This is a genomic window from Sunxiuqinia dokdonensis (assembly GCF_001270965.1).
Classification (GTDB): domain Bacteria; phylum Bacteroidota; class Bacteroidia; order Bacteroidales; family Prolixibacteraceae; genus Sunxiuqinia; species Sunxiuqinia dokdonensis.
Map to the genome: position 1 here is coordinate 1 of NZ_LGIA01000208.1, position 55,189 is coordinate 55,189.

Sequence of the window (55,189 nt, forward strand, 5' to 3'; positions counted from 1 at the left end):
GCTGATTCGTTTTTCGATAGCCCATTTAGGGGCATCAACCGATGGAGTAACAAAAGGACGAAGGTGGTTTTGTTCCTGTTTGAGCAATTTCTGATTTGATGATGACACGGCTCTCCATCGTATATTATTAATCAAAAAAGAAATAGAACAAATTATTTACTGATGAACAAACAACTTGCGGTGAACGGTATTTCCGTTCTCTTATTTCGCATGAGTCTTAGCGGAATTTTCATTTCAGCAGGAGCCACACATCTGCTCAATCCAAGCGGAGTGGCAGAACGCATTCAGGCAGCAGCCATGAGCTCTTTCGCTATGCTGATGGGCGACCCGTACCTGATGGGCATCTTGTCAGGCTATGCGTTGCTGATTGGCGGCATCGCCCTGCTGCTGGGTCTGTTTACCCGGTGGGCTGCACTCGGATTATTTTTTGTGCTCATCCCCATTACCATCACCATACAGATTGGCAACGGACTCATGCACGGCCCATTGTGGAAGAATGTCGCCCTTTTCGGGGGGCTCCTCTTTTTTATCATCAACAACCCAAAAGTTTACCGTATTTACAACAAAACACAGCAACAATGAAGATATACAGCATCATTCTTTTCATCGCCCTGTCCATTTCAGGAGCGAATATGGTCCATGCACAAACAGCAGAAGAGATCAAAAAAACAGAGCAGTCGATTAAGAAAAATGGCCAGTATGCCCTCCTGGTGATGAAGGCCCAGCACCTGAAAGCTGCGATCAAAACGGGCGTTGACTTTAAGAGCAAAAGTGCTAAAATTGATTTTCACATGGTAGCCTGCGGCGAACTGGTCAAACAAATTTCGACGGATCAAACACTAAAGCACCTGGTCGGGGAAGCGGTAAACAAGCACGGCTTGAAGATCCTCGTCTGCGGATTGTCGATTGAACAATTCGAAGTAGACCAAACGCTTCTTCCGGAAGAAACGCCTGTTACCGCCAATGGATTGGTTTACCTGTTCGGGCTACAGGAGCAAGGATTTAAAACAGTCATTCTTTAAAACAAACATTTCATGAAAAATATTATCATAACAACAGCACTCCTTCTCCTAAGCATCAGCGCTTACCAGAACGGGGTGGACAAAACCAATGAAGAAACGATAACGATTTTACAAACAGCCGATATTCACGCTTACCTGAATCCACACGATGAGCTTTTTGTTGAAAACGGCCAGATTGTTTTCAGAAAGGCAGGTGGCATGGCCCAGATTAAAACCCTGACGGACAGCATCAGACGGTTGAATCCGGCAGGGACGCTGCTTATTGATGGGGGAGACCTGATTCAGGGGAGCGGATCGAGCGTGCGGTCGCAGGGGAAAATCTTTCCTCCAATTGTTCAGGCCATGAACTACGACCTGCTGATCCCTGGAAACTGGGAAGTGGTTTACGGCAAGCAGGTAATGATGGACCTCCTGAACAACTATCAAACCAAGGTCATTGTGGCCAATATGTATGACGAAGAAACCGGAAAGAACCTATTTCCTCCCTACTGGATTACGGAAAAGAAAGGCGTCAGAATCGGATTCATGGCCTACAACGACCCGGAAATCCCGATTCGTCAAAATCCGGGCTACAGCGAAGGCATGCGGTTTACGCCCGTGGAGGAAAACCTGAAAGCCCTCATTAGCCATCTTAAAACCGAAGAAAAAGTGGACCTCCTGTTTTTGGTGGCTCACCTGGGCATTTCCAAACAGCTGATGCTGGCCAACAATCCGGCCGTTGAAGGTGTGGACTTTATCTTTGGAAACGATACCCACGAACGCATCCGGAAGCCCATTGAAGGAAAGTATGCCAAAGTGGTGGAGCCCGGTGCTTTCGGCTCTTTTGTTGGCCGGCTGGACCTGAAGGTCAAGAACAACAAGCTGGTGGATTACAGCTACGAACTTCTGGATGTTTCGCCCGAAAAGTACCCCGCAAACCTCGAAGTACAACAAATCATTGATCGGGCAACGGCTCCGTACCAGGAGGAAATGCAGACGGTGCTGGGTTACACCTCGGCGCCGATGTACCGCTATTTGGTTGTTGAAAATCCGATGGACAATTTTATCACCGATGCCCTGCTCTGGAAAACAGGAGCAGATTTTGCCATGTCGAACGGCTTTCGTTTTGGGGTTCCCATTATTCCCGGTGCAGACGGGAAAGCGCCTATCACCAAGGCCGACCTGTGGCGCATGTTGCCCGTGAATGAACACATGAAGATTGGGAAAGTGACCGGCCGGCAAATCAAAAGCTGGCTGGAACAGGAAATTCACAATGTGTTTGCAGCCAATTACCAGGAGCGTTTTGGTGGCTGGCTGGTTCGCTTTTCGGGAATGACCCTGCGTTTTAATAGTTCGGAAGGAAAAGGAAACCGCATCGAGTCGATCACCATCCAGGGCCAACCGCTGGAGCTGGACAAAACCTATACCATGGCTTCGTGTAACCGAACCGGAGAGCCGCTGTCGACCATGTGCCGGCTAAAGAATACGCAGGATGCAGAAATTCAGGATTATACCATGCACGAAGCCATCGAAGACTATCTGAAAGCAAAAGGCACCATTCATCCAGGACTCGATGGCAGGGCCATGGCCACTGATCTGGGAACCCAGGCCTTTTCACAAATGAAAGAAGGCAAGTACCAATTTCAATGATGCAGGCTCTCGCCCGCAGCACTGGACTACAAACAAAAAATCCCCGACTGACTGGCGGGGATTTTTTTGTGTTTGGTGATGGGCTATAAATTACATCAAATCATATTCATCGCCAAACGAGACGCCCATTTTCCGGGCTTTCAAAATCAGCGAGTTGTCTGGTTCAACCAAGCTAAGCTTGCCACCAACTTCAGCCAGCGGAACGGTTGTCAGTTGGTTGGCCCGCATGGCTACCATGCTCCCAAAATTACCCTCGGCAATACATTGTGCGGCAAAGGAGCCGTAGTGGGTGGCCAAAATACGGTCCATCGGGCTGGGGCTGCCACCACGTTGCACATAACCCAAGACGGTTTCGCGGGTTTCAATGCCGGTGTAAGTGCTGATCGCCTCGCCCACATGTGCTGCAGCCGACACTTTTTTGGGATGGTCAATGCCCTCGGCAACCACCACAATGGAATAGGGCTTGTTACTTTGGTAGCGCTGTTCAATCTTTTTGCACACTGAGCGGATGTTATAGGGAACTTCAGGAATCAGAATGATGTCGCCGCCTCCGGCCATTCCGGCGTACAGGGCAATCCAACCGGCATGATGTCCCATCACCTCAATAATCATGACCCGCTGGTGCGAGTTGGCTGTGGTATGCAGCCGGTCGATGGCTTCAGTGGCAATCTGCACCGCCGAGTCGAAGCCGAACGTGACGTCGGTTCCCCACACGTCATTGTCAATGGTTTTGGGAATCCCCACCACATTGAGCCCTTCTTCCTGCAACCGGCACGCTGTTTTCATCGTGCCATTTCCTCCGATACAAACCAACGCATCCAAGCCAAGCTCCTGGTAGTTTTGCTTAATGAGTTCCGGCTTGTCGTTCTCGCCTTCCTTAACCACTTTATAGGGTTTTTCCCTTGAAGTGCCCAGGATTGTTCCTCCAAGTGTTAAAATCCCGGAAAGGTGAGATTCCTTCAAATCAACATAGTCTTTCTCAATCAGGCCCGAAAATCCCGCAGTGAATCCAATGACCTCCATGCCATAATCGACCATGGCGGTTTTACCTACTCCCCTGATGGCTGCATTCAGTCCGGGACAATCGCCGCCGGCTGTTAAAATCCCAATTCGCTTTGGTTTCTGAGTACTCATATCATTAATTTTTGAAATTGCCACGATGTGTGACTCGTTTTAAATATCAATCTAAATTAAGAAAAGAATTCCGGTTTTTTCAGAAAAAAACCATGCTGAAGAATATTCGGCGTGTCTGATTCCATTGAACCACGTGAGCTTCAAGTTTATTGAAAAAATTCTGATTTTTTTGAAAATGCGAGGTGTGGCGGGTTTGCCGCACTGGAAATCCCCGAGTTTTTTCTTAATTTCGTACCATCATTTCGAGTTCATTTTAATTTAAATCGATAACCTAAAATTTGATTACCTATGAGACGAGTTTATTTGCTACTGTGTGCCTCGGTTTTACTTTTTGCAACTGCCTGTAACTCCGGCACAAAAAAAGCCGAAGAAACAACGGAAGAAAAGTCAGCCCAGGTTGAAGAACCTGCTGCTGACAATACCTTAACAGCTGCTGAAAAAGAAGCCGGTTGGGTGCTTTTGTTTGACGGAGAAACCCCTGAAGGCTGGCGTGGGGTAAACAAAGACCACTTCCCAACGGGATGGCAAGTTGTTGACGGAACCCTGATGTGTAAAGGTTCGGGCGAAGGTGAAGCCGGTGCTGACGATGGCGGTGACATTTTGTATGACAAGAAGTTCAGAAACTTTACCTTGAAGCTGGATTGGAAAATTTCAGAAGGCGGAAACTCAGGTATTTTCTACCTGGGCGAAGAAGTTGAAGACTGGCCAATTTACAAAACGGCTCCTGAAATGCAGGTGCTCGACAACGAGCGCCACCCCGATGCTTTGTTGGGAAAAGATGGTAACCGCATGGCCGGATCGTTGTACGACCTGATTCCTGCCAAACCACAAAACGCCAAACCAGCCGGAGAGTGGAACAGCGTAGAAATTATTTGCTACCAAGGCACTGTTGTTCACAAGCAAAATGGTGAAGTGGTTGTTGAATACCACTTGTGGACGGACGACTGGAACGCCCTGGTTGCCGACAGTAAATTTCCTGGCTTGAATGAAGATTGGGCCAATGTTCCTAAAGAAGGTTTTATCGCCCTGCAAGACCACGGGAATGATGTTTGGTTCAAAAACATCAAGATTAAAGAGATGTAATATCCGTCTTTATCAGAGATAATGAAAGGGTTGCTATTGCAGCCCTTTCTTGTTTTTCATACTTTCATCAAAAAGTTTTTGGGGCCATGAAATACCGGTCTGCGAGAGCGGCAAAGGACACTTAATCTTACAGTAATAGAAATGAAAACCATTGGACTTGTGGGAGGAACCGGCTGGGTTTCGACCATGGAATACTATCGCCTGATTAATCTCCTGATGAATGAAAAGAAGGGTGGCTTGCATGCCGCACGCATCATCATTTATTCACTGAATTTTGGTGAGATAGAAGCGATGCAGCAGAAAAACGACAAACTTTCCATCATGCTGACATTGAAGCACGCGGCCCTCAAGCTTGAAGCCGCCGGAGCTGACTGTGTGATGCTTGGCGCCAATACGATGCACCAATTTGCCGACGATGTGCAGCAGGCTTTACGGGTTCCGCTGCTCCATATTGCTGAAGCCACGGCTAGCACAATCAGTCAAGCCGGCCTGAGAAAAGTGGGGTTGCTTGGAACAAAGTATACGATGGAATTGGATTTTTACAAGGAGAAACTTGCAGAACAGTCGGTTGATACGCTTATCCCGGAAGACAATGACCGGACATTTATTCAACATTGTATCATGCATGAATTGGTGCTCAACCAGTTTTTACCTGAAAGCAAAGCCCGATTTCTGAGCATCATCCAACAACTGCAAGCGCGAGGCGCCGAAGGCATTATTTTGGGTTGCACGGAAATCCCTTTGCTTATTGAGCAAACCGATTGTGACCTTCCGCTGTTCAATACAACAGAAATCCATGCCCGCGCGGCTGTTGAATTTAGCTATTAAATCCAAAACCGATGCCCGACAAAAATACGACCCATGTACCGTTTGAAACAATGAAGCAGCGCTTTTACGACGTGCTGACCCAGTTGAAATTCCCAAATGATAAAGCGAAAACATGCGCCGCTATTTTTGCCGGCAACAGTTTGGATGGGGTGTATTCGCATGGCGTCAATCGCTTTCCGCGCTTTGTCGACTACGTCAAAAAAGGTTACATCCACCCAAGGGCCAACCCAAAACGGACCGCTCAAATTGGGGTGATCGAGCAATGGGACGGCCAATTGGCTCCCGGCCCGAGCAATGCCGTGCAGGCTACCGGGCGGGCTATGGAGCTGGCGAGCGAAAATGGGCTGGGCCTGGTCGCTCTGGCCAATACCAATCACTGGATGCGCGGTGGGGCTTATGGCTGGCAATGCGCCCAAGAAGGTTTCGCTTTTATTGGCTGGACCAACACCATTGCCAATTTACCGGCTTGGGGAGCTCAAACATGTAAACTAGGAAACAACCCCTTGGTGTTTGCCATTCCGTACCAGGATGAGGCGATTGTGCTGGACATGGCCATGTCGCAATTCTCGTATGGGAAAATGGAAGATCTGCAAAAAAAAGGCAAAGAACTGCCCGTGCCCGGTGGATTTGACAGCCGGAACCAGATGAGCACCAATCCCGGTGAGATTTTGCAGTCGGGGCGCCCACTGCCCATTGGTTTCTGGAAAGGCGCCGGCCTGTCGCTGTTGCTCGATTTGCTGGCAACCCTGCTTTCCGCAGGACTTTCAACTTCGGCGCTGAGCAGGCAGAACAAGGCTGAATATGGCGTGTCGCAGGTTTTTATTGCCATCGACTTAAAGCAGCTTGACAACTTCCCGGCCATGGAACAAAACATTCAGGCCGTACTCGATGATTTCCAGTCGGCTGAGAAAGTGAGCCCGGAAAGCTCTTTACGCTATCCCGGACAACGCGTTTTGATTACCCGCGAAATCAATAAAATTAAAGGCATACCGGTTGACAGCGACCTTTGGCAGCAAATATTGAAGCTTTAATATGGACTTCGGGCTATTCGTGTTGCTGAATAATTGTGCCTATCATGCGAAGCAATGCGGTGTGTGTATCAATAAAATTAAAAATCGCCTGCAATTCTTGTAAGGCCGCATTCTGGTAAATCAGCTGCACGTCGCGAAAGTTGAAGGAATTGATGGACCCGTTTTCAAACTTTTCCTTGGCAATCTGAAAATTCAGGCGGGCAGCTTGCAGGTTTTCGTTAGCCACGCTCAGCAACTCTTTCCGAACCAGGTAAAATTCATACAAGTTTTGCAGCTTGTTATCCAGGTCGTGCTGCATTTGCTCCAGGGCAACCAACCCGCTTTCTTCTTCCAGCCTGGCAATCTGCAGCGCCCTTTTGCGATTCCCTCCGCTAAACAGGTTGTAGCTTAAGGTGAAATTGCCATACATGTTGGTTGCATCAGCCCAGGTCATACCGCCATTTTCAAAGTCATTGCCGGTGCGCGAGCGCGTTGCTCCGCCGGCAAACGAAAGTGTTGGATAGTACGAACTTTTGGCCGCCAGGATGGCATTCTCCAGCAAATTCTGGCTGATGTATTGGTTCTTTAAACTCTTGTTGTTGGCCATCATTTGCTGCTGCAAATCAGCCAGGCGGTAATCAATTGGAATGGCTTCAAAGGAGTCATTCAGTTCGTAAGAGGGGGCACTTTTGTCGGCCATCAAAAAAGCCAAATCGCGCAAAGCGTTTTTGTACGCTACTTCCTGCGACAAGTAGCTGGTTTTATCGGTGAGGTAAGCGTTTTGCGCTTGCAGCACCTCAAAAGTGACTGCCGAGCCAAAGTCTTTCCGTTGCTCCATTCTGCTGAAACGGTCTTCGGAAAGCAACATCACTTCTTTCAACACGTTGAGCCGTTCTTTTTCCAGAAGTGCCGAGTAATAAGCCAATACAATCGACTGAATGGTTCCTTCAACCATGATGGCCGTGTTCTGCTTCGACAGTTCTTCCAGCTCGGCAAACCGTTGTTTGCTGATGTTGACGGCAAAACCATCAAACAAGGTCCAGTTCAGGTTAAGCCCGGCAGACAAACGGGATTGAACGTAGTCCTGGTTGTCGTTATTGTTGATCGCATTGTCAGCTCCCAGCGAAATACCAATATAAGGGTAGCGTCCAGCTTCACCCCAGCTGTTTCTAATTTCGGCAATTTGCTGATCTTGTTTTACCAAGGTGATGTCGTAGTTGTTTTCGAGCGCTTTGGTGATGGCGTCTTCCAGGCTCAGTACCGTTTGAGCTTGTGCCACAACCGTTACCAGCAAACAGACCACCACTATTTTTATTCGTTTCATGTGTTTAATTTTCTGCATCAATCTTTTTCAATTTAATCCACCTTTTTTTCAGCATCCTTTTGCCGATCTCCGTTCTCGAGCTTTCTCAGGCTGTGCAAGTAGGCTATTTCTACTTCTTCGGCTTCAAATTTTCGGCCATGCCACAACTGGTGAGTCACCCGGCGGAAATCGTTCAGAATCATGATCAGTGCCGGGAAAAACAGCAGGATAAACAAGGTTCCGAAGGCCACGCCATAAACCAGCGAAATAGCCATTGGAATGAGAAACTGGGCCTGGAAGCTTTTCTCCAGAACCAGCGGAAACAAGCCAAAGGAGGTGGTCAGGGTTGTCAGAATGATGGGCCGCAAACGGTTTTTGCCGGATTCTACGATGGCTTCACGCACTTTCATTCCCCCTTCGATCAACAAATTGTATTTGGCCAGAAAAACTACCGCATCGTTTACAATTACGCCCGTGAGCGCAACAATCCCCCACAAACTCAGGATGGAAACCGGCTTGCCGTGAATGCCATGGCCCCAAATTGAGCCAAGCACGGCCAGCGGAATCATGATTAAAATGAGCAGTGGCTGTTCGAACGATTTGAAGTTGATCATCAAAATAAAGACAATCACCAAAAAAGCCATGGGGAAATAGATCATCATGTCGCCCATATTTCGTTGGCTTTCTTTTTGTTGGCCCTGATATTCGATTTGAATGCCGGGATGCAAGGCCGCGAGTTCCGGAATGACTGTTGCTTCAATCTGTTCCAGAATTTCGGTAACCGAAGCATCCGGGTCAGACAATTCAGCACTCACCCGAATTTCGCGTTTTCCGTTGAATCGCTGAATATTCACCGGGCCCCGTTCCAAATTGTAATCGACCAGCTCGCCCAGCGGATATTCGCCGGCAGCAGTTTTTATTTTCATGCGTTCCATTTGTCCCAGGGTGGTGCGGTCTTCACTCGGGTAGCGTACCCAAATCCGAAGTTCATCGCGTCCTTCCTGAATACGCTGGGCCTGTCCGCCGTAAAACCCTTGTCGCACCTGGTTGGCAATGGTGGCCTCATCCAATCCAAGCATGTAAGCAATGGGTTTAAGTTTGAGGCGAACTTCCTGTTTGCCGAGCGCATTGTTATCGACCACATCTTTCAACTGGGTCATTTCTTCCAGCTTGCTCATCAGAAAGTCGCGCCCCAGTTTCAATTCGTCAATATTTCGCGAAAGCAAACTAATGGATACCGGAGCGCCAAAACGCCCCTGCGCACCAATGGTGAACTTTTCGGCTTCGACGACAGGCCCAATCTTTTCGGTCACAAGGTTGATAATTTCGTAGGTGCTGATTCCGGTTTCTTCCGAATTTCGGGGAAATACATTGATATTTCCGGCATGTGCGCCGGTTTCCTGCCCATCGAAAGCCGTTCCCATGTTCACAAACGCGTTGTCGATGATGTCGATGGAATCATTGTACTTCTCTTTCAGCTCATCGTTCACCTCCCAAACAACTTCTTCAAATCGTTGCAAATACGTCATGGTTTGCTCCTCGCCCTGGCCGGGCGTAAAGGCCAGGTTAATGTTGAAGGAGTCAAACTCCATCCGCGGGAAAAAGGTGGTTTTAATGATTTGCCCGCCCAATAAACCGGCCGTAATCAACACCATTGCCAAAGGAACCCCAATGACGATGTAGCGCCATTGAACAATCAGTTTCAAGACCCGGTCGTATGCATAATCGCGTAACCAGCTAAACATCCGTTCGGAGTACTTTCTGAAGCCTTTTTCTCGCGACTTTATGCTTTTTTCACTCAGCACACTGGCATTGCCAATGTGGGCCGGCAAAACAAGAAAAGCTTCGAAAAGTGAAAAGAATAAACTGAGTGAAACGATGAAGGCCATTTCACGCATCATTTCCATTTGGCCGGTAATAAAGAACAAAGGCGAAAAAGCAACAATGGTTGTTGAAATGGAGGTAACAACTGCCGGAATAACCTCGACTGTTCCATCGATGGCAGCCCGCATGGGGCTTTTTCCCATTTCGAAATGCTGGAAGATGTTTTCGCCAATCACAATCCCATCATCCACCAAAATACCAATGACCAGAATCATTCCGAAGAGTGAAATCATGTTGATGGTGACACCCATGAGGTTAGCCACAATAAACATGGCTAAAAATGAAGCCGGAATGCCCCAGGCCACCCACAGTGCCAGGCGGGTGCTCAGCATAAATGCCAGGGCAATGACAACCAGGATGAGTCCCTGAAAGCCGTTGGTGTATAACAGGTCGAGCCGGCTGTGCAGCAATTCTAAAAAGGAAAAAGTCACCCCCACTTCTACGCCGGGATGCTCTTCGTTAAACTCTTCGATATAAGCGTGAACGTATTTGTCAATTTCTTCCAAATCTTCAACAATCAGCTTTGAAATACTGATGGTGATCACCGGTTTGCCTTTGCGCAAACTTTTGGTGGGCACATCGGCAAATTTCTTTTTCACCTCAGCTACATCGCGAATACGGATGAGGCTGCCATCGGTGTTGGCACGCAAAACAATGTCGCCGATTTTGTTGGGATCCGCGCTCCGTGAACGCAGCCGAATGATCAGCTCTTCCTTCATCGAACGAATTTCGCCGCCCGAAACATCGCGGTTATTCTGCGAAATGGCATTCTGCAAATCGTTAAATGTCAATCCGTAGCGAAGCAGATTCTGCTCGCTTGCCTCCACCGAAATTTCTAACTGCGGAAAACCGTAAATATCGACCTGGCTAACTTTTCCAGAGGCCAGCATTTCTTCTTCAACTTGCTGGGCATATTCTTTCAGGGTCATCAGATCAACATCGCCCGACATGCGCAAAAACAAAGCCCGCGAGGTGGTTCGCTGCTTGAAAACAATGGGCCGCTCGGCTGCCGATGGGAAGGATGAAATTCCGTCAACCGCGTTTTTCACTTCAATGAGGGTTTCATCGATATTGATGTCGCCCGTAATTTCGATCTGGACACGGGCCGAGTTTTCCGAAGACGTGGAGGTGATTTCATAAATGCCCGGAATCCCGCGCACCGCTTCCTCGATCCGGGAGGTTACGCCTTCTTCCATTTCAACCGGCGAAGCTCCCGGATAAAAAACCGAAACGTAAATATTTTTTGATGGCCTTTCAGGAAAGAAAGACTTTTTCATGGTGTACATGCTTAACCCACCAACAACCAGCAGAAAGACGATGATCAGGTTAGCATAGAACGGAAATCTGACGAAAGTTTCAACTGCCTTTCTCATCGTGCTGTTTTTGGTTTTGGGTATTGTTATTTGCCTGGGGGTCCAGGATTTCAACTGGCGTACGTTCCTTCACATTAATCAGCGCTTCGGTCACCACATAAGTGCCTTCTTCCAGACCATCAAAAATTAGGGTTGACGTATTGACTTTGATGATATTGATTTGCGCTTTCTGGAGATAACCATCGACAACCGTAAAAACGGTGTTGGTATTGAACACCGCACTGCGCGGTATTTCCATCGCATTCGGGATGGGATATCCCGGAAACTCAACCGACAAATACTCACCGGCCAGCATTTCGGTTCCGGCTTTTGCATCCACCTTCACAAAAATGCTTCGCGACTGGGTGTTCTGATCCACAAACGCTGCTTTCCGAACTACGGTGCCGTACAAGTTATCCGCTCCAACTTTTTGCACCTTCACCCGGTGGCCCAGCTTAATCCATTTTGAAAACTCATTTTCCACGGGGACTTCCAGCTCCAGCAAATCGGTACGAATCATGCTGGCTATTTGCCCACCGGTATTCACAAAGGCTCCCACTTCGTAATTTACCTGGGTAAAGGTGCCGTCGAACGGGGCATACATGGAGTGACGCTCCAGCTTTTTTTCGTTCTGCCGGATGTTGTAATATTCATTTAAAATGCCTTGACTGGCCAGGAACACTTTTAACTTTTCGTTTTCGTAGTCCGGTAGCTCCGGAAGTTTTTCATTCAGATCAATCTCATTGAAAAACTTCAGAAACACCTCGTAGCTATCCGGAAAATCAATTCGCAGATCCGGGAGAATGTTGGTGAGGCTGTTTAAAAACACACTTTTCTTGCTTTTCAATTCCAGTTCCACTTCATCTTTATAAATGGTGGCCAAATGCGCACCCTTTCTAAATGATGCACCCTTTTTCAGACTGACCTGACCGGCCTCAATTTTCCCGGCTGCTTCTGCAATCAGTGCCACTTCGTTGCCCGAAATAACTCTGCCCTGGGCAGTCACCTCCGAAGTAATATCGCTGTAGGCAACCGGCTGGGCTGCAACATAACGTTTCACATCAGCCTCGGGACGGGTACCGGTTTCGGGCTTCATCGAAATAAAAAGCTTTGACAAAAGTGCCGATCCACCCAACAAAACAATGAGGGCTACAACAACGAAAGTAATTTTTCTCCAATTCATACGATATGGTTAATCATTTTTAAGTCGTTCATTTAAACAAAATTCAGGCAAAAATTCCCATTGCAGAAACCTGTTTTCGTTTTGAGGCTTGCAAACCTATCAAAATTTTAGGAATCATCGGTCTTTCAGGAAAGACATAAAAACAGCCTGCAGTATGAAGTCCGCAATATCTCACAATCATTACAATTCTTTGTCCGGCAAGTTGTGAATAATTCTAAACAGACGAACGAAAAGGCACGGAACTTGGCTCATCCGGGCAAAAATCAAAAACAAGGGGAAATTAATCGCCGCATAAAACACTTTTATATACCTTTGCCTTCCTTATTTCACGTGAAGTTTCAAAGCAAATGCAAGTTTTAGATTTCGACACCTTGGTCATTGGTAGCGGCCTGGCAGGTTTATCTGCTGCCTACCATGCTTCCAAATACGGAACTGTGGCCATCATCACCAAGTCGCAGCTCGACACAAGTAACTCCTACTATGCCCAGGGTGGAATTGCTGCCGCGATTGACCCGGAAGACTCGCCTGAATTACATCTGCATGACACGATGGTTGCCGGCCGCGGACTCTGCGAAGAGGAAGCTGTAAAAGTTCTTGTGACCGAAGGACGACAGCGGATTTTGGAGCTGATTGATATGGGAATGAAGTTCGACCAGATGGACGGCAATTACGTTTTGGGACTGGAAGGCGGCCACAGCAAGCGCCGGATTTTACATGCCGGCGGAGATGCTACCGGAAAGGAAATTACCTGTTTTATGCTGCAGAAAGTCAAGGAGCAAAATAATATTCGCTCGTTTGAATACGCAGCCGTCACCGAGCTAATCATTAAAAATGGTCAATGTGTAGGCGTTCAGGCCATCGACTTTCAATCCGGGGAAAACGTCATATTCAGAAGTAAAGCCAGTATTTTGGCAACCGGCGGCCTCTCGCGGCTCTTCAGCCGGACCACCAACCCGCACACGGCAACCGGCGATGGCATTGCTTTGGCGTACGACGCAGGTGCCCAGCTCGCCGACATGGAGTTTATCCAATTTCACCCGTCGGCACTTTTCCTGAAAAACCAGGACGCCTTTTTAATCAGCGAGGCCGTCAGGGGAGAAGGGGCCTGGCTGCTCAATACCGATGGCGAACGTTTCATGAAGGACATTCACCCCTTGGCAGAACTGGCTCCGCGCGACATTGTGGCTTTTTCGATTTACAAGCAAATGCAAAAGCAGAACAGCCCGCACATCTACTTGTCCATGAAACACCTGGATGCCGCCAAAACGAAAACACGATTTTCAACCATCTACAATAAGTTGAAAGAATTTGGATACGATATGACCAGCGACCTGTTGCCCATTGCCCCGGCAGCCCACTACATGGTTGGCGGTATTAAAACCGACTTGAATGGGGAAACCAACATTCCAGGGCTTTTTGCCTGCGGCGAAGTGGCTTCGACCGGCGTGATGGGAGCCAACCGCCTGGCCAGCAATTCGCTGCTCGAATGCCTTGTTTTTGGCAAACGGGCCAGCGAACAAGCCGCCAAACGAAAGCCCAACGACTTGACCCAAACCGTGAAGCAGCCGTTGACAAACGACATCACCAATGAGCAGGCTTTTCTGGAAACAAAAAATGACATTGCCGACTTGATGTCGCAAAAGGTGGGGATTGTTCGCACCGGGCAAATGCTTCGCGAGACTATTGAGCAGCTCGAAGCGATTGGCCGAAAAATTCCGAAAACAATCACGGACTACAACGAGTTGAAAGCCCGGCACATACAGCAAATTTGCCTGTTGATCGCGCAATCCGCCCTTCTGCGCGAAGAAAGCCGGGGCGGACATATCCGTGAGGATTTTCAGCACGAGTCGCCCGATTTCAGGCTTCATATTATTCAACAAAAAAATCAAGAACCTTTTTTTATCCCGATTAAGAAATGATAACTGCCAACGAACTTGAAGCTGCAAAAAAACTAATCGCCCTGGCTTTGGAAGAAGATGTTGCCGGCGGTGATATCACGACAGACAATTTGATTCCCTCCGAAACCAGGCGCAAAGCCTACATGGTTGCCAAAGCCGACGGTGTTGTTGCGGGACTGCCCGTTGCCGAAATGGTTTTTCGCCAGCTCGACCAAAGCCTCGTGTGGAAACCTGAAGTAGCAGAAGGTGACCGGGTAAGTAACGGAACCGTTCTGGTTCGTTTCGAAGCTTCGTACCGTGCGCTGCTTACAGCCGAACGTACAGCGCTGAATTTTTTGCAGCGCCTGTCGGGCATTGCCACCATATCGGCCAGATATGCCGACGAAGTGAAAGGCACCAACACCGTTATTCTCGACACGCGCAAAACGCTGCCCGGATTCCGTATGCTTGACAAATATGCCGTCAGAACCGGAGGGGCAACTAACCATCGCATCGGTTTATTCGATATGGTGATGATTAAGGACAACCACATTGAAGTGGCCGGGGGAATAACCGCTGCGGTGGAACAAATAAAGGCCAAAGTTCCTTCACTCATTAAAATAGAAGTGGAAACCACCAATCTGGAACAGGTAGCGGAGGCACTTGCGGCCGGCGCCGACATCATCATGCTCGACAATATGGACAATGAGACCATGACCCAAGCCGTTCAACTGATTCAGGGAAAGGCAAAAGTTGAAGCATCAGGCAATATGACCTTAGATCGAATCAGGGGAGTTGCTTCTACAGGTGTGGACTACATTTCTATTGGAGCGCTGACACATTCGGTTCAGGCCATGGATATTAGCCAACGATTGGAAGAATAAAATGAATTTAGTCATCGACATTGGAAACAGCCGGATTAAGCTGGCTTTGTTTAGCGAACGTGACCTCATGTTTAACGTCCCGCTGGACGAAGTGAAACCGGAGCAGGTCAAGGTTTTGCTGGATGAACACGACGATCTGAAGCATGCCATCGTTTCCTCCGTGCGCGATTATCCGGAAGAACTGAAAAGCTTCCTCGAAAATAATTTTGAGAACTTTATTGAATTGAACGCCGATACGCCGGTGCCATTAATCAATTGCTATGAAACACCGGAAACCCTGGGCAAAGACCGGCTGGCCGCTGCGGTAGGCGCTACTGAAATTTTCCCGGGGAGAAACGTACTGGTCATTGATGCCGGCACAGCCATCACCTACGAAATGGTGACGGCTGAAAATAAATACCTTGGGGGCAACATTTCTCCGGGCCTGACAACACGTTTCAAGGCCCTTCATCATTTCACCGGAAAACTACCGCTTGTAATGCCAACAGATGATTTTCCGATATTGGGAACAAATACCCAATCGGCCATACAGGCAGGCGTGCAAATTGGACTGCTGTTCGAGGTTCAACAGTACATCGATTACTTTAACACTAATTACGAAAATTTAGAAATCATTATTACCGGGGGCGATGCTAAATTCTTTGATAACAAATTAAAAAATTCCATCTTTGTACACTTTAATTTAACGCTCATCGGTTTAAACAGAATTCTGGAATATAATGTTAAGAAAACTTAGAGGAATCTTCATCAGTGGATTATTCATTCTTATTGGAATGACTGCGTCCGCACAAAATAACAACACTTCATCGCCATTTTCACGTTTCGGACTAGGAGATCTTCATTCATACTCCTTTGGGCGTTTTGCCGGCATGGGTGGTGCTTCGCTAGGCAGTCGTCACCAAGTGCAAATCAACTCGGCCAACCCGGCATCATATGGTGCAATTGATAGTTTGTCTTTTATCTTTGAGTTTGGGGCCGATGGCCGGATTTCAGAATACAAATCTGAAAATAACAAGTTTACAACCAACGACTTTAATTTTCGGTACTTCTCCTTCAGCTTTCCGGTAACCCGATGGGCAGCAGCAACCATGGGGATTTCGCCTTACGCCGACAAAGGCTACGAAATTTATGTCGAAGAGGAACAAGCTGGTGTCGGACGCGTGGGTTACAGTTATTTTGGAACAGGAACCATCTCAAAGGCATACTTTGGTGCAGGCTTTAATCTGACCGATGCCTTATCGGTTGGAGCAAACGTTTATTATTTGTTTGGCACGCTTAACCAAAACAACTCCATTTATTTTATTGACGACCCAGAACAATACGGATTTAACGAGACGGAACAAACCCGCATGCGCGATTTTGCCTATCTGCTTGGCGCACAATACGACATCAAATTAAAAAATAATGAATTTTTAACCCTGGGGGCAACTTTTGAGAAAAAAGCCAATTTCACGGCATTTCACACCTTGAACCAGGAGAAAATTCTGAATTACGGCGGAAGTGTTTTAACCGACTCGGTAAAAACGATTATCGATGAACCCGGCAAGATCCAGCTGCCAGCAAGCGTTGGTGTCGGGATTTCGTACACCAAGCTTAACAAACTCGAAGTCAACGCAGACTATTACTACTCGAAATGGAGCGATGCCCGCTTTTATGGCAGCCCGGTTACTGAATTGACAAACCAAAGCCGGATTAGCCTGGGAGCTGAGTTCATACCGGAAGAAACTTCCATCCGCAGCTACTTTAAGCGTGTGCGGTATCGTGCAGGATTCCATATCGACAAATCGTACTTAAAAATTAACAATCAGCAACTTAACGAAACTGGCATGAGTTTTGGTATAGGATTGCCGGTCACACGTTCTAAGTCAACGATCAATTTGGCAGTAGAATTTGGTAAAAGGGGAACGATCAAGGACAATCTGATTCGGGAAAATTATACCAAAATTAGCTTATATTTAAATCTGTTTGACCGCTGGTTTGTACAACGTAAATTTGACTAATTATAAAAAAGTGTAACTAAAATATTTTGATCATGAAACCATTATTTTCCAAAAGAATCTTGCTCTCCATCGCACTCATTGCCTTGACAAGTTTTTCTGTCCTGGCACAGCGAGTGGTTAAGGGCACCGTTTACCGGGGAGGTGAACCTGCTGCGGGGGTGACCGTTGAGGCACACAAATCTTCGGGTACATTTATGACCAGCTTTGATGGTAAATATGAAATCGAAGTCAGCGATAAGTCGAAATACATCGAATTTACCTTTATTGATGACCGAAGAAAATTAGATATAGAAGGGAACAATAGTAATGTGATTGACTTTAGTTTCGATGGAGAAATTCCAGCCAAAGGGCAAGCAGCCGTCATTGAGGGGGGTGTTGATTTGCGGACGAGCCAGGAATTGGTGAAAGCCAAAGAACGTGATTTCATGACTAACCTATCCATGTACGACCAGTTTTACAAACAAGACGATTATGAGTCAGCTTTGGAGCCATGGAGAAAAGTTTACTATAAATATCCCAAGTCAACCCTCAATCTTTATATTCATGGTGCAAAAATGTACGAGACATTTATTGAAAACGCCAGTGATTGGAAAGAGAAGAACGTTCTGATAGACTCGTTAATGTCTGTTTATGAACGCCGAATCACTTATTTCAACCAGGAGGGATACATTAAGGGCCGCCAGGGAACGGACTTGCTTAAATTTAAACTGGCCAATGAGAATTTAGATGACGATCAGCTGAAATCAATTTTGAAGGAGGGCTACAGTTTGTTGGAGCAATCCATTGAAATGGAGAAAAAGCAAACAGAAGCTGCCGTATTGGTTGTGTTTATGCAGGCTACAAAACGCCTTTTCCTGATGGGAGAGCTGCCGAAAGATAAAGTGGCATCAAACTACCAAAAAGTGTCAGATATTATCAACAATTATTTGAAAGAAGAACCGGATAGCGAAAAATATACGACTTCAAAAGAACTGGTTGATGGTTTGTTCCAAACCAGTGGGGCGGCTGATTGCGAAGCATTGATCGCACTTTACGAACCCCAGTTTGAAGAAATTTCAAAAGATGTAGATGAACTGAAAAAGATGCTACGTATTCTGGAGCGACGCGATTGTACCGACAGCCAGCTGTTCGCAACAGCGTCAGACAAACTTTATAGTCTGGATCCGTCGGCTGAAGCCGCCTTTAACATGGCCCGCCTGTTTGTAAAACGCGACCAGTTTGAGCGCGCCAAGGAGTATTACAACAATGCCATCGAGGCTGAAACGGACAAGGAATTGTTGGCCAAGTATTACTACGAATTGGGCTTGTTCATTTTTGCCAAGGAACACGACTTCCAGAAATCGCGCAATCTGGCCCGCAAAGCGATTGAGAATAACCCGAGCTTAGGACGTGCCTACATTTTGCTTGGCGACATTTATGCACAATACAGCAAGCACTATGGCGAAACCGATACCGAGCACCTGTCACTTTACTGGTTGGCCATTGATTATTACCAAAAGGCCAAACGTGTAGATCCTGAGGTGTTTACGCAGGCTAATGAAAAGATCAACATCTACAAACAATACTTCCCGAATAAGGAAACCTTGTTCTTCGAAGGGCTCACTGAAGGAGAGAGCTATAAAATTGGTAGCTGGATTAATGAAACAACCACTGTGCGTGTTAAATAAAAGAACACAAGGACGATATGATAAAGGAAGCATTGCAATTCTCATCGCGGGGATTGCGATGCTTTTCTTTTCGTGCGCCAACAAGATTGAGAAAATAAAGGAATTCTCTTCGGGAGAAAATATGGCCGGCGTTGAAGCGGAGAATTATGAGATGATCCACTCCGATTCCACCATTGTCCGGTTTAAATTGATCACCCCAAAACTCATTCGCTTCGACAAAGCGGAAGATCCTTTCATCGAGTTTCCCGAGGGTGTCGAGATTGAACGCTACAACGAGCAGATGGAGCAAATTGCGAGCATCACGTCGAACTACGCCCGGTATTTTGAAGCGGAGCGTAAGTGGGAAGCGAAGAACAACGTGGTGGCCGTCAATCCGCAGGGCGACACTTTGAAAACAGAACACCTGATCTGGGAAGAACAAAAGGCAAAAATCTATTCTGAACAATTTGTCAAAATCATACGTAAAGATCAGGTAATAACGGGGATCGGTTTTGAATCCGATCAAAACTTATCCAACTGGAAAATCAAAAATCCCAAAGGACCACTCTATATTGAGGTTGAAGAATAACTGCGTATGGAAATCCTGATTATTACGATCGTTGCGACAATCATTTTCTCAGCCTTTTTTTCGGGGATGGAAATCGCCTTTGTGTCGGCCAATAAGCTACGGCTCGAACTGGACAAACAGCAAAATTTTGTCAGTGCCCGAATTCTTTCACTGTTCACCAAACATCCGGGGCAATACATTGCCACCATGCTTGTTGGAAACAACATTGCCCTGGTTATTTATGGTATCGCCTTTGCCAAATTGCTCGGCCCGCTGTTCTATTCGTTTGTGCCTACCGATAGTGTGGTGCTGCTGCTGCAAACCATCACTTCAACGCTCATCATTTTATTTACGGCGGAGTTTTTGCCGAAAACGCTTTTCCGAATCAATCCGAATAACTTTTTACGCTTTTTTTCCGTTCCGCTGGCGTTTTTCTATTTCCTGTTTTTTCCGGTCACGAAACTTTCCATGTGGATTTCCAGGCTGCTGCTGAACACCCTGTTTAAATCGAAGTTTGACAAGAATATCAAAAAAACTGTTTTCAACCGGATTGATCTGGACCACTTCGTGAACGAGTCGGACGAAGAGCAGCAGCGCCGCGAGCATGAGTTGGAGAATGAGGTGAAGCTGTTCCGAAATGCGCTCGACTTTTCAAAAATCAAACTGCGCGAAGTGATGGTTCCCCGGACCGAAATGGAAATCATGGACATCAATTCGAATATGGAAGACCTGATTCAGAAATTTATTGAAACCGGCTATTCGCGTATTCTCTTCTACCAAGACAACATCGACAACATTATTGGGTACATTCACCACTCCACCATTTTTGCCAATCCGGGCTCCATCCGGTCAAACCTGAAGAAGGTGCTGATTGTGCCCGAAACGATGCCCGCCAGCAAGCTGCTGAGCAAGTTTATTTCGCAACACCGCAGCATCGCCATTGTGGTCGACGAGTTTGGCGGCACCTCGGGCATGGTAACCAGCGAGGACATTTTGGAAGAGATTTTTGGCGAAATTGAAGATGAACATGATACCACAGATTTCGAGGAACGCAAAATCAGCGACAATGAGTTTGTTTTATCCGCCCGTATCGAACTCGACGATTTGAATGAGAAGTACCACTTGGGTTTTCCGGTAAAGGAAAACTTTGAAACCTTGGCCGGATTTATCCTTTTTCATCACGAAAGCATCCCAAAAATCAACACCATCATTGATATTGATCATTACCGCTTTAAGATACTGAAAGCAAGCAATACCAAGATCGAGCTGGTGAACCTTAAGATATTGGACAACACCCAAAATAAAAAATGAAACTTAAGGTTTAGTTCCTAAAATTGCTATCTTCGTAGCTCGAAAAAAACAAGTAAATCATAATTCAATAATTATTAGTCAATGGCTACATTACAAAACATAAGAAATCGGGGAGGATTGTTGGTAGCGATCATTATTGGTCTCGCGTTGGTTGCCTTCATATTGGGCGATATTCTTAATTCGGGGAGTTCTTTATTGCGGCCGAACCAGATGAAGGTTGCCGAAATTGATGGCCAATCGATTCAGTATCCTGACTTCCAACGTCAGGTTGAAGAAATGGCGGAGATCTACAAAATGAACACCGGAAGTACGCAGCTTGATGAAAGCACCTGGGTACAAATCCGTGAGCAAGCCTGGCAAAGTTTGGTTCGCGAAATCGTGATGAGTGATATTTATGAAGACCTGGGTCTGACTGTCACTTCCGACGAATTGTTTGACATGGTTCAGGGAAACAACCTGCACCCCATCATTCAGCAGCTTTTCCGCAATCCGCAAACCGGACAGGTTGACAAATCGGCAGTTCTTCAGTTCTTGAAGTCGCTTGAGTTGAATGCAACTCCGCAGCAAAAAGCTTACTGGCTTTATATCGAGCAGCAAATTAAAGAAGAACGCATTCAAACCAAATACAACAACCTGGTACGCCAGGGGCTGTATACCACAACAGCCGAAGCACAAAATAGCCTGGAGGCCAAAAATCAGCAGATGAACATTCAGTACATCCGCCTGCCATACATTTCCATGCCCGACAGTGCTGTTTCGGTGAGCGAAAGCGAATTGAAAGACTACTACAACAAACATCAGGACAACTACAAGCAAGAAGAAAGCCGCACCATTGAGTACGTCACGTTCGATGTAAAAGCCACCGAGGCCGATGATGCTGCCACCTTGCAATGGATTGAAGATGTAAAGGATGAGTTCGCATCGATTTCGGAAAGCGAGCAGTATGTTAATGTCAATTCAGACGTGCCGTTCGAAGATGTTTATCAGAAAAAAGAAGCACTTTCTGATGAGATCGCCGAGTTTGCCTTCAACAACGAAGTGGGATCAGTTTATGGTCCGTTCAAAGAAGGAAACACCTACAAATTGGTGAAGATTGATGATATGAAAGATTTGCCCGATTCGGTTCAGGCGCGTCACATCCTGATTAATCCCGATGTGGTGGGTGGCTACGAAGCTGCGCTGGCTTTGGCCGACAGCCTGAAAGGATTGATTGAAAACGGTGCTAGCTTTGCTGCTTTGGCCGAGCAATATTCTGAAGATACCGGATCGGCCCGTCAGGGAGGTGATCTTGGCTGGTTTGGAAAAAACCAGATGGTGAAACCTTTTGAAGACGCTGCTTTCAACGGCCAGGTCAACCAGTTGTACACAACAACGACCCAATTTGGCGTTCACCTGATTCAGCCGACCAGAAAAGGGAAAGAAGTAAAACAGGTTCGTTTGGCAACACTGGCGCGCAACATTGAGCCCAGTACACAAACCTACCAAAATGTTTATGCGCAAGCCAGTCGGTTTGTTTCTGAAAATCAAGATTATAAATCATTCACTGAAGCCATTGCGAATGAGAAGCTGACGAAGAAAATGGCGACTGTTGGTGAAAACGATCGTTTGGTCGCCGGCTTGGAAGACTCACGTCCACTGATTCGCGCAGCTTACCAAGGCGATGTTAAAGAGATTCTGCATAACAGCGAAGGTTCCGCCATTTTCGAATTGGGCGAGCAGTTTGTTGTTGCAGCACTCACCAAAGCAACTGAAGAGGGAATTGCTTCTTTTGAAGAAGTTAAACCACGGGTTGAATTGGCTGTAAAGAAATTGAACAAAGGAAAAGCCTTGGCTCAAAAAATGAAAGAGGCTGCTACCGGAACTGATCTGGAAACCATTGCTGAAAGCCTGGATGCGGAAGTCAACGACGCCAATGGGCTGACTTTCAACTCAACGTCAATTCCGGCTGTGGGCATGGAGCCAGCGGTGATCGGAACACTGTCAACCTTATCTCAGGACGAAGTTTCGTCGCCAATCATTGGTAACAATGGGGTTTACCTGGTTAAAGTCGTTTCAGTCATTAACGGAACCGACCAGGATGTACAGGCAGAACAAAACCGCTTAAGCCAGGTACTCGGTTCACGCGCCGTCTACCAGGCTTACGAAGCACAAAAGGATGCCGTAGAAATTGAAGACAACCGGGCGAAGTTTTATTAATCGATCGTCCATCAATGATATTTGGAAAGCAGGCTTTATCGCCTGCTTTTTTATTGAAATTTTGAAAAAATCGGTGGCCAGCTTTCTTGTCTTACACCAGATTCATGAAAATCTGCGGCTAGCTTTCTTGTTTTGCACCAAATTCATGAAAATCTGCCGCCAACTTTCTTGTCTTGCACCAAATTCATCAAAATCTGCGGCCAGTTTTCTTGTCTTAAACCAAATTCATCAAAATCTGCGGCCAGCTTTCTTGTTTTCTACCTGATTCATCAAAATCTGCGGCCAGCTTTCTTGTTTTGCGGAACAAACAGAAGCCTTAGCGGGCGGAATTTGCACCTGGCAGCCGAAGTATTCCTTCTCCCTTAAAACATTGAGATGATCCGTCCGCCGCGCTTAAATCCTAAAAAGCCTCGGCGGGTACTTCCAGCTCCTGGATGTAGATTTCCTTGAACTGCAAAATCAGGGCATCTTTTTCATGAATTTGAAAAGCGATATGCCCCTTCATTCCAACGTTTAAGTTCAGGTGCGTTTCGTCATTCAAAGTTCCGTCGCCTTTATAATTGGTGATTTTCATGCCATTCAGCCACACTTCAATCGACGTACCCACGCAGCGAATTCGCATCAAGTTCCATTGGTTGGTCTCCTCAGCATAATAAAACAGGGGTGTCTTTCGCTGCATCGATTCGTTAACCCAGGCATTTTTAGGAATATTTGGAAAGATCCAACGTTGGTTTCCCCTGGTTTCATCCCAGATCATCCCCGTGCGCCATGGCTCCGGCGGATGAATATCCACCTGTGGCCCGTTCATCCAGTATTTCTCATCGTCATATCGCGAACGCAATTGTACGCCACTGTTTCCAGCGCTGGTTTTAAATGCCCTAAACTGAAATTTCAACTCAAAATCGGCATATTCCTTTTCCGAATAAAGCCAGGCATACTCATGTTCCGGATTGTTCAGCGAGTTGGCCATAATGGTGCCGTCAATGACCCGAAAAAAGATGTAGTTCCGGTCGCGTGGCGCTTTCTTCTCCACCCAGCCATCCAGGTTAACACCATTAAAAAGCGACACAAAATCATCTTGAGAAAAAGCAACAGATGAAATTAGAAAAGACAACAAGACAATATTCAATTTCAACTTCATACAGACACGATTTGGCTTGAGTAAGTTCTACTCCAATTTTTTTACAGTTCGTTAAAGTTCGAATTTTCACAGATCAAATGCAAGCGAATTATTTGACCGACCGGAACCGGCTCAATCAAATTTCGGCGGTAACATTCGCATCACCTCACCCGTAAGGAGGATGTAAACAGTTAAATAAAAGCGATTGTTAGTCCAACTAAAAAAGAATCAACACCATGACACACCGACGAGAATTTCTAAAAACCATGGCAGCCATGACTGCCGGCGTTTCAGTAACACCAACGCTTTATGCCAACACGCCTATCGAAGACAAGCTGGGTGAACTCCTTCCGCTTCGGAAACTGGGTAAAACCGGCGAAAACATTACCATGCTGGGAGTTGGTGGTTACCACATTGGCTGGACCAGCGAACGCGATGCACAGGAAGTGATTGAAGCCGCACTGCAGGGTGGCATTCGATTTTTCGACACGGCCGAGCAATATGGCCCCGGCACCAGCGAAGAACGCTACGGCAAGTACCTGACACCAAAATACCGCGAGCTTGTTTTTCTGATGACCAAAACCCAGGCCCGCAACGCCAAAGATGCTCAACAACATTTGGAAGATTCGCTTCGGAGAATGAAAACCGACTACCTGGACCTTTGGCAAATGCATTCGCTGTTCACCCCCGAAGATGTTGACAGCCGGATGCAGGATAAAGTGCTGGATGTGTTGATCAAAGCCAAGGAAAGTGGCAAGGTCAAACACATTGGCTTTACCGGCCATCAAAATCCGTTTGCCCACAACCGCATGTTGGAACTTACCCGCGAAAGTGATCCGATAGACACCGTACAAATGCCCGTTAATGTGTTGGATCAATCCTATTTCAGCTTTATCAACCATGTGATGCCAGAACTCATGGAGCGGAATATCGGTGTTTTGGCGATGAAAACACTGGCCGATGGACGCTTCTTTGCCACCAAGGAGCAAGCCAACTGGAAAACCGACGACCCGATTATCCCCAACTACATCAGCATCGAAGAAGCCATGCATTTTGTGTGGTCGCTGCCGGTGAGCACCATCATTACAGGTGCCGAAAAAGCGGACTATATTCGCGACAAGGTAGAAATGGCCCGCTCATTTGTGAAACTAAACGAAGCCGACCGGCTTGCCCTGGTCGAAAAAGTGAAAGACAAAGCTTTGGCTGGAAACATCGAATATTTCAAGCAAAAACCTGCCTGATTAATTTAGAAGCATAAATCATCGCGGTGAGAAATGATTCTTTCGGCCGATTCCTTATTTTTATGGAATGAAGCTTCGAAAGATCGTTAGTGGTGGACAGACTGGTGTTGACCGGGCAGCATTGGATGCCTGTTTGAAAGTCGGATTTCCCTGCGGTGGTTGGTGTCCGGCCGGACGGCGCGCCGAAGATGGGGCGATATCGGACTGGTATCCTTTGCAGGAAACGGACAGCATTTACTACGACGACCGCACCCGGCAAAATATCATCGATTCCCATGCTACTTTGATCATTTATCAACACGATCTAACAGGTGGAACCTTGCTTACTTTCAGGTTGGCACAGGAACTACACAAACCCGTTTTCCTGTTCAAAGTGTCGCCCTTTTTTATTGATGAAAGTTTGGATGAACTGTTGCAGTTTCTGACAGCCCATTCGGTAGAAATCCTCAATGTTGCCGGGCCACGGGCCAGCCAATGGGCTAAAGCCTACGAATCGGCTTTACTTGTTACCTCCCGACTCGTCAAGAACATCGGGCTTCCGGAATAGACCGACTTGCCAGCTGGCGTTATGAAATCCGGCTAGGCGTTGCGTGCAGCCTTCTGGAACTTCCATTGTTTGCCACAATCAAAACACTTATAACTCAACCTGAAGATGGGAAAGATAACGCCAAGAATAACGTATAAGATAATCACCACAATATTGGGTTCTTTGTTGATTTTGATATTGTCAGATTGGCAAAACGGACAGTACTTTTTGTCGGCTTTTGTTGCTACAGGAACTCGAAAAACCTCATCCAAAACAGGATGATTCACCACATAGCCACCCGTTTCCAAAGAGGCCAGGGCCCGCTCATAGTCGTCTTCCTGAACCATCAGTTTGACACCACCGATGGCGTTGGAATAAAAGCCATAAACCTGCACCGTCATTTCATCTTTCAATATGGTTTCAATCCCCTCCGAATTCAAGTATAGTTGAGCCAAGTGCGCTTCATGGGGATATGTAAACGATATGATATTTTTCCAGCTTTTCATTTTATCACTCCGCTTCAGGTGTTTGGACTCGTAAAATGGCTTGTAGCAGCAACTTTTTTAATTGTGCATTGCCATTCTTGATTCCCCTAAAAATAAAAAACGCAGAAACCGGAATCGAAATCTTGAATATCAAAGCGATGTCGAAACCTTGTAGCCAGGAAAACATCAATCCGATGATAGTTCCAAGAAAAATGCTGACGATCACTTGCTTCTGATAGTTTGCTTTGCAAACCAACTTCGGATGGGCCTGCCTTTCAATCAAAATCTCGCCTTCGGGAAGCGACTTCAGAAGCTCCGAGATGATCTGGTATCTATTAACTCTTCGCCTATCGACCTGGCGAGAAAAAAGCAAACGATTGCCAACTTGTTCTGTTTGAAAATACTTTTGATTGAAATCAGCTTTGATTTGTGCCAGCAGCACGTCTGAAGCTACATCGCTTGGAATACTTTGTTGAATCGTATAGTTCATCGCTTATTTCGGGTAAAAGAAAGGCTGTAAGCTCAATCATAAAAGTTGACACCAATAGCCCAATGATGAAATCTCGTTCACTAATCACTCGAAGACACTAAGATAACAAATTTCACAAAACAATAAATTTTTAAAATTGAAGAACGAAGGTATTTCAAAACACGGCCATTAATAAATGTTAATGCACAGTCAAACAGTCATTTTTTTCCTATTTTTGTTTGTGATGTTACTTTCTTACTAAAAGATGTTACGATGACAGTCTCCCGCTTTGGTGTTTCCCTCGAAAAAGATTTGCTTGATGCATTGGATCAGTATGTGCAGGACAATCGTTTTTCCAATCGGTCGCAGGCCATCCGGCAGTTGATCAGCCGCAATATTGTTGAACAAAAGTGGCAGTGTAATAACAATGTGGCCGGCTCGGTTACCTTGGTGTATGATCCAAGCCGGCGGGAAATCCTGAATCAACTGGCTGATGTCCTGGAAAACTTCCACGACGAAATCCTATCAACACAGCGATTGATTCTCGATAAATCAAAACATATGGAGATTGTCGCCATCAAAGGTGTTGCCAGCCGGCTGACTGAATTGGCCGATCAATTGATAAGCATTAAAGGCATGCAACACGGCAAGCTGACCATGAGCCGGGCCGATTAATTGTTGAGCGCGGCATTTTCATTTTATGTGGAGATGCTTCGAACCCGTAATCAAAAAATAGAGTCAAAGATGAAAAAATTAAGTCCGCAACTTCAAGATAAACTCAACCAGCTGGAAGCTTGGTACACCGAACGCCAAGGCTCGATCGTTGCCTTTTCCGGAGGAATCGACTCCACCTTGGTGCTGTTTTTAGCCCGGAAATTTCAGGGGAAGGAGAATGCCATCGGTGTTATCTCCAATTCGGAAAGCCTGAAGACCAAAGATTTTCAGCTGGCTAAAACCTTCTGCAAGGATTTTGACATCCAACTGGAAATCATTAAAACCGAAGAGCTGACGGACCTGCGGTACAACCAAAACCCCGAAAACCGCTGTTATTTTTGCAAGGAACACCTGTTTCACGATTTGCAGGATATCAAGGAAAAGTACCCTGATTTTGATGTGTTGAGTGGTACCAACCAGGATGATCTGGCGGATTATCGCCCGGGATTGCAGGCCGCTGCCAAATACAAAATTCTGGCGCCCATGGCCGCATGCAAGCTGAGCAAGGAGGAGCTCCGCCAGATTGCCAAACATTTCGATTTACCCAACTGGGACAAACCGGCCAGTCCGTGCCTCAGCTCCCGGATTCCATACAACCACCACATTACCCGCGAGAAGCTGCAACAGGTTGAAGATGCTGAAAACATCCTCAACGACTTGGGATTTATCGATGTTCGTGTCCGCCACTACGGCAGCTACGGACAGGTGGAAGTGCAAAAAACCGAACTCGAGAAATTGTTTTCCATCGAAAATGAAGTGATAGAAAAAATTAAGGCGGTTGGTTTTGAAGATGTTCGGATCGACCGCGAAGGATTGGTTTCGGGAAAACTAAACCGGGTATTGAAAGTTGCCAATCAACAGAAGTAACGGGTGAAGAAATAAGGCAGAAATTGATGCGGGGCACTAGATGCTGGATACTGGATACTGGATACTGGATACTGGATGACTGCGACTGGCCACTGCGACTGAATACTGAAAACAGGATATTTGATAATAAAACTGACATGAAAATATTGTATTACGATTGTTTTGCGGGAATCAGCGGCGACATGAACCTGGGTGCCCTGATTGATTTGGGCGTGGATGCCGACTACCTGAAAACGGAATTGGAAAAACTGAATATTGAAGGTTTTCACCTCGAAATAAAAACCGACCAGCGGCGCGGCATTACCGGCACCAAAGCCGAAGTGGTGATTGAAAACCAGGAAAACGAAAAACACCGTCACCTGCGGCATGTGGAGGAGATTGTGAACAACAGCAGCTTGCCCGAGCAGGTTAAAGTCAACGCCTTAAAAATTTTCGACCTGATTGCGGAAGCCGAAGCCAAAGTCCACAATATTTCCAAGCAAGCGGTGCACTTTCATGAGGTTGGTGCACTGGATTCCATTGCCGACATTGTGGGTGCGGCCATCTGTCTGGATTACCTGAAGGTGGACAAGGTGATGTCCTCGTCCATCCAACTTGGCGGGGGAACAGTGAAATGCGCACACGGCATCATGCCAGTACCTGCACCCGCTACCGCCGAAATCGTCAAAAATATTCCTGTGAAAGCCGGGCTGGTGAACCATGAAGCTACAACCCCAACCGGAGCCGCCATTTTGGTGGCCACGGTTGATGAGTTCACCGATCAAATCACGCAGCCCATCACTAAAACAGCGTACGGCATTGGCAACCGCGACAGCGAAGTGCCCAACGTTTTGCGCGTGCATTTGCTTGAAGATGTGGCAGCTGTAAACGATGTGGATACCGAAGAAGCCATCCTGTTGGAAAGTAATATTGATGATATGAACCCGGAGCATTACGACTTCGTTTTGGAACAACTTTTTTTGGCCGGAGCCAGCGATGCCTGGCTGGTGCCGATCATCATGAAAAAGTCGCGCCCGGCGATCCAGCTTTCGGTCTTGTGTAAGGCCGAATTGGCCGACAAACTAAAAGCCATCATTTTTACAAACAGCACCTCCATTGGCATTCGGGAATACCGCATTGGGAAAAACATGCTGCGCCGCGAAGAAATCACTGTGGAGACTGATTACGGACCGGTGCGCGTCAAAAAAAGTTACTACGATGGTAAGCTTGTCCGCTCGAAACCCGAGTTTGACGACTGTAAAAAGCTGGCCGAAGCCAACGGTGTAAGTCTTTCAGAAATTGAAGATACAATTCGTAAACAGCTGTAAACATGAGTCCAAAAGAAATTCTGGAAAAATATAAGAATGGGGAAATGACCCTCACTGAAGCGCTGGAACACATCCCTGACCGCGGTATTGAAGAGATGGGTTTTGCTACGATCGACACCGATCGTCACAAACGAACGGGGTTGCCTGAGGTGATTTACTCATCCGGGAAAACCGTGGAGCAAGTCAGCCAAATTGCTGAGCGCATGCATCTAAAGGGGATTGATGTGCTGGCCACCCGCGCGACGCCCGAAATGTTTGAAGCGGTAAAAGAACGTATTCCCGGCGCCCAATACAATGCCCTGGCCAAAACGATTATCTACAAACAAAATACTCAGCCAAGCACAGAAGGTTATATCGTGGTTGTGGCTGCGGGAACTTCGGATATGCCGGTGGCTGAAGAAGCTGTTGAAACCGCCCAATTTCTGGGTAACCGGGTAGAGAAAGTTTATGACGTTGGAGTTGCCGGCATTCACCGGTTGTTTCACCGGCTGGAGCTGATTCGTAATGCCAGGGTCATTATTGTGGTGGCCGGAATGGAAGGTGCCCTGGCCAGCGTGGTCGGCGGATTGGTTGATAAACCGGTGATTGGCGTTCCAACCAGCATTGGCTATGGGGCCAACTTTCAGGGTCTTTCGGCCCTGCTTTCCATGCTGAACAGCTGTGCCAGCGGTGTTAGCGTGGTTAATATCGACAATGGATTTGGAGCTGCCTGTCAGGCTTCGTTGATTAATAAACTTTAAGAACAGGAAAATGAACGAATTGTATCTACTCTCACTTTCAGCCGCATCACTCGGATTTATCCACACCATCCTGGGACCGGATCATTACCTGCCGTTTATTGTGTTGAGCAAAGCCCGGCAATGGTCGAGCAACAAAACCATGTGGATTACCTTCATTTCCGGCGTGGGACATGTGGGAAGCTCGGTGCTCATTGGCTTTTTGGGTATCGCACTCGGCATCAGCCTCAACAAGCTGGAATCGATTGAAGCCATCCGCGGCGAGCTGGTGGGCTGGCTTTTGTTCGCCTTTGGCGTGGCCTACACCCTGTACGGTGTGTACAAATACGTAAAAAGTATTGACCACAAGCACTTGCCGGCATTTCTGCTTCCCAAAAAAATTCGTGACCTGCATCACTTGCCAACCGACGAAAAAGAAGGCGACAACACAAAACTAACTCCATGGATCCTATTTCTGATTTTTGTATTTGGCCCATGCGAAGTGCTGATTCCTGTGCTGATTTTTCCTGCCTACCAACACAGCACAGCCGGCATGCTGATGATTGCCCTGATTTTTGGGCTGGCTACCATCGGAACTATGCTGCTTGCCGTGTACCTCGGGCACAAAGGAAGTTCTCTGGTGCGCTTCAAAAAACACGAACGTTATTTGCACCTCATCGCCGGACTGGTGATTCTGGTTAGTGGAGCCGGCATTGTTTTTATGGGCTGGTAGATGGACGGATTGAAGGGTTGACGGATTGAGGGATTGAAGGATTAAGGCCAGTGTCATCGACGACTAGCGAGGAAGCTGGTTTTCCCGCGTTTCCGATTCATTGAAGGCCAGTGTCGCGCATGGATCAATTCACTCTTTTTTCGATCCTCTGAAATTAAAAGGGAGATTGTAATAAATTGAATAGGAAATATCAAAGTTGAACTCCTTTTCAGCGGGGCCGTAGCCTGGGTTGAAGTAGACGTGTGGCATGTCGAAATCCTTTTGATCCATTTTCAATTTCCCACGAATGCTCCAGCCCATAAAGAAATTGGTGAAAATTTCACCTTTAATTCCCAAGACAAATTCGGCCCATTGCGCGTTGTAATTCTGCCTTCCCAGCCGCCCGGTAATGTCGCCCCAATAATTGGCAATCATGTATTTTTTGACTTGCTGGTTAGCAAAGTTGAACCCATAGCGCAGGCCCACGTACACGATATCCATGTCTTTTTTATGCTCGGCCACCAGCAAATTGTAGTCGAACCCAAACCGGGTGTACGATCCCGAAGAAGTATATTCCAGATAATCGTGATTGATGCTCAGCCGTTCCCAGCCGGTTTCAATCACCGGATATAAGTTGGGAGTCAGCTCCATATCGAAACTCAACTCGGTACCATAGCGGTTTCCCTTGTTCCACAAATGCTGCAACGAACGCGAAAGGTCGAGCCCCACGCGAAGCCCATCCATGTGAATAAACTTATCGGTTCGTTCCGGCTTCTTTTTTAGATCTCGTTCCTGCCCCAGGCTAATTGTCGCCAGCAGGCACAGAAAGAATGTAAAGCTCAATATTTTCATGCCAGTTTTTTGTGACCATACTGTCAGTAACTTCATAATCGTCAATCTGGTTAAAGCTATGCCCGACGTCTAAAATTTTAAACTCGTGGTAAAATCCGCTTTCCGCTGATTCAAAAATCAGTTCGTTCGAATGCCGGATGGTCAAGGTATCAGCAATCGAATCGAGCAGCAAGACAAAGCTGGTTGTTTCTTCCAAACTTAGCGGCAGTCGAAAAGCGTTGGTTTGCACCTGGTAAATCCAAATACTGTCCTGATCGACCCCATAAACCGATACTTTCGGAATGCGGTTGCTCAGTGTGTCCACATTCGTGAGTTTCACCTCAAGCAGGGACTGAGGCGGGGCATCATAAAGATCCTGGCATGCAACAATGGCCGCAACCAAAAACAAGCTGTAAAGGATTTTTCTCATCTTCTTGAAATAAAAAACGCTAATTTAAGGATATTAAGTATGAATGAAAGTGAAACAGAAAGAACTTTTCAACAAACAAAAGCAGCCTGCACCCGCCGCATAACAACCCGGTTTCAGCAATTTAATTCTCCAGTGGCTCCGGATGAATGGTCGTGACCAAGCCAAATTTTTCCATGATCCGGTTTTCGATGCGGGTACAAATGGCATGCGCCTCATTCAACGGCATATGAGCCGGAAGTTTAATGTGGCAACTCAACTCGTTGTGCTGGCCATACTGGTGCAGGTGAAAATGGTGAATAAAAACTTCGCGCTCCAGCAGCTCGTCAATGTCAACTTTGATGGCCTGAATCAGCTCCGGATCAATGCTTTCGCCAAGCAGGCCTTTAATTTCTTTCGACAGAATTTCGTAGCTGGCATAGGCAATCATCAAAGCGACAATTAACGCCAGCAACGCATCAATCCACCAATAAAATTTGCCGATCAAAATACCAACCAAAATGATAACTGAGGACAGCGAGTCTGTCCGGTGATGCCAGGCATCCGCTTTCAATACCGACGAGTTGGTTCTCCGGTATCCCCAGAAAGCGTACTGGGCAAGTGCCTCTTTGGCCACAATGGAAATAATGGTCACCACAATGGCGATGGTGCCAAAGTTTCCGGCTTCCCGGCTGTTAAATTTCTCTACCGAACTCAATATAAAATCGAAAGCGACAATAGCCAGCAACACGCCAATAATGATGGCGGCAATGTGTTCGGCGCGGCCATGCCCAAACGGATGCTCGTCGTCGGCTGGCTTATTCGATAACTTACCGCCAATAATGACAATGACCGATGACACAGAATCAGTCAGGGTGTGCCAGGCATCGGCAATCAAAGCGATCGAGCCGGAAACCACTCCAGCCCAATATTTCAGCCCAAACAGCAGCAGGTTGGTCACAATGGAGACCCAACCTTCACGGACAATGTATTGATGATTTTTATTACTCATAAATGACGCGACACCAACAAATCTAGCTAATTATCTGTCAAAAAACCATTTTTATTGACACAACCAGAAACCAGCAAAAAGAAAAAGCCGGAAACTCAACCTGTGAATTTCCGGCTTTTTAAAATCAGAGATTAATTCGCTTCGATCACACTATTCTCTTCGCCAAACGAATTAGCAACAAAACGGTCAGCGTCAGGTTCATTCAACCATTTCTGCCCGTCAACCAAATAACGGAACTCGTACGCTTTTCCTTTTTCCAGCGTCAGCTGCGAAGTAAATTCGCCTGTTTTCAGCTTGCTCATTGGTGAGGCTGCCGTGTCCCAACCATTAAAATCGCCAACCAGGCTCACTGACTCGGCTTGGCCAATCAGCCCTTTTGAAACACGGAAAGTAACTTTACAAACCGGCTTCGATTTTAAAACTTGCTTCTTTAAACTCATAACTTCATTTTTTTCAAACTAAACTAAGATCTAACTATTATCAAAAGTAAAGCTAAAATTGGTTTGGCAGATCGATAGACGAATGTCGAACCAGCTAATTTGCAATAAAATAACACACATATCCGGAACGCGTAGGCAAAGGTACTTTCGGAATCAGAAAACTTCTGACTGAATGAACGGCGATCAATGCCGGCTTAAAGTTTTTTAGGTGAATATTCTGGCTATGAGTTGGATGCTGTAGTTAGCCAATGCCAAACAGGTTCTTAATGCCCATCAGGACCATGTTGATGCCAATGGCACCGATGAAAAAGCCGTTCAGCCGCAAAAGAACCTCCATGTTTTTGTCGAAAGCCGTCTTGAATTTTCTGGTTTCAATGGAATCTCGCAGCTTTTTTAAGAGGAAGATAACCAAAAAATTGAGCCCGAAAATAAGGAATAAGGCCAATGATCCCTTCAATATTGCATGATCGTGGGCCAGCAAGATGCTAAGCGAAATCGATCCGGCACCAACCATAAACGGCAACGCAATTTCCGAAGCCAAATCATCCAGGTTCTCTTTAATAATGATCAGGGCCTTTTGCCCCTTCACAATGTAGAAATAAGCATATGAAAAGATGATGATGCCCCCGAAAATTCGGAAGGATTCAAAATCAATATTGAAAATACGCCGGAAAAACAGGTCGCCGGAAAAAAAGAAAAGCAGGCAGACGGAAAATGAAATTAAGGTGGCCTTAAAGATAACCATCATAAAATCGCGATGCGACAAGTCCTTTCGAATGGGTTCCAAATATAGAAACAAGGCAAAAGGATTTAACATGACCAAAAACTCAACAATTGACGACAGCATAGTTCTTTTCTTTTTGGGGGATACCACTGACGAGCAGTGCACCTTCATTAAAAAAAATTGACACCGGCTAAACTGAAAACCCCAATGGTTCAACCCGGCAAAATTTTGATTGGCTAATAACTAAACAATTTTTTAAACGATCAAATAAAAATACAACTTGTGAGGCAATTTGGAACTATTCAGTCAACATGACAATGATATTTGACAAGCAGGAGAATTTATTCAACAACTTTTCCTCGAACCAACCGTTTTGTGAATGAAGACAAAAACGAAAACACGCAACAAACACTTTCAGCCGATGCATACCAATGAACAAAAAAAACAGACAAATTAAAGCGGGTATTTTTCTCATGGTTTTTAGTGGCGTATTCTTCGGTTTGATGCTGCTGGTACCATTCCTGGAACTGGAAACCAAACAAAAAGTATTTTGGTCGTCAGCCAGTTTTATTGCCATGGAAGTTTGCTTTTGGGCCGGAGGTTTGCTGGTTGGAAAAGAGCTGTTCACCAAATACAAAGCCCAACTCAATCCAGCACGATGGTTTAAGAAAAAAAACGTATCCAATGACTAACCGACCACATTCTCCGGACAAGCAATTTCATTTGGCACCTAGCTTAATGAACGATGCTAATGCGGAACGAGCTGCGCGTAAAATGGCCAGCTGATAGCCATCGCAGGCTATTTTTTGGGTGAAACCGCTGGTCTTCAAAACTTCAAAAAAAATACTACTTTTGTAGGAGATAAAATCCGGACAAGCACCTTTCTCAAAAGGTTAGATTCTTTTTCCTGATAGTTAGAAATACATTCCATTTTTATGAGATTTGACGATTTTGATTTACATGATGACATTTTAGATGCCGTAAATGATATGGGCTTTGAAGAAGCCACAGCCATTCAGGAAAGTACGATCCCCATAATTCTCGAAGGCCACGATTTGATTGCCTGTGCACAAACAGGAACCGGAAAAACCGCTGCCTTCATCTTACCTATTTTGGATAAAATTGCCGATTTTCCCGAAGGAAAAACCCGGGCACTGGTGGTTGCTCCAACCCGCGAGCTGGCCATCCAAATTGAACAGCAAGTACAGGGATTCGCATACTATTTGGGTATCAGCTCAATTGCCATGTATGGGGGTGGCGATGGCAGCGAGTGGGAAAATCAACGCCAGGCTTTGGATAAAGGGGTAGATATTATTGTCGCCACACCCGGCAAACTGATTTCCTTTCTCGACAATGGAATTGCCAAACTCGATAGCGTTGAATTTGTAGTTTTGGACGAAGCCGACCGGATGTTGGATATTGGCTTTTACGATGATATTATTAAGATTTTCAGCAACCTGCCCACCAAACGGCAAACGCTGATGTACAGCGCCACCATGCCTCCGAAAATCCGGACGCTGGCCTCGAAAATCTTAACCAACCCGAAAGAATTTAGCACGGCCATCAGCAAACCGGCCGAAGGGGTGTTGCAAGCCGCCTACCTTTGCTACGAAACACAAAAAACCCCGCTGATTGAAAGCCTGATTGCTGGCAAAGAAGATACGCCGAGCATCCTGGTGTTCACCTCAACCAAAAAGAAAGTTTCGGTGATTGTGCGGGCGCTGAAAAAGAAAGGTTTTGTGGCTGAAGGTATTTCGTCGGACCTGGAGCAAAAAGAACGCGAAGATGTGCTGATGCGTTTTAAAGCACGCCAGATTCGTATCTTGGTTGCCACCGATGTATTGAGCCGTGGAATCGACATCAAAGATATCAACCTGATTATCAACTATGATGTGCCGGGCGATGCAGAAGATTATGTGCACCGGGTGGGGCGGACAGCCCGTGCGAACACCACCGGAATTGCACTGACCTTTATCAATGAGGATGACATGTACAAATTTCAACAGATTGAATCGCTCATTGAAACTGAAGTTTTCAAAGCGCCGTTACCTCCCGAAATTGGAGACGGCCCCCAGTGGAAAGTCTCGCAAAAGGGCAAAGGCCGCGGTAAATACGGAAACAAGAAAAGTTTCGGTGGAAAATCCGGCAGACGAAGGTAAAGCAACAATCCTTCAGGAACAAGAAAAGCCTGAAGGATCTAATTTTCAAGCCAATCTATTACACCACCTCAATGCCCATGTCTTTGAGCAACTGAAGCGCGATTTCCTTCAGCTTATATTTTTGAATCTTGCCACTGGCAGTCATGGGATACTCATTTACAAAAAAGATGTATTTCGGTATTTTAAAGCGGGCAATTTGTCCGCGGCAAAATTCCTTCACCTCTTCTTCGGTTATGCTTTGCCCATTTTTAAGTTTAATGAAAGCGCCCACCTGTTCTCCATATTTGGGACTGGGGATGCCGACCACTTCCACCGACTCCACCTGGGGCAACTGAAACAAATAATTTTCAATCTCACGTGGATAAATATTCTCTCCTCCGCGAATAATCATGTCTTTAATGCGGCCGGTTATGCGGTAAAAGCCATCAGCAGTTTTTACGGCCAGGTCGCCCGAATGCAGCCAGCCATCTTCATCAATGGCTTTCCGGGTCGCTTCCTCGTTCTTGTAGTAACCCTTCATCACATTGTAGCCACGACAGCAAATTTCGCCCTGCTCTTCTTCCGCGCATTCCTCTCCGGTTTCGGGGTTGACGATTTTCACCTCCACATTGGGCAGCTCAAAACCAACGGTTGTGGCACGAACCTCAGGTGAATTATGGGTGCGGGTGGCGGTCATGCCCGGCGACGTTTCGGTGAGCCCGTAAACAATGATAATGTCTTTGCAGTGCATCTTGGTCATCACCTGGTTCATAGTTTCGATGGGACATAGCGAACCAGCCATGATTCCTGTGCGCAAGGATGTGAGATCGAACATGTCGAACATGGGGTGGTTCAGTTCCGCAATAAACATGGTTGGAACCCCATTCACGGCAGTACATTTTTCTTTTTCGATAGAAGCCAGCACCATCAGCGGATCGAAATTTTCGGTCAGCACCATGGTGGCGCCATGACTCACAATGGCACAAACCGACAATACCGAACCAAAGCAATGAAACAGCGGAACACACACCAACAAACGGTCTTTGGCGGTGAACTTCATACATTGGCCAGCCGAATAGCCGTTGTTTAAAATATTGTAATGCGACAACATCACGCCTTTGGGAAAACCCGTGGTTCCCGAGGTGTATTGCATATTCACCACGTCGTGCGGATCCACGCTCAGCTTGGCGTCTTCCAGCTCCAAATCATCAAGATGTTCGCCCAGCAAAATCAGTTCCGCCGTGTTGAACATGCCGCGGTGTTTTTCCTGTCCAATAAACACCACGCTTTGCAGTTTCGGGAATTGGACTGATTTCAGGTTCCCGCGGGCGTGTGTTTTCAACTCGGGAACTAATTCAAAAATCATGTTCACATAGTCGCTGTCGCGCCAACCGTCAATCAAGCACAGCGTATGAATGTCGGCATCTTTGAGTAAGTACTCCAACTCGGCACGTTTATAATTGGGGTTGATGGTCACCAAAACGGCGCCAATCTTGGCCGTGGCAAACATGAAAGTCAGCCAGTCGGGTACGTTGTTTGCCCAAATGCCTACCTTGTCGCCCACGCCCACGCCGGTGTACATCAAGCCTTTGGCCAGCTTGTCCACCCGGTCGTTAAACTGGCTGTAGGTAAAACGCAAATCCCGATCGGCATAAACAATAAATTCCTGATCGGGTGTTTCATAAGCGTATTTCTCTAAAATTCCGCCGAGCGTGTAATCGAGTAATTGCATGATTTCAATTTTTAGAAAACGAATTGGCTTTTAATAGGGGGCGTAAACAACGGCCAAGATTTTGGCTGCCTGATTGTTGCCGGCATGTACGTTGTGCGACACAATGGAGTCGAGGTAAATGCTGTCGCCTGCACCCAGCTGATACACTTCCTTGCCGTAGTTTATTTCAATTTCACCTTCCAAAACATAGATAAACTCTTCGCCCTCGTGCGACGAAAGCATGTAATCCGATTGTTGTCCGGGTTCAATTTCCACCAAAAAAGGCTCCATGCTTCGGCCCACCTTATCGAAAGCCAGCGACAAAAAGTTCAGGTGCTCGCGCGATCCGTTTTGCTGCGAACTAAACCGAACGCCTTCCTCGTGCTCATTTGCCCTGACGATGGCCGGCCCCAGGTTGCTGCTGTCGTCGAGAAAAGTGCCCAGCCGGACACCCAATGCCCGTGCGATTTTAATGAGCGGAGCCAGCGAAGGAAGAACATCGCCTTTTTCAATTTTTGTAAGCTGATCGGCGTCCAAATGGGTTTTTTCAGCCATTTCCTCAAGGCTTACTTTTTTGGACTCACGTATTTGTTTGATCTTTTTTCCCAGATCGTGTTTCTTTGCCATGCCTGTCGTCTTTAAGTCTGCCCACAAATTTAATTTTATTTTCAAGCCAGTCAAACGCGAAAGCAACAGAAACCGCAAGCTTGGATCAATTAACCAGACATTTAGAATCAATATAAATTTGAAGCCACAATAAAATTTGGTTTAAAAACCGGATCCGGTGGTTATCATCTACTTTTTCTATTTGAGAATCAAAGATCATCAATCAGTAACTTTCGTTTTTCCATCTCAATAATCACGGCATCGACAAATTTGGAGGCCATTATCTTCTGCGCCTGACTGATGCCTACTTTGGTTCCAACCTTGGTGACCATTTTCAGCAGGTATTTTTTCAGCTTGCTTTTTTTTCTGATTCGCCTCACAATGGCGCTCGGATCAGACTGGCTCTCCTTGCTGCGTTCACCATTCATGATATTCTCCAGCACCAGCCCAAAACGATCGGCCATTTTTTCCTCCAGCGCCAACAGCCTCGCCAGGCTTATTTTAACCGAATTGTAATCGATGCCGGCTTCTTCGGGCACCTGCTCCATAAGCATGGCGCTTCCGTCGGCCTTTTCAATAACCCGCATGTCGGGAATAATGGGCAAGAAAAATCCCGTCCCCTCTTTGGCCGCAACTCGAAACCGGTCAACACCCTGGTAACCGAACTTCAGAATCGGGTTGTTTTTTTCCTCGGGAACGCTGAAATATTTTTGAAGAAACAATTGGCAATTGCGCCGGCCCAGCAAAAAATCATGCTCACGAAATTCTTTCTTAAAGAAACCGGCGAAGCCACCCAATCCGCCGCATGCCAAGGCGTAGGGTTGTTTTTCATGATTCTGATAGCGCACCGGCAACACCATAAACCGGGTATAGTTTTCTTCATCGTAAGCTTTCATCAATTCCTCTTCCTTGAACATGAGTTGCTGACGCATGGCGTTCAGCAGTTCGGGCACGGCAAACTTAATGGCATCGAGCGGTTCAGTATCTTCAACCAGTCCTTGATCGCTGGGAAAGGGATCAATCATGATTAAGGTGGAATCGAATGAAGCAGCTGATTTTTCCAGCTCGTAGTTCCGGGCTTCCACTTTTCTTCCTTCGGCCAGCAACTGGTCCTTTTTTCGCCGCTCCAAAATCTGATCTGTCAGTTCGAACGGTTCATTGTTGATCACGCCTCCATCCACATTCACACACAAATAATCGGAGGTCTCATCCAACTGAATTTTATCTTTGGTTTTATTGAGAAGCGGGTTTTCGAGCAAATAACGCGCCTGGCGGTTCACCTTGTGGGGGCTCAGTCCCACAGGAAATGCACCGGTCGCAATGGCGGCATCTTTCAACAAAGCTTTGTTTAGCCCTTCCATGGTGGCAAACGAAAGCGGAATTAATCCATTGCCTTCATATTGGCCGGTTTCCGACAGCTTGAAATGAGCCAAATCCTGATGCCGTGTCATATGGTGAACACTTTCTCCCAACGCTGTGCGAAACTTCAATTGGTAGTTAACGCCGCGCAAGTTGGTTTGTGTGGTCAAAATCTCCAGGTCTTTGGCCACATAAGGCCGGTTAACGGCCGGGTCCTTTGCTGTGGTATCGATAATTCGCGAAGCGACTTTCTCAATAAACCCGGAATTGAATATCGACTTCACCTCGTGGGCCGGATGCTGCCTGACATCATCATCACTGAGCATCTGATCCATCATATCGGAATATTCGGTTTCAGTAAGATTAACCCAAGCATCGTACAGCGGGTTTTCGCTTGTTACCGACGATCGGAAATTGGACGGATTGACGTGTGGGAAAAATTGCTGAACAGCGCAGGAGCTTATGGCAGCAGTCATTCCACCAGCCGAAGCGCCCGTAAGCACTTCAATCGTCACCTCATGTTTGGGAACACCCGGCAAGTTCAGGTCTTTGGCTTTTTGCCAATGCTCCAGGGCTTCAAACAAATAATCAATAACTCCTGCAGTGTAGGCTCCAGCCGAAACAGCACCAGCCATGCAAATACCAATTCGAATTGTCTTTGACTCAGTCATACAATGTTTTTTTAAGGATTAAAACACACCAATTTCAAGCGTGACTTTTTTTTTAGTAGCTGAGTTTCGCTTCAACAAATGGACAATTTAATTTGCTGAATGGTTTTTGAATAAAGATACAATATAAAATACGGACGAGTCAAGTGGTTTGACAGGTTGTCGTTTTGTGGATGGATTTGAAGCAGGGCAGGTGCCTAAAACGAAACGTACGAATCCCGCAGTGTCGTTTAAGCCCGATGGCCATTGAAACTGGGACGATGTACCGTTCGAAGCCCTGCTTGTTGGGTTTTATTGTCTTTCTTAACCAAAGTCAATGGATTCTGCCATCTGGTCCATGTAGCTTTGTGTCAACAATTTTAAAGCTTTGATTATGAAAACAAATGAATTGAATTTATCGACAAAAACATTGGCCAGGACAACAGGATTCTTTTACCTGCTGATTATTACCGGCGGATTGATGAGTGGTATGTTTGTGAGAGAAACATTGATTGATCCCACTGACGCTGCGGTTACCTTGCGTAATATTGTTCAAAACGAATCTTTGTTCAGGTTAGGATTTTTAGGCGATCTGATCATGGTTCTATCTGATGTAATGGTATCCGTGCTTTTCTACTTCCTGCTTGTGAACGTTCACAGAGGACTTGCCATTCTTGCGGCCGTTTTCAGATTAATACAATCATCCGTGCTTGGTGCAAACTTGATCAACCTGTTTAAGCCTATACTGATGATTCAAGGCGCAGATAAGATGTCAACCGAGCAATTGACTCAATTGGGTATTGATGTCATGACCCAGCTACAGGTTTTTGACTATGGTTACTTAATCTCAGGCGTATTCTTTGCGATCAATTGCTTTCTAATGGGAGTCCTTTTGTACAAGTCTGCTGATTTCCCAAAACCAATTGGAATCATGATTTTCATTGCGGGCTTAGGATATTTATTCAATTGTATGGCAAGTTTTATCGTTCCCTCGCTTATCGATATTAGTGCAGTGGTGATGCTATTTACCGCAGTTATTGCTGAATTAACCTTCTGTGCATATCTGTTAATCGTTGGGGTAAGACATAGAAAAAAATTAATAGCCTAAGCAGGTTAAGACTTGTTCCTTTTGGCAATTCGTTTTCGTATTCTACTCAAGGATTCAGGCTGTACCCCTAAGAAAGTAGCTAAATGATATTGAGGAACCCGCTGGAGCAATTCTGGTCGGGTTTCTTGTAACATCAAATATCTTTCTTCTGGATTCTTGGTCAGATAGTTTTGAAGGATTTCTTGTTGTTTGCCAAATTCTTGCTCAATGCTATTTCTGCAGAGGGCTTCAAATTTCGGGTGCTGACTATAAAGTTTTTGTTCATTGTCGAAACTTAAAACCGCCAAAGTGGAATCTTCAATGCATTCAAAATAATGATTTGCAGGAGTTCTATTGAGATAGCTTAATAGTGATGCGATTGGATCACCTTCAACAAAGAATTGAGTGGTTCTTTCTTCACCATTTAAAATTTGATAGGAACGAACACATCCTTTGATGGTAAAGTAGCATTCTTTTGCAATTTTTCCTTCTTCCAGAAGAAGTTGGCCTTTCTGAAATTTTCTGATGGGGATTAAGGTATCAACTACTTCTATTTCTTCAGGAGAAAGCGACATTTCATTTGCAATCAGATCAGATATCTTTAATTCCATGATGCTTTGTTTTTATAAAACCCAAGGGGTGCACTTTGACCAGCGGCACAGTGCGGACGATGGACCTCCACCCTTACAAAAATTGATGCCGGCCAGACACTTTCAGGCATAGCCTGGACCCGATATGGATAATTCGCGTTTTTAACTGAGCCCGCCTTTGGCGGAGAGTCGGAACCAAAGTTATTGATTATTGCGAAATTGAGGGGCATGTTTCACATTTCAATATCAATAGGACAAAAAAAGAAATAAACCGACTGCAGTCTTTCCGGGCAGGAGTTTCTGTTTTTTGAAATGAAAAATGGGATGATTTTCTTATCCATCCGAATATTGAACGGACGGGTGATCATGGCTCACCTTTGGGCACAAAAAAACCTCTGAAGCACGCTTCAAAGGTTTTTAATATCGATTCGAAATCCCTGATCTATTATGCTTTGTCGAGTTGATCGGGTTCCAAAATGTCTTTGTCAACCAGAATTCGGCCGCAGTACTCGCAAACGATGATCTTTTTGCGGTTGGCGATGTCCATTTGGCGCTGTGGCGGAATTTTATTGAAACAACCACCGCAGGCGTCACGCTGAACAGTAACCACCGACAAGCCGTTACGGGCATTTTTGCGGATACGTTTGAAAGCGGTGAGCAAACGAGGTTCGATCATGTTTTCAATTTTCTCCGATTTTGCTTTCAGCTTTTCTTCTTCAATCTTGGTTTCAGCTGTAATCTCTTCCAGTTCCGCTTTCTTGCGTTCCAAATCTTCCTGGCGCTCAGCTAGCAGTATTTTCGAAGAATCAATGGCTTCCTTTTTTGAGGCCAGCTCAGCCGAGAATTCCTTGATGCGTTTTTCGGAAAGTTCAATCTCCAGGTGTTGGAATTCAATCTCCTTGTTCAACGAGTCATATTCGCGGTTGTTGCGAACATTGTTTTGTTGTTCGGTGTACTTTGCAATTAAAGCTTCCGATTCTTTGATGGCAGCTTTCCGGTTGGTAATTGATGTTTCAAGCGTTTTGATATCGTCGCTGTAATTGCTTACGCGCGTAGTCAAGCCGGTGATGTCATCTTCCAGATCCTGCACCTCCAGCGGAAGTTCTCCGCGAAGCGTCTTAATTTTGTCAATATCAGAAACAACTGTTTGTAACTCAAAAAGTGCTTTTAGCTTGTCACTAATTGGAACTGATTTGTCTTCTTGGTACTGTGTATTCATATTTGAATGCTCTAATTTTCTTTGTTAAACCAGGTAGTTTACCGGGTTGGTATTCACCTCGGATAAACGGATTGCAAATTTAGGGAATTTTTTTGTAAGTAATTCATAAAAAACTTCTTTAGTGAATTGCTCACTTTCAAAATGGCCAATATCGGCCAATACAATTTTGCCTTCGGCTTCAAAAAACTGGTGGTATTTTAAATCGGCGGTTACAAAAACGTCCGCTTTGGCGCCAATCGCTTGCTGGATTAGTGAACTTCCCGAGCCTCCGCAAACGGCTACTTTTTTTACTTTTTGACTTCGCAACGAACTGTGTTTAACGACTGCGGCGCCAAAGACTTTCCGGGTCATGCGGAGGAATTTTTTTTCGTCCATGGCTTTCGGAAGTTCACCCACCATGCCAATTCCCACTTGCGGGTTGACATTGTCGAGTGGGTAGATGTCGTAAGCCACTTCTTCGTAAGGGTGTGCTTCAATTAAAGCTTGAATCACTTTGTTCTGTAGGTGTTTGGGAAAGATGGTTTCGAATCGAAGTTCGTTTTCGTAATGAATTTGCCCGGGTTTTCCCACAAAAGGTTGGGTGTTTTCGCTGCCCCGGAAGCTCCCTTTGCCGGGCATGGTGTAAGCGCACGAGTCATAGTTTCCAATGTGTCCGGCGCCGGCACTAAAAATTGCCTGCTGTACGTGTCCGGCCTGTTCAAAAGGAATGAAGGTGACCAGTTTTTTTAAATGTCCGGATATTGGCGACAGCACCTGACAATTTTCAAGCCCCAACTTGTCGCAAATCTTGCTGTTCACCCCGCCATGGATGCTGTCCAGGTTGGTGTGCGACGCGTAAATGGCCAGGTTGTGTTGAATGGCTTTGATGACGCAGCGCTCTACTTCGTTTTTTCCGGTCAGCTTTTTTAGTCCGCCAAAAATTAAAGGATGGTGCGCAATGATCAGGTTGCTTTTTGTTGCAATGGCCTCGTCTATAATGCTTTCGGTGACATCCAAGGTGATGAGTGCCTGTTTGATTTCTTGCTCCGGGTTCCCAACCAGCAAGCCCGCATTGTCATACGACTCCTGGTAGGCGAGTGGCGCAACCGATTCGAGGTATTTTGTAATTTCCTTCAGTTTCATGTCCTGTAATTCCAGTTTTCAATTTTCCGTTCGCAAATCTCTCAATATCTAACTAACCAGTATCTAGCATCTGGCATCCAGCATCCAGTATCTAACCCATCTCCTCTTTCATCTCAACCAGCATTTGTCGGATTGTTTTCAGCCGGTCAACCAATTCGTGTTTGTCCAGCGTATCTTGTTTATTGTCTTTCAGTTTTTGTTTGGCACCTTTAATGGTCAGTCCGCGTTCTTTTACCAGGTGGTGAATGAGCTTGAGGTTTTGAATGTCTTCTTTGGTAAACAGGCGGTTGCCTTTTTTATTCTTTTTTGGTTTGAGAATGTCGAATTCATTTTCCCAAAAACGAATGTGCGAGGTGTTGACCTGAAACATGTCGGCCACTTCGCCAATCGAATAAAAGACTTTTTCTATTTTGGGTTGTTTGTAAGGCACAGCTTGCCGGCTTAGTCGTACGATTGTCCCATGTTCGACGAGATGGCGATCATCTTCTCGTATTCCTGCGGAGTGAGGTCCTTGAAATAGAAGTATTGCGGATTAACGGCTTTCCCGTTTTTATGTACTTCGTAGTGAAGGTGCGGTCCTGACGAGGTTCCGGCATTGCCCACATAGCCAATTACGTTACCACGTTTTACTTTCTGTCCTTCTTTTACATTGAATTCGTTCAGGTGTCCGTACAGGGTTTCGTAGCCAAACCCATGGTCAATCACAATCCAGCGGCCAAAGCCGGTGCGTGCACTTTTCACTTCCTTTACAATGCCATCGCCTGTTGCATAAATCTCCGTACCAACCGGAGCTGTAAAGTCCATGCCATAGTGGAACCGGCGGATTTTATAAATGGGGTGAATCCGAAATCCCCAGCCTGATGCGGTCCGGTTTAAATCTTTGTTTGAAACAGGCATGATCGCCGGAATGCTTGACAGCATTTCCTCTTTGTCAAGCGCCAGTTTCAACACTTCGTCGTACGATTTGGATTGGATATAAGCTTCTTTGGCCACTACGTCCAGCTTGCGGGCTGTTTTAATGACCAATTCTGAATTCTCCAGACTTTCGAGCTGCGAATATTTGTTCACCCCGCCGAAACCTGCTTTCCGAACGGAATTGGGAATGGGGTCGGCTTCAAAAATAATACGGTATAAGTTATCGTCGCGATGCTGAATGTCCGTCAGCACGTCTTCAATGCTTTCCAGGTTTTGATACATCAACTCGTACTGCGATAACAGCCGACGGTTTTCACGTTTCAAACTGCGCATCTTTGGCGTCTCATAAAACTGAAGAAAAACCACAGTCATGATGATACTTGCCAGGATGCTGGTGGTGCTGAACAGTAAAAAACGATGGATCTTCGATTTTAAGTTGCGTTCAACCTTGTCGTAGCTGAGTGTTTCGGGGTTGAATTTATACTTAACTTTAGCCATAGAAAACAATTTCTTTTTTTCGAAATGTAACAAATTTAAGGATTTAATCTAACTTTGCAAGACTTAAAAAACCGAGCAAATCGACTACAAAACGCAAAAGTAGTTTATTTATTGGGTTGATGGGTTTAATAAACTTGCAATCAAGTGTTTTTTAACAAATTTTAAACGTATCTGCAATCGACTTAGCTTCCGTTTTATTGAGAAGGAGTCAGGCGATGTTTCATGTGTATGGCACTTGGCCTGAGCAACAGTGAAGAGTCTTAAATTGAAAATGTAATTATATGAATTCCAAAGCAATCAGGAAAGCCTTCCTGGATTTTTTTATTTCAAAGCAACATACCATAGTCGATTCGGCCCCCATGGTGGTGAAAAATGATCCGACCCTCATGTTTACCAACGCGGGCATGAATCAATTCAAAGATATTTTTTTGGGAAACCAGCCTGCTAAATCGGTCAGGGTAGCCGATACTCAGAAGTGCTTACGGGTTTCGGGAAAACACAACGATCTGGAAGAAGTGGGGCATGATACCTATCACCACACCATGTTCGAAATGCTGGGCAACTGGTCGTTCGACGATTATTTCAAGGAAGACGCCATCAATTGGGCCTGGGAATTTTTGCATGAGAAAATGGGCATTGCCGCCGACCGGATGTATGCCACGGTGTTTGAAGGAAGCCCTGATGACAAGCTTGAATTGGACGAAGAAGCGAAAGCCATGTGGTTGAAGCACTTGCCAAAAGAACAGGTGTTGCATGGTAATAAAAAAGATAATTTTTGGGAAATGGGCGATACCGGCCCCTGCGGCCCTTGTTCCGAAATTCATGTGGATTTGCGTGATGATGACGAACGGGCGAAAAAGCCAGGCGCCGAACTGGTTAACCAGGATCACCCGCTGGTGATTGAAATCTGGAATCTGGTGTTTATTCAGTTTAACCGGAAAGCCGATGGCCGTTTGGAAGAACTGCCTGCCAAACATGTCGATACAGGCATGGGCTTCGAACGCTTGTGCATGGTCTTGCAGGGCAAGAAATCGAACTACGATACGGATGTTTTTCAAACGGTCATTGCCAAATTGGCCAGACTGTGCGGAAAAAAATATGGCGAAAGCGAAAAAGCGGACATCGCCATGCGCGTGATTGCCGACCACTTGCGGGCCATCGCGTTTGCCATTGCCGATGGACAATTGCCTTCGAACAATAAGGCGGGTTATGTCATTCGCCGGATTTTGCGTCGTGCGGTGCGTTATGGCTATACGTTCCTGAATTTCCGCGAAGCATTCATCTACCAGCTGGTGGAAACGCTGAAAGAAAATATGGGCGATGCCTTTCCCGAACTCAGTTCGCAGCAGGTGCTGATCGAAAAGGTAATCAAAGAAGAGGAAGAGAGCTTTTTGCGGACTTTGGAAACAGGCATTCGCTTGCTGGACGAGGAAATGAGCCAGGCGAAAAAAACCGGGACAATGGAAGTGTCAGGGAAAAACGCCTTCGAATTATACGACACCTTTGGCTTTCCATTGGATTTGACCGAGCTGATCCTGCGCGAAAATGGCTTGACCGTGAATCGGGCGGAGTTCGATTCGGAAATGGAAAAACAGAAAAGTCGTTCGCGGAATGCTGCCGCCCAGGAAACCAGCGACTGGGTGGAGCTCAAGAAAATTGACGAAGTGGAATTTCTGGGGTACACCACGCTTGAGGCCGACATTGAGATTGCCCGCTACCGCAAAGTCAAACAAAAAGATAAGGAGTTCTATCACCTGGTTTTCGACCAGACCCCGTTTTATGGCGAGTCGGGCGGACAGGTTGGCGACACGGGCTACATCGAAGCCAACGGTGTCAAGACAAGTATCATTGATACGCAAAAGGAAAATAACCTGATTGTGCACATCGCCAAAGAATTGCCTGCCGATCCAACGGCAACTTTCAAAGCGGTGGTGAGCAATCACAAACGCAAGCTGACTGCCAACAACCACACGGCCACGCACTTGCTCGATCAGGCTTTGCGCGAAATCCTGGGCACGCATGTCGAGCAAAAAGGCTCGCTGGTGAATGCCGATCATCTGCGGTTCGACTTTGCGCATTTCCAGAAAGTGTCGAAAGAAGAATTGATGCAGATTCAAAATCGGGTGAACGAGTTAATCCGGCAGAACTTTCACCAGGAAGAAAAGCAGGATGTGGCTTTTGCCGAAGCACAGGAAATGGGGGCCATCGCCTTGTTTGGCGAGAAGTATGGCGATCATGTGCGGGTCATAAAATTTGGCGATTCGGTTGAGCTGTGCGGAGGAACACACGTGCCGGCCACTGGACAAATCGGCCAGTTTATTATCACTTCCGAAAGTGCTATTTCGGCCGGTGTACGCCGGATCGAAGCGATTACTGCTGATAAAGCTGAAGCGTTCATCAATAAAAATATGGATGAGCTGCACGAAGTTCGCGGCCTGTTCAACAATACCAAAAACCTGAAAAAGTCGGTTGAAGACTTGCTGGACGAGAACGCCAAGTTGAAAAAGCAATTGGAGGCTTTTGAAAAGCAAGCTGCAGCCGGCGTGAAAGACGAGTTGAAAAAGCAAGTTTCATCAATCAACGGCATCAATGTGATTGCCGAGAAAGTAGCGTTGGATTCGCCCCAAGCCATTAAGGACTTGGCTTTTCAACTGAAAGGCGAAGTGGATAACTTGTTCCTGGTACTGGGCGCCGAAATTGATGGCAAACCCAGCCTGAGCATCATGATTGCCGACAAGCTGGTGAAGGAAAAAGGTCTGAATGCCGGACAGATTGTTCGCGAAGCAGCCAAAGAAATGAAAGGCGGCGGCGGTGGTCAACCTTTTTACGCGACCGCCGGTGGCAAAGATGTCTCGGGTATCGACGCGGCAATTGCCAAGGCCAAATCGTTTGTCAATTAAAAAGGAGGTCGAAACAAACAACATATAAAACGGTTCCATCGGTTCATTCCGGTGGAACCTTTTTTATTCTGCTTCGTGAAAAGCGGCAATCAGCTCGCGTGCTTTTTGTTGATCTTCTTTGTTGATGATCACTTCAACGGGCTCAAAGCCACCAGCCGAAACCTGCCAGGGTGCAATACTACCCATGAGTTTGTTGCTGATGAGCGTAACAATGCCCTGATCGTTTAATAATTGGTTGATCATCTCGGCATCAATGGGTTTACCACTAAAAATGACCATGGTCTCCGAATCGGGTGTTTTTTATCATGATGGGCTATTTGATGATTACTACTGTCGAACAAGCTTGCTCTTCCGGCATGCTTACTTCCGGGCTTCCGGGTTTTTGCAGGTGCTTAGGCCAAAAGGCGCATAGAGCGGACAAAAACTGACCATGCTGGTGAGCAAAAACACACAGGCAAGAATCAGCAGGATTAATCCCAATGTGCCGGCGATAACATTGGTGAGGTAGAGGACTGCGATCAAAACTGCTACAATTGCGCGGATCACACGATCCGCCATTCCCATATTTTTTCTCATCTTTTTTATTTTTGTGAGTTATGCTTTTCTACTCACAGAATCGGGTTTGGGTTTCAACCTGCAAGGTCAACTTCTACCGGACCTTGATCCGGTTTCAGTGAATCTGATAAACCAAAAATCTCAATAAGTGTTAATGTGGTAGTTATTTTGAGAGAAGGATTTTTTTACTCCGGTCATTAAGTCTATTTTCACTTTTTTTTAATAAAGACGCGCTCGATGAAAAGAATATATCAATTTCTGGTTTCCACATCTTTTATGGGATTTTTGTTGCTGGTCATGGCTTTTTCCATGGCGATTGCCACGTTTGTTGAAAGCAGTTACGGCACGCCCGCGGCCAAGGCGCTGGTTTACAATACCCACTGGTTCGAATTGGTTTTTTTACTGCTCGGAATAAGTTTAATCCACAATTTTTTGAAATATCGTCAGTACACCATGAAGAAGCTGACAGTCGGCATTTTTCACTTATCATTTATTGTGATTGTGATTGGTGCGGGCATTACCCGCTACATCAGTTTTGAAGGGATGATGCATATTCGCGAGGGCGAAAGCGCCGACCACATTGTGTCGAGCGATTCCTATTTTACGGTGGAGGCCAACGGGCAGGAAGTCACGGAGCGGGTTCTGTTTTCGGAGTTGAGTCCCAAAGAATTCAGCGAAAAAATGGAGATTGATGGCCAGTCAGTTCGAATCAAGTCTGTTGGTTTTGTGAAAGACGCGGTGCGAACACCTGTTGAAAGCCACTCGGGCGACCCGGTCGTCGATTTTGTGATTTCAGCAGGCGAGGGCATGGAGAACTTTACCTTTGGCAAAGGCCAGCTGGTGAATCTTGGGCCAGCTACCGTGGGTTTCGAAGGACAGGCTGACGTTCGTTTTGAACAGGAAGGTTCGCAGTTGTTTATTGTGGCCGACCGCGACATGGAAATTCGTTCCATGGCAGGTGGCGAACCTGAATTGGTGCCTGCCGGAACGCGTTCGGAAGTGAAGTTGATGCACCTCTACGCTTTTGATGGCTACTTGGTTTTGGTTAAGAAATTCTTCGAAAAAGCGGCTTTGCGTGTAGCCAAAGGCAGCCCGGAAAGTTCGAATGAAGATGCGGTGATTGTGGAAATTTCTGACGGAGAGCGTCAGGCCATCGTCAATGTTTTTGGACGTGCCGGACAGATTGGCGATCCGGTGACTTACCTGGTAGGCAATACTCCGGTCAAACTCACCTACGGCTCCAAACCGGTTCATCTGCCTTTCAGTTTGAAGTTACATGATTTTCAATTGGAGCGTTATATCGGTTCCGAAAGTCCGTCGTCATTTGCCAGCGAAATACAATTGCTGGATCCGGAGCGCGATGTCAAGCGCGATGTGCGAATTTTCATGAATAACACCTTGCAATACCGCGGCTATCGTTTCTACCAGTCGTCGTACGATCAGGACGAGGGGGGAACGATTTTATCAGTAAACAAAGATTTTTGGGGCACGATGGTCACCTATCTGGGATACTTGCTTTTGACCGTGGGCATGATTCTGTCTCTGTTCAATAAAAACTCCTATTTCCAATTTTTGGTGCGTCACCTGAAAATGTCAGGAAAGGCAAAAATGGCTGTTGTCATGCTGGGCTTGTTGTTTGCCGGCAATCAGAGTATGGCACAAAGTCCGAGTACAGCGGGAATTCCTCGTTTGGATGAGCAGCTGGTTGAAGATTTTTCGCAGTTGTGGGTGCATGGCCGCGATGGACGGATTGAGCCCATGTCAACCTTGTCGAGCGAAATTCTGCGTAAGTTGAGCCGTAAGTCAACGCTCAATGGCATGTCATCGGATGAAGTGGTGCTGAGCATGCACCTTTTTCCTGAGCTTTGGCGGTCGGTTCAGTTTATTAAAATTGATAAGGAAATTGCCGCGTCCATTGGGCTTCAGGATAAATATGCCCGGGTAATTGATTTATTTGATTTGGATGGAAACTACCGGATTACAGAGCAGGTTCGTGCTGCTTTTGCCAAAGCACCGGCTTTTCGGAGTAAGCTGGACAAGGAATACATCTTTTTAGACGAACGGATTAACATCAGTTTTATGGTTTTTAAAGGCGATTTGCTGACTTTCTTTCCTCCGGAAAACCAAACCGATGCCTGGTGGGCGGTGGGTAGCAACCCGACCGGCTATCCGGCCGCCGACTCCCTGTTCGTGAATCGAAGCTTTAACCTGTTGGCCGATGGCGTTAAATCGGACAGCGACATCCAGCCCAGGCAGATTATTTCTACGGTAGCTGCTTTTCAGGAAAAATTTGGCGCTGGAATCTTGCCTTCGGAACAACAAAAATCTGCGGAAATGCTGTATAACAAATACCAGCCTTTCAAGCGGGTTTTCCCTTGGTATCTGCTGGTTGGTTTTGTTTTGCTGATCATTCTTTTCGTGAATATTTTCCGCCAAAAACCCATGCATAAAATAACCCGATACAGTTTTAGCGGATTGATTTATTTGGGCTTTTTGATACACACCGTGGGATTGATCGTTCGGTGGTACATTTCAGGCCGAGCACCTTGGAGCAACGGTTACGAGTCGATGATTTATGTGGCTTGGGCCGCGATGCTGTCGGGTATTATTTTCGGAAGAAAGTACCCGATGGTTTTAGGCACCGCTGCAATCTTATCGGGAATCACCTTGTTTGTGGCTCATCTTAACTGGATGAACCCGGAGATTACGCCGCTGGTTCCGGTGCTGAAATCGTACTGGCTCATGATTCACGTCTCCATTATTACGGCCAGCTATGGCTTTCTTGGCTTGAGCGCTTTTCTGGGTATTTTGGTGCTGGTGTTGTATGCCATCATGAAAAAAAGTAACCAGAAAAATGTGGACCACTTCATCGATCAGTTGACCACCATCAGTGAGCTTTCGGCCACGATTGGGCTGTATATGTTGACGATCGGAACTTTTCTTGGCGGCATCTGGGCCAACGAAAGTTGGGGCCGCTACTGGGGCTGGGATCCCAAGGAAACCTGGGCTTTGATTACGGCCGTGATTTATGCGTTTATCGTTCACATGCGTTTGATTCCCTCGCTTCGGGGCCGGTACAACTATAACCTGGCCACGGTGATAGCCTTTACTTCGGTGCTCATGACCTATTTTGGAGTCAACTACTTTTTATCGGGTCTGCATTCCTACGGCAAGGGTTCCGCAGATGGAATTCACTGGGCTGTTTATGCGTCCGTAGGCGCGATCACCCTCTTGGCGATCTGGTCATACATCAATTACAAGAAGTTTGAGGAAATCGCAGAATAGAATGTCGAATTCAAATAGTCAATTTTTGCTTTGCCAACATGAAGGTATTGAAGGAATTGCTGTTATTTTAAATGATTCTAAATAAGTTTGTTCTTTCGTGGAATAGATTAATGTCAATAGGTCTAGATGCTTGAAATGTTAACTTTGCCCGGTTCACAAGGTTTTAACTAAATCAATAAACATGGGAAAAGATGTGAAGCGGACCTTCGACATTCTTGATTTATGTGCAAAGAACTACCCCCGCGAAGATGCCCTGGGCGGAAAAGCCAATGGCAAATGGTACACGTACTCCACTGCTGAATACAAGGAAAAGTCTCACGAGTTTGCGATGGGCATGTTGGCGCTTGGGCTTCAGCCAGGCGACAAGGTTGCCACGGTAACGACCAACCGGCCGGAATGGAACTTCGTCGATATGGGCCTGGCGATGGCCGGACTGGTGCATGTGCCCATTTATCCAACCATTGGCGAAGAGGAATACAGCTACATTTTGGAGCACGCCGAAGTGAAGTACGTGATTGTTGGCGATAAAAAGCTGTTCGAAAAAATCAATCCGGTAGCGCAGGCCATCGCATCAATTCAAGCCATGTATGCTTTTGACGATTTCGACGGGTGCAAACACTTTCGCGAAATCATGGAACTGGGGAAAGCAAATGAGGGCGAGTGGGCGGCAAAGCTGGAAGAGATCAAGAACGCGGTGGGACCGGACGATTTGGCTACCATTATTTATACTTCGGGAACAACGGGTGTTCCGAAAGGAGTGATGCTCACCCAGGAAAATCTGGTTTCCAACTTCACCACCCATGCCAAGATGCACGATCTGGGCGTGGGACACCGGGTCATCAGTTTCCTGCCGCTTTGCCATGTGTACGAACGAAGCGTGAATTATCACTTCCAATACAAGGGCATGGGGGTTTATTACGTTGGGAATCTGGGACAGATTGTAGCTGCCATTAAAGAGATTAAGCCGCACATGTTTAACTCGGTTCCACGTTTGTTGGAGCGGGTGTATGATGGTTTTGTGTCGAAAGGGAACGAGCTAACCGGAATAAAAAAGGTCATCTATTTTTGGGCGTTGAGCCTGACCCGCCACTTCGAATACAATAAGAAATACAACCTTTTTGTAAGGATTCAGATTCGATTGGCCGATAAACTGATTTATTCAAAATGGCGCGAAGCTTTGGGCAACAACATTGTGTATGTGGTGTCGGGTGGTGCGGCGCTTCAACCCCGGATTGCGCGTGTTTTGGGCATGGCGGGCATGCTCACCTTGGAAGGTTACGGACTCACCGAAACCTCGCCGGTTATCGCCGTGAATAATCCGGCTTTGAAAGAAATGAAAATTGGTACCGTTGGACCGGTGTTGGATGGAGTTGAAGTGAAAATTGCTGATGATGGCGAAATTTTGTGCAAGGGCCCTTCGGTAATGAAAGGCTACTACAAGGCACCGGATCTAACCGCGGAGGTGATTGACGAAGACGGTTGGTTTCATACCGGAGATATTGGCGTACTTGAGGCGGGGAAATACCTGAAAATTACCGATCGGAAGAAGGAGATGTTTAAAATGTCGGGCGGAAAGTACATCGCCCCGCAAATGATTGAGAATAAGCTGAAGGAATCTTTTTTCATTGAGCAGGCCATGGTCATTGGCGAAAATGAAAAGTTTGCCAGCGCACTGATTTCTCCCAATTTTGAGTACCTGCATGACTGGTGTTCGCAGCATAAAATTCATTTCCGCGACAACGAAGATTTGGTTCAAAAGAAAGAAGTGGTCGCACAACTTTTTAAAGAAGTGGCGGTCATTAATAAAACGCTGGGACAGCATGAAGAGATCAAGCGTTTTCGGCTGGTTTGTGAAGAATGGACCCCGCAAAGCGGTGAGTTGTCGCCAACCTTGAAACTGAAACGCAATGTGGTCAGCAAAAAATACCAGCACATTATCGACGAAATCTACTCTTCGAAGCTCAACAATGGGGGCAACGGGCTGAAGTTTCCACGAGTCAAGGTGAACCTTCGTTTCGACATGAATGAATTGCTCAAAAAACTGAAAATATGATTTGAAAAAATAAAAGGCCATCGA

The 55,189-nt window shown here is 46.3% G+C and carries 49 protein-coding genes; 27 read left to right on the forward strand and 22 right to left on the reverse strand.

Features of this window, described 5'->3' with window-relative positions:
* Positions 1 to 162 precede the first annotated feature (162 nt).
* From NC99_RS19665 to NC99_RS19675, 3 genes are read left to right on the forward strand one after another with little or no spacing between them, the layout of a single operon-like run.
* A complete protein-coding gene (locus NC99_RS19665) occupies positions 163 to 582 on the forward strand; it encodes a DoxX family protein (RefSeq protein WP_053188045.1) in 420 nt (139 codons plus the stop codon).
* On the forward strand, positions 579 to 1,022 hold the full coding sequence (locus NC99_RS19670; RefSeq protein ID WP_053188048.1) for a DsrE family protein: 444 nt from the start codon (positions 579 to 581) through the stop codon (positions 1,020 to 1,022). Before NC99_RS19665 ends, NC99_RS19670 begins: the two co-directional genes overlap by 4 nt.
* A 12-nt stretch (positions 1,023 to 1,034) precedes the next feature.
* Entirely contained in the window at positions 1,035 to 2,651 is a 1,617-nt protein-coding gene (locus NC99_RS19675) for a bifunctional metallophosphatase/5'-nucleotidase (protein ID WP_053188051.1), read from the forward strand.
* A 90-nt stretch (positions 2,652 to 2,741) separates the two neighbouring features.
* Here NC99_RS19675 and NC99_RS19680 read toward each other — a convergent pair whose 3' ends face one another.
* The gene (locus tag NC99_RS19680) at positions 2,742 to 3,785 is read right to left on the reverse strand and encodes an ATP-dependent 6-phosphofructokinase (RefSeq protein ID WP_053188054.1); all 1,044 of its coding nucleotides are present in this window, start codon (positions 3,783 to 3,785) and stop codon (positions 2,742 to 2,744) included.
* A gap of 288 nt (positions 3,786 to 4,073) precedes the next feature.
* Here NC99_RS19680 and NC99_RS19685 point away from each other — a divergent pair, with 288 nt between their 5' ends.
* The 3 genes from NC99_RS19685 (at position 4,074) to yiaK (ending at position 6,727) form a co-directional block, all read left to right on the forward strand.
* Positions 4,074 to 4,868: a 3-keto-disaccharide hydrolase gene (locus NC99_RS19685; RefSeq protein ID WP_053188057.1), complete on the forward strand. Its 795-nt coding sequence runs from the start codon at positions 4,074 to 4,076 to the stop codon at positions 4,866 to 4,868.
* Positions 4,869 to 5,009: 141 nt separating this feature from the next.
* Entirely contained in the window at positions 5,010 to 5,696 is a 687-nt protein-coding gene (locus NC99_RS19690; protein ID WP_053188060.1) for an aspartate/glutamate racemase family protein, read from the forward strand.
* 11 nt (positions 5,697 to 5,707) lie between these two features.
* Positions 5,708 to 6,727, forward strand: coding sequence for a 3-dehydro-L-gulonate 2-dehydrogenase (gene yiaK / locus NC99_RS19695; RefSeq protein ID WP_053188063.1), 1,020 nt, complete (start codon positions 5,708 to 5,710; stop codon positions 6,725 to 6,727).
* Between the two features lie 13 nt (positions 6,728 to 6,740).
* Here yiaK and NC99_RS19700 read toward each other — a convergent pair whose 3' ends face one another.
* From NC99_RS19700 to NC99_RS19710, 3 genes are read right to left on the reverse strand one after another with little or no spacing between them, the layout of a single operon-like run.
* Positions 6,741 to 8,030 (reverse strand): TolC family protein, encoded by a 1,290-nt coding sequence (locus NC99_RS19700; protein WP_162231268.1) that lies wholly within the window; start codon positions 8,028 to 8,030, stop codon positions 6,741 to 6,743.
* A 32-nt stretch (positions 8,031 to 8,062) separates the two neighbouring features.
* On the reverse strand, positions 8,063 to 11,266 hold the full coding sequence (locus NC99_RS19705) for an efflux RND transporter permease subunit (RefSeq protein ID WP_053188067.1): 3,204 nt from the start codon (positions 11,264 to 11,266) through the stop codon (positions 8,063 to 8,065).
* Positions 11,250 to 12,428 carry an efflux RND transporter periplasmic adaptor subunit gene (locus NC99_RS19710; protein WP_053188070.1) on the reverse strand — a complete coding sequence of 393 codons (1,179 nt, stop codon included), beginning with the start codon at positions 12,426 to 12,428 and terminating at the stop codon, positions 11,250 to 11,252. Before NC99_RS19710 ends, NC99_RS19705 begins: the two co-directional genes overlap by 17 nt.
* A gap of 347 nt (positions 12,429 to 12,775) precedes the next feature.
* Here NC99_RS19710 and nadB point away from each other — a divergent pair, with 347 nt between their 5' ends.
* The 8 genes from nadB to NC99_RS19750 all read left to right on the forward strand — a co-directional run bounded on the left by nadB (position 12,776) and on the right by NC99_RS19750 (position 22,910).
* Positions 12,776 to 14,347: an L-aspartate oxidase gene (nadB, locus tag NC99_RS19715; protein WP_053188073.1), complete on the forward strand. Its 1,572-nt coding sequence runs from the start codon at positions 12,776 to 12,778 to the stop codon at positions 14,345 to 14,347.
* Positions 14,344 to 15,189, forward strand: coding sequence for a carboxylating nicotinate-nucleotide diphosphorylase (nadC, locus tag NC99_RS19720; protein WP_053188076.1), 846 nt, complete (start codon positions 14,344 to 14,346; stop codon positions 15,187 to 15,189). Before nadB ends, nadC begins: the two co-directional genes overlap by 4 nt.
* A 1-nt stretch (position 15,190) precedes the next feature.
* Complete coding sequence (locus tag NC99_RS19725; RefSeq protein ID WP_082326600.1) at positions 15,191 to 15,925, forward strand: type III pantothenate kinase; 735 nt, start codon at positions 15,191 to 15,193, stop codon at positions 15,923 to 15,925.
* Entirely contained in the window at positions 15,909 to 17,189 is a 1,281-nt protein-coding gene (locus tag NC99_RS19730) for a hypothetical protein (RefSeq protein WP_157625091.1), read from the forward strand. The genes NC99_RS19725 and NC99_RS19730 overlap by 17 nt, the downstream gene beginning before the upstream one ends.
* 32 nt (positions 17,190 to 17,221) lie before the next feature.
* Complete coding sequence (locus NC99_RS22205; RefSeq protein WP_053188082.1) at positions 17,222 to 18,856, forward strand: tetratricopeptide repeat protein; 1,635 nt, start codon at positions 17,222 to 17,224, stop codon at positions 18,854 to 18,856.
* A complete protein-coding gene (gene lptC, locus NC99_RS19740; protein ID WP_162231269.1) occupies positions 18,828 to 19,424 on the forward strand; it encodes an LPS export ABC transporter periplasmic protein LptC in 597 nt (198 codons plus the stop codon). The genes NC99_RS22205 and lptC overlap by 29 nt, the downstream gene beginning before the upstream one ends.
* 6 nt (positions 19,425 to 19,430) lie before the next feature.
* Entirely contained in the window at positions 19,431 to 20,714 is a 1,284-nt protein-coding gene (locus tag NC99_RS19745) for a hemolysin family protein (RefSeq protein WP_053188089.1), read from the forward strand.
* Positions 20,715 to 20,795: 81 nt separating this feature from the next.
* Positions 20,796 to 22,910, forward strand: a complete 2,115-nt coding sequence (locus NC99_RS19750) for a peptidylprolyl isomerase (RefSeq protein ID WP_082326602.1) — start codon at positions 20,796 to 20,798, stop codon at positions 22,908 to 22,910.
* A 400-nt stretch (positions 22,911 to 23,310) separates the two neighbouring features.
* Here the strand turns inward: NC99_RS19750 and NC99_RS19755 are convergent, their stop codons facing one another.
* Positions 23,311 to 24,051: a 3-keto-disaccharide hydrolase gene (locus tag NC99_RS19755; RefSeq protein ID WP_053188096.1), complete on the reverse strand. Its 741-nt coding sequence runs from the start codon at positions 24,049 to 24,051 to the stop codon at positions 23,311 to 23,313.
* Positions 24,052 to 24,266: 215 nt separating this feature from the next.
* On the opposite strand from NC99_RS19755, the gene NC99_RS19760 reads away from it, so the two are divergent.
* Positions 24,267 to 25,271 (forward strand): aldo/keto reductase, encoded by a 1,005-nt coding sequence (locus NC99_RS19760; RefSeq protein ID WP_053188099.1) that lies wholly within the window; start codon positions 24,267 to 24,269, stop codon positions 25,269 to 25,271.
* Positions 25,272 to 25,338: 67 nt separating this feature from the next.
* Positions 25,339 to 25,818, forward strand: a complete 480-nt coding sequence (locus NC99_RS19765) for a putative molybdenum carrier protein (protein WP_053188101.1) — start codon at positions 25,339 to 25,341, stop codon at positions 25,816 to 25,818.
* A gap of 32 nt (positions 25,819 to 25,850) precedes the next feature.
* Here NC99_RS19765 and NC99_RS19770 read toward each other — a convergent pair whose 3' ends face one another.
* Entirely contained in the window at positions 25,851 to 26,303 is a 453-nt protein-coding gene (locus NC99_RS19770) for a putative signal transducing protein (protein ID WP_053188103.1), read from the reverse strand.
* A gap of 4 nt (positions 26,304 to 26,307) precedes the next feature.
* Positions 26,308 to 26,772, reverse strand: a complete 465-nt coding sequence (locus NC99_RS19775; protein ID WP_053188107.1) for a hypothetical protein — start codon at positions 26,770 to 26,772, stop codon at positions 26,308 to 26,310.
* A gap of 252 nt (positions 26,773 to 27,024) precedes the next feature.
* Between NC99_RS19775 and nikR the strand changes: the two genes are divergently transcribed.
* The 5 genes from nikR (at position 27,025) to NC99_RS19800 (ending at position 31,088) form a co-directional block, all read left to right on the forward strand.
* The gene (gene nikR, locus NC99_RS19780) at positions 27,025 to 27,426 is read left to right on the forward strand and encodes a nickel-responsive transcriptional regulator NikR (RefSeq protein WP_053188110.1); all 402 of its coding nucleotides are present in this window, start codon (positions 27,025 to 27,027) and stop codon (positions 27,424 to 27,426) included.
* Between the two features lie 69 nt (positions 27,427 to 27,495).
* Entirely contained in the window at positions 27,496 to 28,332 is an 837-nt protein-coding gene (gene larE / locus NC99_RS19785; RefSeq protein ID WP_053188186.1) for an ATP-dependent sacrificial sulfur transferase LarE, read from the forward strand.
* Between the two features lie 137 nt (positions 28,333 to 28,469).
* A complete protein-coding gene (larC, locus tag NC99_RS19790) occupies positions 28,470 to 29,639 on the forward strand; it encodes a nickel pincer cofactor biosynthesis protein LarC (protein WP_053188113.1) in 1,170 nt (389 codons plus the stop codon).
* Between the two features lie 2 nt (positions 29,640 to 29,641).
* Complete coding sequence (larB, locus tag NC99_RS19795; RefSeq protein ID WP_053188117.1) at positions 29,642 to 30,379, forward strand: nickel pincer cofactor biosynthesis protein LarB; 738 nt, start codon at positions 29,642 to 29,644, stop codon at positions 30,377 to 30,379.
* Positions 30,380 to 30,389: 10 nt separating this feature from the next.
* Positions 30,390 to 31,088: an urease accessory protein UreH domain-containing protein gene (locus tag NC99_RS19800; protein ID WP_053188119.1), complete on the forward strand. Its 699-nt coding sequence runs from the start codon at positions 30,390 to 30,392 to the stop codon at positions 31,086 to 31,088.
* 129 nt (positions 31,089 to 31,217) lie between these two features.
* On the opposite strand, the gene NC99_RS19805 is transcribed toward NC99_RS19800, so the two are convergent.
* The 5 genes from NC99_RS19805 to NC99_RS19825 form a co-directional block, all read right to left on the reverse strand.
* Entirely contained in the window at positions 31,218 to 31,919 is a 702-nt protein-coding gene (locus NC99_RS19805; RefSeq protein WP_157625093.1) for a DUF6048 family protein, read from the reverse strand.
* Positions 31,870 to 32,328, reverse strand: a complete 459-nt coding sequence (locus NC99_RS19810; RefSeq protein ID WP_053188124.1) for a DUF6452 family protein — start codon at positions 32,326 to 32,328, stop codon at positions 31,870 to 31,872. Before NC99_RS19810 ends, NC99_RS19805 begins: the two co-directional genes overlap by 50 nt.
* Positions 32,329 to 32,449: 121 nt before the next feature.
* A complete protein-coding gene (locus NC99_RS19815) occupies positions 32,450 to 33,316 on the reverse strand; it encodes a cation diffusion facilitator family transporter (protein WP_053188128.1) in 867 nt (288 codons plus the stop codon).
* Positions 33,317 to 33,447: 131 nt separating this feature from the next.
* On the reverse strand, positions 33,448 to 33,756 hold the full coding sequence (locus NC99_RS19820; RefSeq protein ID WP_053188132.1) for an isoamylase early set domain-containing protein: 309 nt from the start codon (positions 33,754 to 33,756) through the stop codon (positions 33,448 to 33,450).
* A 241-nt stretch (positions 33,757 to 33,997) separates the two neighbouring features.
* The gene (locus NC99_RS19825) at positions 33,998 to 34,603 is read right to left on the reverse strand and encodes a MarC family protein (protein ID WP_082326605.1); all 606 of its coding nucleotides are present in this window, start codon (positions 34,601 to 34,603) and stop codon (positions 33,998 to 34,000) included.
* A gap of 308 nt (positions 34,604 to 34,911) precedes the next feature.
* Between NC99_RS19825 and NC99_RS19830 the strand changes: the two genes are divergently transcribed.
* Positions 34,912 to 35,172, forward strand: a complete 261-nt coding sequence (locus NC99_RS19830) for a transporter suffix domain-containing protein (protein ID WP_053188134.1) — start codon at positions 34,912 to 34,914, stop codon at positions 35,170 to 35,172.
* Between the two features lie 243 nt (positions 35,173 to 35,415).
* A complete protein-coding gene (locus NC99_RS19835) occupies positions 35,416 to 36,639 on the forward strand; it encodes a DEAD/DEAH box helicase (protein ID WP_053188137.1) in 1,224 nt (407 codons plus the stop codon).
* 58 nt (positions 36,640 to 36,697) lie between these two features.
* Here the strand turns inward: NC99_RS19835 and NC99_RS19840 are convergent, their stop codons facing one another.
* The 3 genes from NC99_RS19840 to NC99_RS19850 all read right to left on the reverse strand — a co-directional run bounded on the left by NC99_RS19840 (position 36,698) and on the right by NC99_RS19850 (position 40,965).
* Positions 36,698 to 38,350, reverse strand: coding sequence for an AMP-binding protein (locus NC99_RS19840; protein ID WP_053188139.1), 1,653 nt, complete (start codon positions 38,348 to 38,350; stop codon positions 36,698 to 36,700).
* A 30-nt stretch (positions 38,351 to 38,380) separates the two neighbouring features.
* On the reverse strand, positions 38,381 to 38,956 hold the full coding sequence (locus NC99_RS19845; RefSeq protein WP_053188143.1) for a helix-turn-helix domain-containing protein: 576 nt from the start codon (positions 38,954 to 38,956) through the stop codon (positions 38,381 to 38,383).
* A gap of 188 nt (positions 38,957 to 39,144) precedes the next feature.
* Complete coding sequence (locus NC99_RS19850) at positions 39,145 to 40,965, reverse strand: patatin-like phospholipase family protein (RefSeq protein ID WP_082326603.1); 1,821 nt, start codon at positions 40,963 to 40,965, stop codon at positions 39,145 to 39,147.
* 370 nt (positions 40,966 to 41,335) lie between these two features.
* On the opposite strand from NC99_RS19850, the gene NC99_RS19855 reads away from it, so the two are divergent.
* Positions 41,336 to 42,049, forward strand: coding sequence for a DUF4386 domain-containing protein (locus NC99_RS19855; protein WP_053188149.1), 714 nt, complete (start codon positions 41,336 to 41,338; stop codon positions 42,047 to 42,049).
* Between the two features lie 5 nt (positions 42,050 to 42,054).
* On the opposite strand, the gene NC99_RS19860 is transcribed toward NC99_RS19855, so the two are convergent.
* From NC99_RS19860 to NC99_RS19885, 5 genes are all read right to left on the reverse strand, one after another.
* Positions 42,055 to 42,639, reverse strand: coding sequence for a Crp/Fnr family transcriptional regulator (locus tag NC99_RS19860; RefSeq protein WP_053188152.1), 585 nt, complete (start codon positions 42,637 to 42,639; stop codon positions 42,055 to 42,057).
* A 424-nt stretch (positions 42,640 to 43,063) separates the two neighbouring features.
* Positions 43,064 to 43,837: a zinc ribbon domain-containing protein gene (locus NC99_RS19870; RefSeq protein WP_053188160.1), complete on the reverse strand. Its 774-nt coding sequence runs from the start codon at positions 43,835 to 43,837 to the stop codon at positions 43,064 to 43,066.
* 24 nt (positions 43,838 to 43,861) lie between these two features.
* Complete coding sequence (locus NC99_RS19875; RefSeq protein WP_053188163.1) at positions 43,862 to 44,959, reverse strand: Nif3-like dinuclear metal center hexameric protein; 1,098 nt, start codon at positions 44,957 to 44,959, stop codon at positions 43,862 to 43,864.
* A gap of 91 nt (positions 44,960 to 45,050) precedes the next feature.
* On the reverse strand, positions 45,051 to 45,389 hold the full coding sequence (locus NC99_RS19880) for a MerR family transcriptional regulator (protein ID WP_053188166.1): 339 nt from the start codon (positions 45,387 to 45,389) through the stop codon (positions 45,051 to 45,053).
* 11 nt (positions 45,390 to 45,400) lie between these two features.
* A complete protein-coding gene (locus NC99_RS19885) occupies positions 45,401 to 46,372 on the reverse strand; it encodes a M23 family metallopeptidase (RefSeq protein ID WP_053188168.1) in 972 nt (323 codons plus the stop codon).
* A 281-nt stretch (positions 46,373 to 46,653) separates the two neighbouring features.
* Between NC99_RS19885 and alaS the strand changes: the two genes are divergently transcribed.
* The gene (gene alaS / locus NC99_RS19890; protein ID WP_053188171.1) at positions 46,654 to 49,272 is read left to right on the forward strand and encodes an alanine--tRNA ligase; all 2,619 of its coding nucleotides are present in this window, start codon (positions 46,654 to 46,656) and stop codon (positions 49,270 to 49,272) included.
* 63 nt (positions 49,273 to 49,335) lie between these two features.
* On the opposite strand, the gene NC99_RS19895 is transcribed toward alaS, so the two are convergent.
* Positions 49,336 to 49,551, reverse strand: a complete 216-nt coding sequence (locus tag NC99_RS19895; RefSeq protein ID WP_053188175.1) for a putative signal transducing protein — start codon at positions 49,549 to 49,551, stop codon at positions 49,336 to 49,338.
* Positions 49,552 to 49,632: 81 nt separating this feature from the next.
* Positions 49,633 to 49,848: a YgaP family membrane protein gene (locus tag NC99_RS19900; RefSeq protein ID WP_053188178.1), complete on the reverse strand. Its 216-nt coding sequence runs from the start codon at positions 49,846 to 49,848 to the stop codon at positions 49,633 to 49,635.
* Between the two features lie 216 nt (positions 49,849 to 50,064).
* Here NC99_RS19900 and ccsB point away from each other — a divergent pair, with 216 nt between their 5' ends.
* Complete coding sequence (gene ccsB / locus NC99_RS19905) at positions 50,065 to 53,112, forward strand: c-type cytochrome biogenesis protein CcsB (RefSeq protein WP_053188181.1); 3,048 nt, start codon at positions 50,065 to 50,067, stop codon at positions 53,110 to 53,112.
* 181 nt (positions 53,113 to 53,293) lie between these two features.
* Positions 53,294 to 55,165 (forward strand): AMP-dependent synthetase/ligase, encoded by a 1,872-nt coding sequence (locus NC99_RS19910; protein ID WP_082326604.1) that lies wholly within the window; start codon positions 53,294 to 53,296, stop codon positions 55,163 to 55,165.
* Positions 55,166 to 55,189 lie beyond the last annotated feature (24 nt).

Coding starts and splice junctions, on each gene's coding strand:
- NC99_RS19855 (WP_053188149.1), top strand. CDS start 41,336: ATGAAAACAAATGAATTGAATTTATCGACAAAAACATTGGCCAGGACA.
- larC (WP_053188113.1), top strand. CDS start 28,470: ATGAAAATATTGTATTACGATTGTTTTGCGGGAATCAGCGGCGACATG.
- NC99_RS19820 (WP_053188132.1), bottom strand. CDS start 33,756: ATGAGTTTAAAGAAGCAAGTTTTAAAATCGAAGCCGGTTTGTAAAGTT.
- NC99_RS19860 (WP_053188152.1), bottom strand. CDS start 42,639: ATGGAATTAAAGATATCTGATCTGATTGCAAATGAAATGTCGCTTTCT.
- NC99_RS19825 (WP_082326605.1), bottom strand. CDS start 34,603: ATGCTGTCGTCAATTGTTGAGTTTTTGGTCATGTTAAATCCTTTTGCC.
- NC99_RS19900 (WP_053188178.1), bottom strand. CDS start 49,848: ATGAGAAAAAATATGGGAATGGCGGATCGTGTGATCCGCGCAATTGTA.
- NC99_RS19815 (WP_053188128.1), bottom strand. CDS start 33,316: ATGAGTAATAAAAATCATCAATACATTGTCCGTGAAGGTTGGGTCTCC.
- NC99_RS19805 (WP_157625093.1), bottom strand. CDS start 31,919: ATGAAAATATTGAGCTTTACATTCTTTCTGTGCCTGCTGGCGACAATT.
- NC99_RS19850 (WP_082326603.1), bottom strand. CDS start 40,965: ATGACTGAGTCAAAGACAATTCGAATTGGTATTTGCATGGCTGGTGCT.
- NC99_RS19670 (WP_053188048.1), top strand. CDS start 579: ATGAAGATATACAGCATCATTCTTTTCATCGCCCTGTCCATTTCAGGA.
- nadB (WP_053188073.1), top strand. CDS start 12,776: ATGCAAGTTTTAGATTTCGACACCTTGGTCATTGGTAGCGGCCTGGCA.
- NC99_RS19775 (WP_053188107.1), bottom strand. CDS start 26,772: ATGAACTATACGATTCAACAAAGTATTCCAAGCGATGTAGCTTCAGAC.
- NC99_RS19755 (WP_053188096.1), bottom strand. CDS start 24,051: ATGAAGTTGAAATTGAATATTGTCTTGTTGTCTTTTCTAATTTCATCT.
- NC99_RS19810 (WP_053188124.1), bottom strand. CDS start 32,328: ATGAGAAAAATCCTTTACAGCTTGTTTTTGGTTGCGGCCATTGTTGCA.
- NC99_RS19675 (WP_053188051.1), top strand. CDS start 1,035: ATGAAAAATATTATCATAACAACAGCACTCCTTCTCCTAAGCATCAGC.
- NC99_RS19700 (WP_162231268.1), bottom strand. CDS start 8,030: ATGAAACGAATAAAAATAGTGGTGGTCTGTTTGCTGGTAACGGTTGTG.
- NC99_RS19835 (WP_053188137.1), top strand. CDS start 35,416: ATGAGATTTGACGATTTTGATTTACATGATGACATTTTAGATGCCGTA.
- NC99_RS19705 (WP_053188067.1), bottom strand. CDS start 11,266: ATGAGAAAGGCAGTTGAAACTTTCGTCAGATTTCCGTTCTATGCTAAC.
- NC99_RS19840 (WP_053188139.1), bottom strand. CDS start 38,350: ATGCAATTACTCGATTACACGCTCGGCGGAATTTTAGAGAAATACGCT.
- NC99_RS22205 (WP_053188082.1), top strand. CDS start 17,222: ATGAAACCATTATTTTCCAAAAGAATCTTGCTCTCCATCGCACTCATT.
- larE (WP_053188186.1), top strand. CDS start 27,496: ATGAAAAAATTAAGTCCGCAACTTCAAGATAAACTCAACCAGCTGGAA.
- NC99_RS19690 (WP_053188060.1), top strand. CDS start 5,010: ATGAAAACCATTGGACTTGTGGGAGGAACCGGCTGGGTTTCGACCATG.
- nadC (WP_053188076.1), top strand. CDS start 14,344: ATGATAACTGCCAACGAACTTGAAGCTGCAAAAAAACTAATCGCCCTG.
- NC99_RS19665 (WP_053188045.1), top strand. CDS start 163: ATGAACAAACAACTTGCGGTGAACGGTATTTCCGTTCTCTTATTTCGC.
- NC99_RS19760 (WP_053188099.1), top strand. CDS start 24,267: ATGACACACCGACGAGAATTTCTAAAAACCATGGCAGCCATGACTGCC.
- NC99_RS19770 (WP_053188103.1), bottom strand. CDS start 26,303: ATGAAAAGCTGGAAAAATATCATATCGTTTACATATCCCCATGAAGCG.
- larB (WP_053188117.1), top strand. CDS start 29,642: ATGAGTCCAAAAGAAATTCTGGAAAAATATAAGAATGGGGAAATGACC.
- NC99_RS19710 (WP_053188070.1), bottom strand. CDS start 12,428: ATGAATTGGAGAAAAATTACTTTCGTTGTTGTAGCCCTCATTGTTTTG.
- NC99_RS19680 (WP_053188054.1), bottom strand. CDS start 3,785: ATGAGTACTCAGAAACCAAAGCGAATTGGGATTTTAACAGCCGGCGGC.
- yiaK (WP_053188063.1), top strand. CDS start 5,708: ATGCCCGACAAAAATACGACCCATGTACCGTTTGAAACAATGAAGCAG.
- NC99_RS19800 (WP_053188119.1), top strand. CDS start 30,390: ATGAACGAATTGTATCTACTCTCACTTTCAGCCGCATCACTCGGATTT.
- ccsB (WP_053188181.1), top strand. CDS start 50,065: ATGAAAAGAATATATCAATTTCTGGTTTCCACATCTTTTATGGGATTT.
- NC99_RS19750 (WP_082326602.1), top strand. CDS start 20,796: ATGGCTACATTACAAAACATAAGAAATCGGGGAGGATTGTTGGTAGCG.
- NC99_RS19745 (WP_053188089.1), top strand. CDS start 19,431: ATGGAAATCCTGATTATTACGATCGTTGCGACAATCATTTTCTCAGCC.
- lptC (WP_162231269.1), top strand. CDS start 18,828: ATGAAACAACCACTGTGCGTGTTAAATAAAAGAACACAAGGACGATAT.
- nikR (WP_053188110.1), top strand. CDS start 27,025: ATGACAGTCTCCCGCTTTGGTGTTTCCCTCGAAAAAGATTTGCTTGAT.
- NC99_RS19895 (WP_053188175.1), bottom strand. CDS start 49,551: ATGGTCATTTTTAGTGGTAAACCCATTGATGCCGAGATGATCAACCAA.
- alaS (WP_053188171.1), top strand. CDS start 46,654: ATGAATTCCAAAGCAATCAGGAAAGCCTTCCTGGATTTTTTTATTTCA.
- NC99_RS19830 (WP_053188134.1), top strand. CDS start 34,912: ATGAACAAAAAAAACAGACAAATTAAAGCGGGTATTTTTCTCATGGTT.
- NC99_RS19885 (WP_053188168.1), bottom strand. CDS start 46,372: ATGGCTAAAGTTAAGTATAAATTCAACCCCGAAACACTCAGCTACGAC.
- NC99_RS19685 (WP_053188057.1), top strand. CDS start 4,074: ATGAGACGAGTTTATTTGCTACTGTGTGCCTCGGTTTTACTTTTTGCA.
- NC99_RS19870 (WP_053188160.1), bottom strand. CDS start 43,837: ATGAATACACAGTACCAAGAAGACAAATCAGTTCCAATTAGTGACAAG.
- NC99_RS19875 (WP_053188163.1), bottom strand. CDS start 44,959: ATGAAACTGAAGGAAATTACAAAATACCTCGAATCGGTTGCGCCACTC.
- NC99_RS19765 (WP_053188101.1), top strand. CDS start 25,339: ATGAAGCTTCGAAAGATCGTTAGTGGTGGACAGACTGGTGTTGACCGG.
- NC99_RS19910 (WP_082326604.1), top strand. CDS start 53,294: ATGGGAAAAGATGTGAAGCGGACCTTCGACATTCTTGATTTATGTGCA.
- NC99_RS19730 (WP_157625091.1), top strand. CDS start 15,909: ATGTTAAGAAAACTTAGAGGAATCTTCATCAGTGGATTATTCATTCTT.
- NC99_RS19725 (WP_082326600.1), top strand. CDS start 15,191: ATGAATTTAGTCATCGACATTGGAAACAGCCGGATTAAGCTGGCTTTG.
- NC99_RS19845 (WP_053188143.1), bottom strand. CDS start 38,956: ATGGCAAAGAAACACGATCTGGGAAAAAAGATCAAACAAATACGTGAG.